We start from the raw sequence: 57,671 nt of genomic DNA, 5'->3' as shown, positions 1-57,671 counted from the left end.
AGTGAACAAAAGGCTGTGCAAATTGAACGGAATGTTAATGATTTAAAATTTGCTGAATTCTTAAAGAACCAAATTGGAAAAACCTTTAAGGTTCAAATTTTAAGTATTTTAAATTTTGGATTCTTTGTTGAATTCGAATTTAAAGCCAGTGGTTTAGTGCATAAAAGTACCTTAATTGATGGCGAATACGAAGCTAATGATGTACTTACAAAATTGGTTTCAGCTAACCGTAAGTTTACTTTAGGTGATTATGTCGATGTAGTTGTTGTTGGAGTAGACTTAGTTGAGGGTAAGGTGGATTGTGTCTTAGCTGATTTATATCAAGACTATATGAATAAAAAACAAAAAGAAGAAGCTGAAAGAAACAATGCAAAGTTTAAGAAACAAAGAAAATAAGTTGGTAAAAAACTCTTTAGGTTTTGATTCAAATTTATATGTTTACCAGGATAAAACAATGTTCAACTATTCAGTTGATACTATTTTGCTTGGTAACTTTATTTATTTAACTCAAAAAACTACTAAAGCACTTGAAATCGGAACTAATAATGGTGCGCTATCAATTTTTGTAGCTTCACGTTCATCTAAACTTAAAATTGATGCGGTTGAAATTCAAGCAAAAGCTGCACAATTAGCTGAACAAAATGTTGAAATGAATCAAATGCAAGATCAAATCAATGTGATTTGTGCTGACTTTAATGATTTTTGAAAGCAACATACTAAAGAAGCACGAGCTAAATATCAAACAATTTTTTGCAACCCACCCTTTTATCCATATGATAAAAGTAAAATAAAAAAAGATATTAGCCAAGAAAAACTAATTGCAACACATGAAATCTACTTAAATTTAGAGCAATTAATCATGGGCTGCAGCAAAATAATTGAACAAAAAGGTTTTTTAACTATTGTACTGCCTGTCGAAAGATTAGTTGATACTTTTGAATATTTACGCAAATATAAATTTGAACCAAAAAGAATTCAATTTATTTTGCCAAGAATTGATGATAAACCCAAATTTGCTTTAATCGAAGCACGCTATCAAGCTGGCTGAGGAGTACATTTTCTTCCTAACCTTTACCTACATGATAGTGCTGATAAAAATAATCATGCCTATTTGCCTGAAATTAAAGCTTTATATAAGCCTAAAAAAGTCTAAGGAGCAAAAATGAAAAAGAATTTTTATATTACAACACCAATATATTATGCTAGTGGTAACTTACACATTGGGCACCTATATACCACTACTTTAGCTTGGGTAATCGCAAACTATAAAAAACTTGATGGTTACAATGTTAAAATGCTAACTGGTAGTGATGAGCATGGTTTAAAAATCCAACAAAAAGCTGCAGAACAAGGTATAGCACCACAAGATTTTGTTAATAATTTAGTTGCAAAATACCAACAAATGTGACGTGATTTTGACATTGAATATGATATCTTTTCTCGTACAAGTGCTCCAACCCACTGTGACAGTGTTAAAAATATCTTTTCATATTTCTTAGATAAAGGTTACATTTATCGTGGTAAATATGAAGGGCTTTATTCAGTTAGTGATGAAGAATTTTTAACCGAAACTCAAGCTATATATAAATATGGCGCATATTATCACCCTCAAAGTGGTCACCAATTAATTAATGTCTCTGAAGATTCTTACTTCTTTAAAATGAATCAGTTTGCTCCATGATTAATTCAATACATTGATTCACACCCAGATTTTTTAGGACCAAATAAAATCATTAACGAAATGAAAAATAATTTTTTACTCAAGGGACTTGAAGATTTATCGGTAACAAGAACCAATATAGAATGAGGAATTAAAATTAATGAAGATCCAACACACACATTATATGTATGATTGGATGCTTTATGTAACTACATTACTGCACTAGGCTTTGATGTTACAAAAGAAAAGCAATCTATAGAATTTGAACAATATTGAAATGATGCTCAAGTTGTACATTTGATTGGTAAAGAAATTTCTCGTTTCCATATGATTTATTGACCAATTTTCTTACAAGCTTTAAATTTAAAACAGCCAAGTAAAATCCAAGCTCATGGTTGACTTGTTACTCCAACTGGTAAAATGTCTAAATCCAAAAATAATGTTGTAGACCCATATGAATTACTTGCAAAATACCATCCAGAAATGATCAAATATTATTTTGCCTCACAAATTATTCTTGGAGAAGATGGAGTTTGAGAAGAAAATCGTTTCATCGATGTAGTTAACGCTGATTTAATCAATAACTACGGAAACTTAGTGGCTCGTAGTGTAAAAATGAAAGCTAATAGCTTCCAAAATCCTTTACACTATCAAACTTCTGACTTTGCTGTAGATTTAGCTATTGAAGAAAAAATTACTAGTTCAATTGCAACATATAAAGCACACTTTGATGCACTAGAAGTTGATAAAGCTTTAAAGGTAGCAATTGACCTTTCAAGTGAATTAAATAAATATATTGATGAAACAAAACCTTGAACCTTAAAAGAAGACTTACCACGTTTAGAACAAATCCTTGTTAGATTGTTTAATGGTATTTATGCTGCCTCATTATATTTAGCTCCAGTATTACCAAGAAAAACTCAAGAAGTTGCTCAAATCTTAGGATTGAATAATTTTTCATTCGATTTAGTAACAAACTGGTCTAAATTTGATAACATTAATCAAGGGAAAGAATTTATTCTTTTTTCAAGAATTAAGAAATAGTATTTATTTAAGCAATACCAGATACTATGTTTAGGAGTATTTAATATGATTTTTGCAAAAGCTACAAGATATATAATTAATCCAGAAAAAATGAAAGGATTCATTGATTATTTATATATCTTAACTAAAAAAACAAGAATGAAAGAAGAAAATCTTTCTTTTGAATATGGATTAGAAGCTGAAGATAAAGTTCTTGTTATCGAACGTTGAAGCTCAAAACAGTCTTTTGAAGCTTTTAATCAACTTGAAGAATTTAAAAAAGAATTTGGAACTATTAGAAAAATGTCTAAAACAGTCCAAAATGTCTATGAAATAGAGCTCGCCAAATAATAAAAAGCGAGCTTTTTTATATAATCTGCAAATGTGGAACAAAATGTGGAAATAAATTTTTTGCATAATATAAAAAAATAAATGCTCTATAATTAATTATAGAAATTGTAATTTGAGCAGGACACAAATTAAAGACTTTTTAATTGCTCAGACATTTCTTGAAAAATACAAAACACAAGCAAGAACAAATATTTTATATTTGTTTATTTAAGGAGTTTTAATTTATGAATTTTAAATTTAAAAATATATTATTAGGAGCTGCAGGGCTTGTTGGTGTAACAACAGTTGCTCTTTCAGCTGGATGTCATGACAAAAACGATAAGGTTAAACCTGTTGATGGTGATGACAAAGATACAAGAGCTCCATGAGAAATTAACCCTGAATTAGGTAAAATTACTTTATTAGGTCAAACTTCTACAATGGCTGAACGTGTTGCTAACTCAGTTGGAAATAAATCTAACTCAAGTGAAGATGCAGCAAAAGCACAATATGCACAAGAAGTTAAAACAAAAATTATTATTGGGCACACATTCGCTCAAGGTTCAGTACAATCAGTTGGTATTGACCAAATCATTGCTGTATATAATGGCTTAGTGCAAAAGAATAAAGCAGCATTTGAAGAATACAAGAAAACACACGCTGATGACCAAGATGGAATTAACTTTGTTTCACCTGTTGGGCTTTCATTAGCTGCAAAAGAAGTTGATACTAAACCACTAGGATCAGGATACTCAGCTGGTGCTAACGCTGTTTCACAAGCTGTACAAAATGGAAACCCTAACTTTGCTGACATTGTCTTAAACTATGCTCCAGTTGCTTCATCACTTGGATCAAAAGACATGTTATTAAGTTTCAATGACAATGATCCTGAAATTAACTTAGACTTAACAAACTTCTCAAATAACTTTACTGCAATTAACGCTGAAACTCAAAATATTGATAAACCTTCATCATGAGTTTTACCTGCATTAAAGAGTACAAACGTTTTATCATTAAACGCACCAGTTATGAACTATATTTTAGGAACAATCCTAGAAAATGGTGGTTCAATTAAACAAGGTGATGAAAAAATGACAGCTTTATATAATGATATTAAGACAAAAGGTGCAGCAGATGCCTCAGTTGTCAAAACAACTTGAGGAAATCCTGTATCTAACATTAAAGAATTATGTAAAGACTATGTGGTTTCATATTCAATTTTTGAAAACTACAAAGAATTATTACAATTCGCTAAATTTGCTCAAGGGTTATTTGTAAAATCAGTAAATAACCAAAAACCAGCAAATGCTTCAGTTCACATTTTTGGGGTTGACTCGGCAACATCATTATATGAACAAGCTTTATTCTCAATTCTAGATGGTGATACATCTAAGATGATTCAATCAGTTAACCACAATAACGATGGTGTTCAAATTTCATACACAACACTTCAAAAAGATGGTTCAGCCGCAAACCAAGGCTCAAAACAAATTTATGAAGCAGTTAAAGCATCAGTTGAAGCAGGTGGAACAAAATTATTCCCAGGTGGGCAATTCTCATCTAGAGATCAACAAAAACACAAATTTGCTTTCTCAATTGGTTCTACAGCTGGATATTCACACAACTTCGTTAAAGGTGAATTAACAACTTATGCTCTAACATTAAATGGACAAGAAGTTTCATCACTAAACTTCAATGATAAAAATGGTAAATTTACAGATGTTAGAGAAAACTATGGTACAGGATACCAATTAGTTACATTACCAGAAAAAGCTGGATTACAAAGTGTGCAAGCTGATACACCAGCAGCTAGTGTTACTCCATTATATCTATTAGGAAGCAAGATGAATGGAATCTATGCATATAATGCCTTAACAGCTACTGCATTAGAAAATACACTTCCTGGTAAATATTCACAAATGTTTGCTACACAAGAAGATCAAACATTATTTGAAAGTGTTGTTAAAGATGCAAAAACAAACTCAAGAAGAGCCTTCTCACAAATTGGATTCTTAGTATTACCATATGATTCAACTAAAGCAGATGAAAAAGCATTCTTAGAATTAGCTAAACAAAAGAAACTATATGCTGGAATGTTAAAGAATGACTCAAAAGATAAAGTTACATTCCAAATTATCTTAGCATTCAAAAATGGTGTTACAGATACATATGCAATTTCTGAATCAGCTAATGCAACATTAAAAGAATTAGGATACTCAATTGAACACAAATCACAAGCAAACTTCTTAGGAGAAGATGAATTAATTTCATTACCAACTCCCACAAAATGAGAATCAACAAACACAAAGAATGTTGTATTTGGTCAAGGTCCTTCTATCATGGGTCTAGTTTCTAACCCAACAGATGAATTAGCAACAAAACAATTCATGAAATGATTAATTACATCTACTTCAAAATATGTATTTGACCCAGATGATACACAACAAACTCAATACACACCAAGAGATTACATCCAAAAACAAATGAGTTACATCTTACCATATGCAGGATTTGAAAATGTTTCTCTAGAAGATGCTACAGCAAACTTCATTGGAACAAATGCATATCTAAAAGTTGCTTTTGAACAATTTAAGAAAGTTGCTACAGACCCTACATATGTAATTTTCGAAGAACCTGGTTCATTAAGAGCAGATTCATATAGAAAACAATTAGATGCAGCATGAGATGGATTACAAACTTCAGTAACAACAGGACAAGCTGTTCAAGACTTTACTAAGTTCGTAACAGAAGCTTCAAAATCATAATTAATTTAAAAAAACTATCTATATCTGTCAAAATATAATTTATCGAGAGATAAATTATATTTTCTTGTATGGAGACATTAGGAGAAATATGAAAAAAATAAAGAGCATTTTAATGCTTACACTTGGATGTGGAATGACAGCACTTCCAATTGTTGCTTCATCTTGCAGCTTAACAGATGAACAAAGAGCAGATAATATTATTAAGAAAGAACAATCATTACAAGGAATTAAAACAATAAATGGTCTTGATAAGACTATTGAAATAGAATTTAATTCTTCAACTCCTTTTAAAGTTGAAAATGGTCAAATCTTATCGGTTAAGAAATTAAATACAAATGGTAACGTTGCTCTTGCAAAATCAATTAGCAAATTAACTAAAATGATATCAAGCAAGATTACAGAGTTGGTTCAATTAACCTATACACCTGCTGAAACAACGTATTTATTACCAAATAGCAGTACATTTTCAAATTTACCAAAATATTTTAAAGTAGAAATTAAACAGCCTAAAGGTGAAACTATTAAATTACTTTATGTTTTATCACAATTCAGCCAAGAATTTGCTGATTGAAAAACAGGTGAAAAATTAGGGGTGAATGAATCACCAAATGAAGAAGTTCACTCTAAAGCATTAAAACTTAAACAAATGACAGCTATAAATAATTTTAAATACAGCGCTTTAAGTATGGGTGATTGCAAAAATGTAAAAGATTTACTTGTTACTTTATCTAAAGATACAGTTATGAAAATAAATCCAACATTTAGCGATTATTCAACAGCTCCAGATCCAAAAATATTTAAAAAAGTAAATATTGACTGAAGCAAAGTCGACACTAGAAATTACTTTGATGGAAGAATCACAACAGTTTCTGATGGAGATACCTATGCTGTAGAACTTTATGAAGATAAAGATACATTTGAAGGTAAATTCAAAAAAGGATTAAACCCAATTAAAGATAAACATGATCCAAAAAGAGATCCAAAAATTGAACCTAATATTCGTTTATCTGGAATTGATACACCTGAAAAAGCTGTTTCACAAAAATTATCATCACCATTTGAATATGCATTTGCTTTAATGCCTACTCACTTTGCTGAAAAATTATGATCAGAAGATATGAACTATAGAGACCATGTTCGTGTTGCATTCCTAGGTCATGATGCATATGGAAGAACAACAGCTGATGTATTCTTTGGAGAAGACTATCAATATTCATATAACGTTGAAATTGTAAGAGCTGGATTAACACTTCCAATGCCTAGCTCAAATGTTCAAGCTGATGGTTCAAACATTCACAGTGTTAAAGGTTCATACGAAGATCGTATTTATGAACAACTTGCAGGAGCTATGTTTGATGCTATTGAAGCAAAAAGAGGATTCTTCCACTATTTTGCTACCCCAAGTCAAGTCTCAACATTCATTTATTTAGCAAAAAATAACTCTACATATGCAACATTTGAAAACATTTATAAAAAGTGACTTGCAAAGAATGAAAATAAATAACTTTTATTAGTCATTTTTAACCTTAAAAAAATAATTAATGTAAAATTATTAAGTATTTATTTTTCAATCATAAATATGTAAAACAAAAAGAAAGGAAATTAATGAAACTAATTAATAAATTAATTTCATATGTAAAGGAATTATCAACAAAAGTTAGTGAAGATGATTTAAATAGAATCAAAAACTATACAAATCAACTAGCTAACATTGATTCTGAATCATTCCCTGCTATTGAATTAAAAAATCTTAACATAGATTTTGGTGAAACATTAGCTGTTGATAATGTAAGTTTTAAAATACCAGAGGGTAAATTAGTAACCTTATTAGGTCCATCTGGATCAGGTAAAACTACAACATTAAATGCTATTGCAGGTCTATTAACAGTAACATCAGGAAAAATCTTATTCAAAGGGAAAGATGTTACTGACTTTACACCTCAAAAAAGAAAAATTGGGTTTGTTTTCCAAAACTATGCCTTATACCCACACATGAGTGTTTATGCAAATATTGCATTCCCACTTAAAAATGACCCTGAATGACAAAAGAAATTCTATTTAAATAGAGAAAAAGCAAGAAACGAAATTCAAATCGTATATCTTAAGAAACTTGGGGCTACAGAACAAGAAATTGCAGAATTAAGAAATGCTTTTGACGTTATTATGCTTATTTCAGAAAAATCATCACACAAAGTTGCAGAACTATATGCAAAAATGGTAAATGATTATGAACAAGCACACACTGAATACAAAATTACTTTAGTTCACGAAGATTCTGAGATTTCACTATTAACAAAGAATGTAATCAAAACTAACGAAAAAATTAGACAAGATTCAAAACAAAAAATTAATGAAATCAAGGAAAAATTTGCTTCAGATAAAGCAAATAACTTACTTCCAGAACTACAAAAAGCTGAAATCTTACAAGACTTAGATAAAGCAAACTACAAATTCCAAAAATTAGCTACAGCTGAAGAAATGGAACAAAGAATTATTGAAATCCAAGAATTCGTAAGCAAGCTTTTATTAGTAGACTTCTCAAACTTAATTTTAAAAGACAGAATTAGAATTGTTAAGTTAGAAGAACAGGCTTTAAAAACACTTACAAGATACAAATATTTAATTAAACAAGAAGAAATTGTAAACAGATATGAAGTTCTTAAAGCTCAAACAAAGAAAAACTATTTAGAACAAAAAGCTAAGTTCAATGAACTTTTAAAAACAAATGAAGAATATAAACAATTATTATCTGACTCAAAAAGATTACCTACTGTTGCTAAAATTCTTTACCAACAAAAAGCTAAAGAACTTGTTGAAAAATACGATCTTAAAAATGTTTTAAAACAAGAAAAAGACAATAATGATTTCTTAAACGAAGAAGAAAAAGCACACATTAAAGAATTAGCAAAAGCTGATATTACTTTAAAACAAGCAATCCACAATGAAGTTATGGAAGTTGCTGCTCGTGTTGAAATTGTTCACATTCTTCAAAAGAAACCAACAAGACTTTCAGGGGGACAACAACAACGTGTTTCAATCGCTCGTGCTATTGTTAAAAAACCTGAAATCTTATTAATGGACGAACCTCTTTCAAACCTTGATGCCAAATTACGTATTTCAACACGTCAATGAATTAGAGAAATCCAACAATCATTAGGAATTACAACAGTGTTTGTTACTCACGACCAAGAAGAAGCTATGTCTATTTCTGACATTGTTATCTGTATGTCAATGGCTAAAGTTCAACAAATGGGTACACCACTTGAACTATACAACAAACCTAAAAACCAATTCGTTGCTAGATTCCTTGGTATGCCAGAAATGGGATTATTCGCTTCTGAAGTTGTTAATGGAAAATTAACAATGGCAGGTGTTGAATTACCACAAATCAAATTAGTTGGAAAAGACAATATCACATTAAACATTGGTGTTCGTTCAGAAGACTTTATTATTAAAGAAAAAGGTCAAGATTATTCATTCAAAGGTAAAGTAGTTGTACAAGAAAACTTCGGAAAAGAAAGTAAATTAGTTGTTGATGTTGAAGGAGCTGGAAGAATCAACTTCTTACTTGACAATAACTATGAATTCCGTATTGGTGATGACATCTTCTTCGATGTACCGCTAGCAAAACTTCACATTTTTGATGCCGCTAGTGAAGAAAGACTACAATATGAAATTGTTAAATAATAAAACACATTTATTTTTACAAAAGAAATTACCTTTTCTTTTTAACTGATCAGTTAAAAAGCAAGCATCTAAGAAATCTACTTTATCACACTCTATACTTGATGAGAGAACTCCTGCTTGAAAACCATTGTTATTATTATTACCTGGTATAGTATTGCTTTTACTATTTACTATTACCCCTATGATAATTAACATTGTTGAATCATTAAGAACCGATTCAGGTAATGTTACTTTAGAACACTACCAAAAAGTTTTCACAGACGCTCGTTTTGCTGTTGGGGTTAGAAACTCATTCATATATGGTATGTTTGTCTTACCATTTGTTATGATTATTTCATTAGTTATTTCTTCTGTTATAGCTAAGTTATATAGAAAATATGCAAAAAGTTTTTGACAAACTGTGTTCTTTATGCCTTATGTAACTAATGGTGTTGCTGTGTCTTTAGCATTTATCCAATTATTTAGTACATATGGATTATTAAACAAAATTTTAGGAACAAATGTTCCATGACTTGAAACTAATGATCAATATACATTCAACGCTTTAGTTGCCATGATTATTAATGGTATTTGAAATGGACTTGCATTCAATATCTTAATCTTCACAACAGCTATGCTTGGTGTTGATAAAAACTTATATCGTTCAGCTTCAATCGACGGAACAAATGGATTTAAACAATTTTTCGCAATTACACTTCCATCAATCAAAAGTACAATTAACTTCTTAGTTACACTAGGAATTATTGGCGGATTAAAAGTTTTCCCACTTGCATTATTTGAAAACAAACCAGAAAATGCCTTTAATGCTGGTGGTGGTTCATTAATGCTTTATGTATACTTACAAACTCAATCAGGTAATATACATTTAGCTGGTGCAGCATCAATTTCATTATTTATCATCGGAGTAACCTTCTCATCAATGGTTAGAGGTGGATTCTTCATGATACAAACAACATTAAATAATCTAGGAGAAAGAAATGTTTGAGTTAAAGTTAAAGCTACGCAAGCACTTTATGCAAAAAAGACTTCGTAAGAACCAAGAAAGAGTTTCTTCACAAGTTACAGAGCACAGTTTAACAAAAGTTATTCTTATTAGCGTACTTAAACTATTGCTCTTAGTATTCTTTGGGGTATTAATTTTATTCCCATTCTTCTACATGATCTCTATCTCAATGATGGATGATTCACAAGCTGCTGCGCTTAAAACCGAATTTAGATTTTTCCCTTCATTTGGTGAAGGTCTAACTTACATTAACTCCGATGGGCAACATGGTCTTAACTTTGTTCCTTGAACTCAAGTTGTATCAAATACATACAGTAGAGCTATGTCTTCAGGATATTGAAGTGCCATGTTATTAACATTCTTAAACGTAATAGTATCTGTTACTTTAAAAGTTTTCATTACATTCTTAATGGGATATGCATTCTCTTTACGTAATTGAAGAGGAAAAGGACTTATTTGATTCTTTGCATTAGCCCTATTAGTTTTACCAGAAGTTGCGTTGCTATCAGGACAATACTTCGTTGTTCTTAAAACAAAAATAGCTAGAGACTATGTTGGTTTCTTATTTGCTATCGCACTTCCTTTCACTGCAAGTATTTTTAACACATTGATGTATAAAAATGCTTTCGAAGCTATTCCTGGAAGAATTAAGGAAGTATCACTTGTTGATGGTGCTTCAGGACTTAAATACTTATTTAAAGTTGCCTTTCCAATGGTTGTGCCAACAACATTAACAATCATTATTCTTACAGCTCTTGCTTCATGAAACTCATACTTATGACCATCTATTATTTCTACAATTGCTTCAACTAGATTAGATGTTGTTTCAGTTTGACTATTCAAAGCTGGTATTGACCCAACCGACCCTGACTCAGGAGCAAACGTAATGCAAAACGTTAAACTTGCAGCCAGCTTAATGGTTATCTTACCTATGTTTATTGTTTACTTAATCTTCAGAAAGAGAATCATGGCTGCTATTAGTAGACAAGGTTCAACAATTAAGGGATAATTATGAAAAATTACAAAAGAAAAGTTATTACTTGAGCAATTATTTCAGTGCTAGCACTTATTGCTATTATTGTTCTTTCTATTCTAATTTCACAAGTACAACCATTAATTGATTTAAATGAAAAAGTTACACTTGATATTAAAATCGTTGATTTAGCACAATATGTTAAATCATATTCTATAGGAGGGATAGCATTCGCATGTTTATTATTTGTTATGGGTACAGTAATTACTTACTCAGGATTCAAATCACTTAAATATGTTGAAATGTTTAATTAATATGAATAAAAAAATTAATTTTAAGAAAGCAAAATTATTTTTAGGATCATTTGCAGCTATGGCTATCTTGCCAGTAACTGCAGTATCTTGTTTCTATAGAGATGACTCAACAGTACTTTATGCTGAAAAATTTATTTCAAAAGATGGTAATGGATTTAGCGCTAAAGAACATTTAACAAGCCAAGAACAATACAATAAACCAAATTTAGTAAAATTTGAAAATGATTTAATTACTAAAAGTAAATTACTAAAATATAATTTCTCAAACTTTATTTACAGCCCTCAAAACAGTGTTTCAGTAGACAATAACAACTATTTAAAGGATTTTAAAAATCTTTTTACACCAAACTATAAAACAGAACAATTAGATATTAATCAAGCTAATATCGATAAAATTGACAATGAAGCAATTCGTGCAGATGCACTTAAAAACATTAAAGAATTAAATGCTACATTAGCTGAATATTTAAAAGGTATAAAAGCTAATAAAAAAGAATATAAAGCAATTCCTGCAATCTTTAGATCATTTTCAGGTCTATTAGAAGCTACACAATTAACAACAGATGCTTTTAACTCATTCAAATTTCCAACTGTTAAACCTAACGGTTCAATCGATAAAGAAATTGAAGACACTGAATTAAAAGGATATGTTAAAGGAATAGTTGAAGAACTAAAAAGCTATTCTAGTGTTAAAACATTCAGCTTCCCTAAACCAGAAGATGAAATTACAGAAGCTGATGTTAAAGCAGTTATTAAACATTTCTTACAAGATACACCTTTTTATGCAGAATACTTAATGAATGAAGCTAAATATCCTATAACAACTAAGGATAATGCATCATCAAAAATGTTTGTATGAAACAATGCAACTAAATCAGGTGTATTCAATTACCAAGTTCTTACAAAACTTTACAACACAATTCCATCAGCTGTAGTTCAAAAAACACAAAGAGAATTATTTAATTCAGTTTCAAAATTCGACTTTGTTTCTGTTGCAAATGATGAAGTTGCAGCAACTAAGAAAATCTACAAAATGATGTTTGACAACTACAAGAACTATAATGTTTCATTAGCAGCAGATGATAAACGTGGTATGGCGTTAGGATTTGCACCTGAATACTTAATTACAGGTGTTAACCCAGATGCTTTAGATGACAAAGGACGTCCAGTTCAAAACGACAAATACCAAGTTTTCAATACATCTAAGGGTGCAAATGGAACTATTGTTTCTGTGCTATCAGAAGAAGAACAAAGAGAATTCCTTGCTCAACCATATAATTTCTTCTGATCACACCTATGATTAGTTAACATTAGTGAACTATACAAAATTCAAGGTTCATTAAGAAATAGTGAACAAAACCTTGCTAACTTTAAGAAACAATTAGATGAAGCGAAAACTTCAGCTGAAGTTAAAAAAGCAAATAGCTTAATCAAAGTTACAAAAAGCATTATAGAAAGTGCTCAAGCTAAAATTCATGAAATCGAACTCCAAATAGATGCAATTAAAACATATTCATCTAGAGAAATTCTTCCTGCATATGAAAATATTACAAAATTACAAGCTAAAAAAGATGCTGGCGAAACATTAACTTTAACTGATTTAAGCTCACTATTTGATAGCCAAATCAACTTTATAAAAGCCTTAATTACATTAAAAGGTGGAACTGAATTATCAGCTGACTTAGTTGATAAAGCTACAATCAATGGCACAGAAGAAGAACAAACTAAAATCTATAACGAAAGAATTGCTAAATTAAGTGACATTATTAAAGTTATGGTTAATAATGCTACAATAGCTAAAAATTCAATGATTAGTAAGAATGCTATCGTTTCTGCTGGTATTGCACAAAGTTTTGCTAACTTATACAAACACATCACAGAAACAGTTACAAATGTTTATTCACTTGTAGATCTATATGCTCAATTACTATTTGCTAATGGTGGATACCAAGTACAAATTGTTCAAGGTACAAATGCAGCTTTAATTGCTGATTTAGAAACCCAATTAGCTAACACAAAAGTTCAATTTGAAAAAGATAATTTAAATGAACAAATTAAACATGCTAAAGAAGGAATTTACTGATTAGAAGTTTTTGATAAGGCTTCAAATAAATGAGTTGCTTTTGATGTATTTAGAGCTTACTTATCATATAAGAACCCTAATGTATTCCCAACATACGTGGGTGAAAACTATTCAGTAAATAACGCTTTTGCTTCATCACTTTCAAATCAATATTCAATCAATAAAACATTTGAACAAGTAGCTCATGTATCAGCTTCTTTAGAAGTGCAAAATGATTAAGATTTTAATAAGTTAAATATAGTATGCCTAAATAATCAGGGCATGCTTTTTTATACAAAAAAATCACACCTAGGTGTGACTATCCGGCATATGGAGCAAACAGAATTAATGAAATAATAATATTTACTACAATAATAATAAATAAAGAGAATTTCTTTTTAGCCATAATATAAGAACCTATAATTCCCAATGGCACATACACTTTTAACAAGATATTTTTATATCCAACAAAATAATTTTGTTCACTAATTCCTAAATATCCTTTAGTAGATGAGTTAAAGTAATATTCGGGAACTAAAATAGAAACTAGAAGAGAAATAGCAAGTGAAATCATAATTCCAGCCACTATAGGCTTCATTACAATTAACATATTTGCAACAAAATCATTTGTCTTAAATTTTTTAACATACTTCATTGTAATAGCCATAACTATAATTGCTGGCAAACAAAAGACTAAATAGGTTGCAAACATAGCTAAATAACCTCATCATGATCCATTAGCTACTACATAACCTGTAAAGAACGCGAATTTAGTTGAGACAACACCAGGTGTAGTATTTGCTACTGTAAAGATATTGTTGATTGCAGTTTCATCTAACTGTTCTACTCCAAAAGTGGAATGCATTAAGTTTCATAATCATTGGAAAATAGGCATAAAAACTTGTCCACCACCAAAAACAGATAATGAGATAAAAATGATTAAGGGAATACAAACTAAAAAACCAATTATAGGCATTATTTATCCTCCTTATTCTTCGGATCTTCACATTGAATATTATTTTCTATGTCAGCTTCTTCTAATTCTTCTTTTGAAATCTCACAAATTTTCTTTTGTTCAATTTGTTGTACTTTTGGTGAGTTAAGTTGTCTCTTCTTACGTGTAATCAAGTATCAAATGCTATAAATAGCAATAACAACTACAATAGCTACAACAGGTAAATTGTATGGAGCGGGTATAAATAATGAATATCCTGCTGAAAAAAGAAAAATAAGTATTCATAAAGGAGTAGACATTGTTTTGTGCGCTTGTTTTGCATATCTTACTCCAAAATTAATTAAGAAGGCAATAATTGCTACTAAGACACCTACTGAAACTATTTTTAAGTATTCTGCAGGTAAGTACTTAGTTAATACAACTAAGAAAGCAAAAGCTAAAAGGACGTGCGGTAAAATAGCAACTAATGTAAGTATAGTTCCTTTAACTTTGCCAAGTAATGTAATTGCAATATATGATAATGTTTGTATTACAGAAGCTCCTGGTAGCATATTTGTAACAATAACAATATCATCGAATTCATCTTCGGTAAGTCATTTTTTCTTTCCAACAGCTTCACGTTGAATTACTGGCATTAGTGCATTACCGCCACCAAATCCAATTATAGTTACTTTTAAAATGAAAAGAAATACTTCCCAAAAGCTGGCTTTGCTTGCAACTGTGTGCTTATTTTTTTTCATATTATCCTTTCTATTGTATTCTATCATTTGCAAAATAAAGCGCATTTTATTTTTAGCATTATTGCATAGCCTTAAAGGTAAAAATCCAATATTTTTTCTAAATAAAATTAAATTTTAAACAGATTTCTTAGATATTTTACATGGTAATATAAAAATGTAATGTTTTTTAGTACTATATTATGCAGTTAAAAGCAAAAATGTGGAAAAAATGTGGAATAACCATTTTTTTCATTACTTCAGCTAGATGTGTGTTATAATAAACCCATGAAAAAAGAAAGAAACATGATTACAACTAATATTATTATCACCTTCATCCGTCGTCACTGACATATTATGATGAATGCATTTTAGTTGTATCTGTTTTTTGGCTCATATAAATAACAGATTCAACCTAGAAATCTGTTATTGCTAAAGATAAACTATAGAGGAGCTTTTAGTAAAAGTAAATATTTTAGCAGGCATGCGATGATAAATATTGAAAGGATATAAAAGCCGAAGCATTGATGGTGGCAACCTAAATGCTGGTAGAAAAGCATAAAAGATTTCTACTCTTTGTTTAATACATTGGTGCTATAGATTTACAAATTCCAAAGATAAAAATTTTTTTTGCTATGGGTTTTGTAGGTTTGTAGCCTACAAAACTTTCTTTTTCCATATTTATTAAGGAGAATACATGGCAGCTAAACAATATAAAAAATATTCAGATGTACCACCCCAATATCGCTGGGATTTGGAAGCTATACTTGAAGGTAAAAGCTTAGAATCATGGATTGCACAGTATAAAGAAATATTTAAAACAAGAATACAAAATAAAGATACAAAATACAATAACATAGATGCATACTTACAAGATTTAATTGAATCAGAAAAGCAAACTATAATAAGTTTTAAGATTGATAATTATTTATCAAACAATCATAACATTAATATAGTTGATCCTAAATTTAAGCAGTTAATACAGGAATGAGAATTCTTAAATCAACAATTAGAAGAGGAATATGGTTCAGAAACTAATCGTTTCTTTGCTCATATAGAACAAATGAAACAATGAAAAAATGATCCTAGATTGGCTTTATATAAACGTGAAATTGAAGACTCAATTGAACAATATTCTCATAAACTTAGCGACGAAGTAGAAGAATATATTATTAAGTCAGCTTTAGGTGAACCAGACCCTCATAACATTTTTTCAATCATAACAGACAGTGAACTTGATTATGGATATATTCAACTTTCCGAACATAAAAATGTTAAATTAAATCCAACTAATCGTGTTACATTTGCTAAATCAAATAATAAAGAAGTTAGAAAACAAGCTTATCAAAATTATTGAAATGCTTATTATCAACATCGTCAATCATTAGCAGAAACCCTTTATCAACAATTTAAAAGCATAGTTGTTGAAGCTAAAATCAGAAATTATCCATCTGCTGTTGCAATGTTGACAAATGCTGATAAAGTAAGTGATGAAATTTTACAAAAATTATTTGATCAAGTAGCAACCAGAAGTGCAATCTTTAAAAAATATACCCAAGCTTATAAAAAGTTTTATTTAGCTAAATTTAAAGAACCAATGAAAAAATGAGATGGTTCTAGAGAATTAGTTAATGTGAAATCTGAATATACTGTTGAAGAAGCAAAAGACATAGTAGCTAATACAACTAAACCTTTTGGCTCAGAATATCAAGAACAAGTTGCTAAAGCATTTAGCCAAAATTGAATAGACTTTATGCCGGTAGATAATAAACGCTCAGGAGCATATAGTATCGGTGGAACATACGATATTGATAAAAAATATATTTTAATGAACTTTGATGGTAGATTAGACAGTGTAGAAACACTAGCTCATGAATTGGGTCATTCAATGCATTCATATTTTTCATCTAAATATCAACCATTAGTTAAGTCACAATATCCAATCTTTTTAGCTGAAATTGCTTCAATCTTTAATGAATTAATGCTATTTGATTATCTACTTAAAACATCAAATGACGATAAATTAAAATTTAAAATACTAGGAAACATGATTTCTGGATTCATTGGTACTGTATTGCGCCAAGTTGAATGAGCAAATTATGAATATGATTTATATAATGCAATAGCTGCTGGAAATGCATCTGGTAGTTATGAAACATTATCTGACATTTACTTCAAAAATTCTTTAAAATATAAGAGTGATAAGAAAAAAACATATAAATATGACGCACGAGAAAATTTAAAATCTATTTATGTACCTCATTTTTATTATGGCTTTTACGTTTACAAGTACGCCATAGGTCAATTAGTAGCAAATTTCTTTTTTGCAAAGTACAAAAAAGAAGGTACGGTAGCTTTAGAAAATTATATAAATAATTTTTTAAAAGCAGGATGTTCAAACTACCCAATAGAAATTTTAAAAAATGTTGGTGTAGATTTAGAAAGCAATGAGTTTTATGAATTAGGTTTTAATTATGTAGAAGAATTAATTCAAGAATGAATTGAATTAGGAACAAAAATTTTTAAAATCAAAAAATAAGGAGGAGTACATGAAGAAAAAATTTTTATTATTGTCAACAGTAGCTACAGTTGGAATCTCTCTTCCATTTATAGCTGCTAGTTGTGACAATACTAGACAATCAAAGCCAATAATCACTAATGAAAATCAACTCCAAAAAGCACAAAAGGAAGTGGCTCAATATGATGTTTTAGCCAAAAAAGCTTGAAATGAATATAGTAAATTAAATTCTCAGAAAGACAACTTACTTAATTCTTTAACACCATTTGTAAATGATGTTAAAGATGTTGAAAGTAAAATTCAATTTCAACAAAATGTTGTTTTAACAGCACAAGGAGAGATAGAATATTACAAATTAGCTGCTGGAAAAAATGACTTTGACCAATTAGTGAATGAAATTAAGTTGCTTGAAAACAGTTTACTTAATTTAAAAATTAAAGACTTTTTAGATAAAATACAAAACATGAAATTGCCTTCTGTACTTCCAGAAGACAGTGATGGAAAGCAATACATCTATAATTCTGTTGTTTCACAAATGCAAAAAGCAAGTTCAACAATAGATAATATTTCAGATGAAATTAATAAAAATCAAATTGCTATCGAAAATGTTGGCATTGAAATTCAATCACTAAAGGATAAGTTAGCTACTTTAAAAGATCAAGAACAAGAAAATGCGAAAAAAGAAATACTTTCTAAAATATCAGAATTAGAAACTAAAATGAAAACTTTAAGTACCACAACTGCTTCTGAACTAGTGGATAAGTTAGCAGCAGCAAAGGAAAAAATAGAAGTGTTAAATAAGCTACAAAAAACAGTTGGCCAATTAGCTTTAGCTCAATCATTTGCTAATGATTCTGATGCAAGAAATAAAAGAATTGCATCTTTAAATACAGAAATTACTAAAGCACAAGGCTTAATAGCTGATTTAAAGGCTCAATTAGTTAATAAACAAAAACTTTTTGAATCAAAAAAAGCAACGATTGATTCTGAAATAGCAAAATTTAGTACTCAGTTAAACAATTCATACGAAGAATTTGACAAATATTTTAAGTTAATTAAAAAATTAAATACTGATATTTATGAGTATGATATGAATGCTTTAGACAAGACTGGGGATGATAAATTACAAGGTACTGGCAACTATCTTTCAAAAGCTGAACTTGAAAATATTATAAATCCTGATTTTACCTTTTCTAGTTATCCTGTAGGTGATAAAATTGCAAAAGCTAGAGTTTATCAAGTGTCTTATAATTCATCATTTGGTTTAACAGCATATCCTGCAGATAATTCATCTTCATATGGTACTAGAAGTACACCATCAACAATGGATACAACAACACTAAGTTTTATTTCTATTGAAACTTTGGGGCGTCCAAATATTTTAAATAAACAAAACTATAACATTTCAGAAGCTGGAGTTACACAAAGTAAAGCTCAAAAAATTATTTCTCCTGAAGTGCAAAGATATAAATTAGAACTTGCTGATGCTATTTATGTCTACATTCCAAAACCTGGTTCAGATTTACAAAACCCTGAATATGATGTCAAAATTTTTGATCAAGATGATGCAGGGCTAGTGGAAAAACCAGATAATGCTGATGGATCATATTCTTCTTCTGTTGTAATAAGAACATCATCTAATCCACGTTCAATTAATTCTAAAGAATTTGCATCAGCTCTGGAAAAGGCAGCTAAAATCGCTTTTAGAATTAGACCTGGGCAATTTTGAGTAAATGCTCAAGGGCAAAAGACACAATACCCAATTAACTCTAATGATTTTTATACATCTGTAGTTAGAACTTATATGAATGATGCTAAATATAGAACACAAAATGGTGGAAATAGTTATATTGATGAAGAAGTTAGAAAATTATTAACGATACCAGGTGATTCTTTTTCTCCAAATAGTACTTTCCCAAATGTTTACATTTATAAATTATTTAATGTAAACATTGAGCAAATGCTAAATAAGAGTAAAACAGTAATTCATTCACCTAATCCAAATAATCCTAATGAAACTGACGACTTATTTATGGTTTCAAAATATAATCAAAGTTCACCAGCACAATTTATGAACTTTTTCCAAAATATAGCAACTACTTATGACTTTGTTCCTGCTCCATCAACCTATATTGCTGATATGACACTAAATAATACAGAGGATATTTATTCTCAAGTTCTTGCTACTAAAAATAACAAGCAACTTTATGATACTATAGTTGAAGCAGTTAAATCAGCTTCAGGTCAAGCTAGAGAAGCAGGTATTTACTGATATGGATTTAACCCAGAAACAACACTGTTTGCTGGAAAATACTATGCTAAACCATTTGACTCAGAAACTTTTTCAATATCTCAATATTTAAATCCATACTATTTTGACACAACATATACAGGTTCAAATCAAACAATTACAAAATTTACAACAAATTATTTACAAGCTCCAATTGATCCTGAAACCTATAAAATCAACACATATAACAAATATATAGCAGGTGGATTAGGTGCTTATAATTTCAATGACTTAACTAAAAATAACAAAGAAGCAGTTCAAAAAGATCCTTCGGCATACGGAATGTCATATAAACAAGTTCTTTCTAATACACAATTAGTCAAAGCTTTTATATGAAATTTATTGCCTAAAAAATCAGATAGATCTTATATGAGTGATGCTTTTGCATATGCAATGTATGGGGTATCAAATAAAGAATTAATGAACGGTAATAGCAAAAACATTATGCCATATACAACACTAGGGCTTGGTGGAGAATTTAGAAACATTATTTCTTCTTCAATTGCATGAGCTTCAATTGCTGATCAGCTTTCACAAGCTAACCCAGCATATCCATGAATTACTTCTTTTGCACCAGATGCAAATTTAAATGCTAATGCATCTGATACATCATTGCCAAACAATAGTTTAAGACCAAATCACGATATTATTAACGGAACATTTGTGGTTGATGCACAAACTGGTGAACGTATTGTTTTTGATGCAACTAACAATACATTTTTAAAACCTTCAGATACTCAAAACTTAAATGTTGCAGCTCAAGATATGTCTAAATCAGTTGCTTACGAGCAAATGAAACAAAGAATGAAAAAATTATTAGATAAAGTTTATGCTGATCACCCTGAAATTATTGGGCAAAAAGTTAAATTAGAAATTATGTGATCATTTGGTAATATTACTCAGCCAATGAAACAAGCATATCAAAACTATGCTGATGCTATTAATGGGTTGGATGATAGATTAGAATTTAAAATTAAAGCTTTCAATCCACAAGAAAGAAATGTATTTTTCGATTATTGATTTAATGACACAATTCCATTCATTAGGGTTGGATGATCATATGACTATAATGGAATTGGATCAGCATTTACAGCTTATGCACAATCATTGAATTTAACAGCTTTATTTGCTTCAATATTAACGGATGAACAATATGCTAATAAAGTAAAAAAATCATACCCACAATTTTATAAAGCAGCTCAGTCATTTAAAGAATTTGTTTCCCAACCTGGACAAAAATTATCAGTTTCATTAGAAGACATAGCTAAAAATTTAACTACAGACGAATTGAACAATATGGTAGATTGATTAGGAAATCAAAAATTTGTCAATGGACAACTTGTTAATTTAGATGACACCGATAATGTTACAGATTACATTACTCTAGATGACTTAAATGCTAAATTCTGATTACAATACAACAATTCATTAGATGTAACTAAAAAAGACTTATTAGAATTAGCTGTTGAAATGTCTAATATTTCAGGAGCTGTTCCAGATATGTTTTCTATGACTGCATCAAAATCACCTTTTGCGGCAACCTTAACAAATCCAAATTATATTTTACCAACTACATATAATGGATTTATTGATCAAACAAATTACAGAGTAGTAAAAGAAAAAACTAAATAGAAAGGAAAAACTATGTGAAAATACATACTGAAGCGTATAGGGTTTGCAATAATAACACTAATAGCTATTACAATGGTAGTTTATTTATTAGTTGCACAATTTTCTGATAACCCTTTTGCAGTTAAAGCTCTTGAAGCACAGCAGTCTGCTAGTGGATCAAGCACTTCAACTACTAAAGAATTGCGAACATTATTTGACAAATCTGTTCAATATCACTTGATTCCAAATAATTTAAATTATGAGGAAGTCAAGGGTTCATGAATGAATATTAAATTAAATCCATTTATTCGTTTTGGATATTGAATTAGTAATCTATTTACTAATAGAACAAATCCATTTGGTATTCCTTATGATGAAACAATTTTCCAACAAACTGGAACTGCATCTATTAGTGCATACTTCTTTAAATACCTTAAATATTCAATTATCATTACTTTACCAGCCTTTATAATTGCAGCTATTTTAGGAATTGCACTCGGAATATTTGCTGGTTATAAAAGAGGAACTGTTTTTGACGCTGGAATTAACTTCTTCGCTTTATTCTTTATAGCTTTACCATCATTCGTTATAGCTCCTATTCTGATTTCTATTCTTTTCTCTGTAAACATTCCACCACAATTTATTAACTTTAATAACCAAACAGACGTTGAAGCCTATGGTGTTGGTAAAATGATTGCATCATGAATTCCACCTATTGCTATAATTGTCTTAGGTTCATTATCTGGATATATAACATATACACGTAATCAAGTTATTACTGTATTAACTTCAAACTATATTTTGATTGCAAAATCAAAAGGTTTATCAAACAAAGAAATTTTCTTTAAATACGTTTTAAGAAATATTTCAATCCCATTAGCAGCTATTTTAATTCCATCATATATTGGACTTCTTAGTGGTGGGATTGTTATTGAAACTTATTGAAATGTACCCGGAACATCACAAGTAATTGCGCAAGCTTTCCCTAAAGGTGAAATTAACATTATTATGTTCTCAACGGTGTTCTTTACTACATTAAGTTTATTTACAACAATTATTGTCGATGTATCATTCGCCATTTTAGATCCAAGAATTAAATATACAGCCTCTTCCCCATATAGCTACACTAAATTTATTTTAGCTAGAAGAGAGAGAAATAAACAATTTAAACAAAATGAAATAGTAATGAAAGGAGCAAATAAATAATGAATGCTAAAGAATTTGAAAAAAAATATAATTTATCATTAAATCAATTAAGAACCAGCATTAAACAATTTGCTCCTAGAGAAGAGTCATTATTAAATAATATTGCTGGTAAACCAAAAAAACTAGTTGCTGAAATTTTTAAACGTTTCTTTACTAGTTGAGTTTCAGTATTATCATTAATTGTATTTATTTCGATCTTAATTATTTCAATTGTAGTTACTACAGCTGCAAAATATTCATCAACAGAACCATTGTCACAAACTGTCCCAATTTATTTACCTAATGGTGATATGCTAGAAACATCTTCAGCTGATGTGCAAAATTTACCACCACTTTTTTCACCGTGATATTCAGCAGATAATATTCCGAACTTTGAAAAAATTACTCAAGAATGAGCTAAAAGTGATTATTATGGCGGAGTATTATGAAACAGATTTATGTATTTTGGACCAGATAATCCAAATAATGCAATTAAGATTATTCAATTAAACAATGAAACACAAAATTTATCTGTTAATGCTTATACTTTTTTAAAAACACGTAACATTGCTATTGCATTACAAAACTCTGGTTTAAAAAGCGATGCTTCAATTGACCAAATTAATGCAATGATTGATAAAATTGTTGCAATTAACCCTCAACTAAATCTTTCAACTTATTTAGGAACTAATAAAGATGGTATTGATATATGAACTTTATCATGAGTTGGAACTTGACAAGCAATTAGATTAGCTATTATTGTTGCAACAATTCAAACAATAATCGGGGTAGCAATCGGTGCTTATTTAGGTTTCCATGTTGGTTCTTGAATTGATACTGTTATTATGCGTTTAATCGATATTTTTGTAGCTCCTCCAACACTTATTTGATTATTAATTTTTGCCTCAACATTTGGGACAACTGATTTAACATTAGGAATTGCGCTTGTGTTTATTGGGTGAGTTGGTTCAGTTGGAAGCACTAGAATGTTTATCATTACAGTCAAAGATCAAGAATATATCACAGCATCAAAATCAGTTGGTGCTTCAAAAGCAAGATTAATTTACAAACATGCTTTACCTGCAATTATTGGAAAGATTTCGACTAGTTATGTAGCATCAATTCCTGGAATCATTATGTCTGTATCATCACTTGCTTTCCTTGGGTTCTTCAAATCAGATCAAGCTAACTTAGGTTCAATCCTTTCAAGCGCTGCAGCTCAAGCAGGAAATAATCCATTTATATTAGTATTACCTGCAATGATTTTATTATTAATTTCAATTTCACTTCACTTTGTTGCATTAGGAGTACACGATGCTCTTGATCCAAAGGTTATAAAAACTAGATAGGAGAATTATTATGGAACAAAAAGAAAAACTCTTAACAGTTGAAAACTTAAAGGTTTCTTTTAAACTGAGACGTAATAAATTTATAACTATCGTTCGTGGAGTGAATCTTGAAATAAACAAAGGTGAAATCATTGGCCTTGTTGGAGAATCGGGTTCAGGTAAGTCTGTTACTTCAAAAGCATTATTAAATATTAATGATAATTCTTTTACAACTGCAGATAAAATGGAAATTGATGGCATTGATTTATTAGAACAGAAAAAAGATTCTTTTTGACAAAAAATCAGAGGTCACAAAATTGGATATATACCTCAAGACCCTTTAACATCATTAAACCCAACAAGAAAAATTGGGAAACAATTATTGGATGCTTTAAATAAAAATGATGATTGAAAAGATAAGGATTTAAATGAGAAAAAACTTTATCTAGTTAAATTATTAAAACAATTTGGAATCAGAAATGCTGAACAAGTATTTGAAATGTATCCTCATACACTATCTGGTGGGATGAAACAACGTGTTGTAATCACAATGGTTGTTGCTTTAAAACCAAGCCTAATTATTGCTGATGAGCCAACAACTGCTTTAGACCCTACTGTTCAAGCCTCAGTGCTAGCACTTTTTGAACAAATCAGACAAGAATTTCAAATTACAATTATTTTAATTAGTCACAATATTTCAGTTGTTGCTAAATTCTGTGATTATATTTATGTAATGTATGCTGGTAAAATCGTTGAAAGAGGAAGTAAGAAAGATATTTTTACAAATCCTTGCCACCCTTACACCTGAGCCTTAATTTCAGCAATTCCAGAAAATCGTGAAGATCGTTTATATTCAATTAATGGTACACCACCTGATATGAACAATCTTCCTCTTGGAGATGCATTTGCTCCTAGAAATGAATACGCTTTAGAAATTGACTTTATTAAGGAACCACCATTATTTGAAGTTTCACCAGGACATTATGCTGCTACCTGGCTATTGCACCCAGACGCACCTAAAGTGACATTATCAAAAGAATTACAAAATAGATTAGAAAGTTTTAAGAAGGTATTTAATGAGTAATAAAAAAACAATATTAGAAATTATTAATTTAAAAAAATATTTTGTTAATAAAAATGCAGTTAACAAAGCAGTTGATAATGTTTCATTCGATGTTAAAGAAGGTGAAATTGTTGGACTAATTGGTGAATCAGGTTCAGGAAAAACAACTATTGGTCGCTCTTTATTAAGACTATATGACGACTACAATGGATTTGTACGCCTAGATGGTAAGATTATTTCAGGTAAAAGAATTTCACACAAGCGTAAGAAATTCATGCACAAGAATATTCAAATGATTTTCCAGGACCCAATGGCTTCGTTAAATGGTCAAAATACAATTTACAGCATTTTAAAAGAACCATTAATTGTTAATGGAATTATCAAAAACAAGCGTAAAGATATTCGCAAAGATTGAAATAAAGTTAAATCTAATTTTAGGTTTACATTTATTGAACATGCTTTACAATACCAATTAAAGAGTTTATTAATTTCAAACAAACTTCATGAACCATTCATTGCAAAATGAGAAAATTTAGGAAATCAAATTACTTTTGATGTGCAAAATAATTTAGATGATCAATTTAATTCATATTTTGCTTATCTAGAAGAAAGAACCAAAATTAATTCAATTGTTATTAATAACCTTTACAAAAATACTGAAGAGCTCCTTGCACTTTATGAAGCTAAACAAGCTGACTTTAGAAATAAGAAAATTGACTTTGATGAAGTTGAATTAGAAGAAGCGAGAAATAAATATAAACATGAAAAAGAATTATTCTGATTTACACAAGAATATTACGACTTAAAAGCTTTATATCAAGAGCAAAAACATACTTTTGCTGAAGATAAAAATAACTATAAAGATACAGCTAAAATTTCAAAAACTTCAATTCAAAACTTTTTAGCTGAAGTTAAAAACGAGTACCGTATGCACCGTAATGATGCTTTCTCTACTACGTTTTTAGATTACTACTTCCATGAATACAAATTGTATTTAATTAATCATCGTTTATACCAAGAATTAAAAGCAAATTATTCTAAGTTAAAATTCCTTTCATTTGAAGAATTACTTAAAATGTCAGATGAATTTAGAAAATATTCACAAGAGTTTTATGCAACTAAATTAAATATTAATACAAGTTCTAAAGCTGCAATTAAACAATTAAAAAATATTGTTAAAAATGAATATGATTTCAATTTAGACTCTTATATTAAACAATCATTGCAATTGCAACATGAGTTAAAAACTCAATATAAAAAATCTAAAAAAGCATTAAAGAAAACTCAAGTTAAAATGTTTAAAGAGGCATTTAAATATGCTCCAGACTTTTATCAAGATAGAATGCGTGCTAAAGAAGAATTAGCAAAAGCACAAGCTTTATTTGATGCTGAAGCTAAAAAATACATTATTTCATACCGTGAAAGAATTCAAAAATTACAAGAGCAAATTGCTCAAGCTAGTGAAATTGACAAAGACCTTCGTGCTCGTGATAAAAAAGTTTATGCTCAATTTTTACAAAACAATGATAACTTTATTAAGTTTTATGAAAAAGATATTATTGCTCCATTGGCTAAAGCTAAAAAGAATAGCAAAGAGCATAAAAAATATCTACAACATCAAATTGATTTAAAAGTATATAAAACTAATGTAGAAGATAGATTAAATGGTATAGCATCATTTAAAATTGAACAAAAATACCTTAATAAAAACTTATACAGTGTTTATTTATTAATGGGAATTACACGTAAAGATCAAAAATACAAGAAAATGGGTAAATTTGGCGCCTTCCTTGTTTCTTTAGGGCTACCATTAAGAATGAAACGTATTTCTGATCTATATACACAATCAATTATTTATAAAGCATTAGAAGACGTTGGATTACTTAAACAATTCGCCTATCGTTATCCACATGAATTCTCTGGTGGTCAAAGACAGAGAATCGTTATAGCTCGTGCCCTAATTACAGAACCTAAAATTATTGTAGCTGATGAGCCAATTGCTTCGTTAGATATTTCGATTCAAGCGCAAGTAGTTAATTTGTTAAAAGATTTATGTAAGAAGAAAAATATTGGTATGGTGTTTATTGCCCACGACCTTTCTATGATTGAATATATAGCTGATAGAGTTCAAATCATGCACCTTGGTAAAATTGTTGAATCTGGAAAAACAGAAGCTATTTATGCTAAACCAATCCACCCTTACACAATTAACTTATTTAAAGCTATACCTAAAATTTCAAATGCTAATGAAAAATTCCAAGATGTTAAATTTGAACTTTCTTATTTAGAAGAACAAATGTTCCCTAACATCGCAACTCAATTTGAGGTTGAAGATGGATTGCACTATGTCTATGGTACAAAATCTCAAGTTGAAAAATGATTAGCAAAAAATAATAATGAATAAATTTACCTACAAAATAGGGCTAAAACTTAAAAATGAGTTTACAAGCTTACGTTTTTACATCATTAACTTAGTTTTTTTAGTATTATATTTTGCAATAGTTATTCCTTATTACATTGTCAATAAGGAACATTGGGATTATAACAAAGCTATTGATGCTTTCTCAGTCCCTGCCTTTATAACTTTCTTTATTGCAATTATTGCGTTAGTACTTAAACTAGGCTTTTTAGAACGTACCTTTAAAAAAATGAGATTATCACTTGATAATATTCAAGATTCAAAAGAACAAAGAAATCTCAAAAAGATGCCTAATGAAGAAAAACGCTTATACTTACACAAGAAAAAGCTTGAAGCACAAAAAAAAGAAGATTATGCAGCTAGTCATCCCAAAACCAAATTTCCATTTGTTTTTGCTTCAGTGTTGTATTTAATCCTCTCAATTGCGTTTATTATTGTAATATATGCTTAAAAACAAGTTGGTAACATTGCTTACCAGCTTTTTATTTTGCCTTTTTAAACTAGAAAATTTAGCATATGATAAAATTAATTTATAACAAGTTTTGAGATGGAAGGATATATGCAAAAAGAAAAATTAGTGCCGGAAATAAGGTTTAAGGGGTTTAATGAGAAATGAAATATTAATGCTTTAAATGAATTAATTAACAAATTTGATAATTTACGCATTCCAGTATCTGAAAAGTTGAGAACAAAAGGGGAATTTCCTTACTTTGGAGCTAACGGGATTCAAGATTATGTTTCTGGATATACACATGATGGAGAATTTGTTTTAGTTGCTGAGGACGGAGCTAATGATGTTAATAATTATCCTTCAAAATATGTTAATGGTAAATTTTGAGCAAATAATCATGTGCATGTCATTCAAGGAAAAGAAAATGTTTTAGATAATAAATTTTTAAGTTTTTCTCTAAAGAATTTTGATTTTAAGCCCATATTAACCGGAGGAGAAAGATCAAAATTAAATGCGAGTGCATTAGCAACAATTGAAATTAATAAGCCTTTTATTAATGAACAGCAAAAAATAGGTGCCTTTTTCTCAAATTTAGACTCTTTTATTCAATCTCAAGAACTAAAACTTAAAAAACTTAATGAAGTAAAACAATCATTTCTAAGTAAAATGTTTGTTTCAGGGAATCAAAAATTCCCTGAAATAAGATTTAAAGGATTTGAGGAAAAGTGAAATCAGAAAGTTATTAACCAGACTTTAATTCCTGTAATTTCAACTTTAACAATGTCTAATGTACAAAGAAAAGGAGAGATTCCTCTTTTTGATGCAAATAGTATTGTCGGATATTCATCTTATGCTTTATCTAGTGTTCCTTATTTAACTATAATAAAGGATGGTGCCGGAGTTGGTAGAATTAGAAAATTACCTGCTAATTCTGCATTTTTAGGAACTATGACTGGACTCATTCCCAGAAATGTGGACATTGATTTTGTACATAGTTTAATATCAACACTCAGTTTAGAAAAATCTTTTTCAGGTACAACAATCCCGCATATTTATTTTAGTGATTATGGTAAATTAAAAATTTACATACCAGACTTTTTTGAACAGCAAAAAGTTGGCCAATTCTTCTCAAGTCTAGACTCTCTTATCCATTCTCAAGAGCAAAAACTTGAAAATCTAAACAGCATCAAGCAAGCTTTATTAGAAAAAATGTTTTGCTAGATTTATGTAGTCTGATGACTACATTTTTATATTTTTATGGAAAAATGTGGAAGTTTCTTAAATTTGTTCCATTTAGCATGGATTTGGCCCTTTTTTCACCCTTAAAATTAATGATATGATAAAATTATTTAGTAATTTATTTAAATTTAAATAATAAAAGGAGCACTATATGAATAAACAAGAATTGGCAAACAGAATATGGGCATCAGCTAACAGTATGCGTTCAAAAATCGAGGCTAATGAATACAAAGACTACATCCTAGGGTTTATTTTTTACAAATTCTTATCAGAACAAGAAGAAAAATATTTAATTTCTAAATATAACTATACAAATGATGACTTAAAATACCTAGGGGAAAATAATTATGATTTATCTTTAATCAATAACAAGGATGAATTTGAATCATTATCAGAAGATGACCAAGCTATGATTGAAACTATTGTTGATATTCAATCAACACTTGGATATTACATTCAATATGATGATTTGTTCTCAACTTGATTAAAAATGGGAAAAGACTTTGGAATTGATACAGTTCACAGAGGATTAGCTCGTTTCAATAGCAATATTGGCCCAAAGCACAAGAAAGTATTTAATAAAATCTTTAACACACTTGAAACAGGACTTTCTAAACTAGGAGATAGTACTGGAGCACAAACTAAGGAAATTGCCTCAATTATTAACATCATTAAAGATATTCCTATGGATGATAAACAAGACTATGATGTGCTTGGATTTATTTATGAATATTTAATTTCTATGTTTGCTGCTAATGCTGGTAAAAAAGCTGGAGAATTTTATACTCCACATGAAGTTTCAGTATTAATGGCTGAAATTGTTTCTCATGTACTTAAAAACAAAGAAACTATTAGTATTTATGACCCTACCTCAGGTTCAGGCTCTTTACTAATTAACATTGGTAAAAGTATGTCTAAATACATTGACAAGTCAAACATTAAATACTATGCCCAAGAGCTAAAAGATAGTACATACAACTTAACCCGTATGAACCTTATCATGAGAGGTATTTTACCTAATAATATTGAAACAAGAAATGGTGATACTTTAAAAGAAGACTGACCATATTTTGATGAAAACAAGGTTTATGAACGTTTATATTTAGATGCAGTTGTTTCAAACCCTCCATATTCTCAACCATGAGATCCTGAAATGATGGAAAATGATCCAAGATTTGCTGAATATGGTATTGCTCCAAAATCTAAAGCTGACTATGCTTTCTTATTACATGATTTATACCACTTAAAGAGTGATGGAGTACTTACAATTGTTTTACCACACGGAGTATTATTCAGAGGTGGTGAAGAAGAAAGAATTAGACGTAATTTAATTGAAAAGAATAATATTGATGCAATTATTGGATTGCCAGCTAATATCTTCTTCGGAACAGGTATTCCTACAATTGTTATGGTGCTTAGAAAAGATAGAGTTAATGATGATGTACTCTTTATTGATGCATCTAAGAACTTTATTAAAGATGGTAAGAATAATAGATTACAATCTTCAGATATTAAAAAGATTGTTGATACTTATGTCTCAAGAGCCGATCTTGATAAATTCTCACGTAAAGTTTCAAGAGAAGAAATTAGACAAAATGATTTCAATCTTAACATTCCACGTTATGTTGATTCTAATGCTAAAGCTGAATCATGAGATATTTACGCTTCAATGTTTGGTGGGATTCCAAATAGTGAACTGGAAGATTTCAATGATTTATGAAGTGCTTTCCCAACCCTTAAGGAAGAATTATTTACTTCAATTAATGATAAATATTCAGAGCTTAAAAGTAAAGACATTTATCAAGAAATATTTGCTAATAAAGAAGTTAAAGCTTATGAGCAAGACTTTAAAGATTCTTTAAGCTCATTTGAAACTTTCTTAAAGAAAGAATTAATCGATGGAATGATGCAAGTAAATATTCATCAAGAAGAAGATATTATTAGCGATCATTTAGCAGCTAGCTTACAAAATAAAAAATTAGTAGACTTTTATCAAGCTTACCAATTAATGGATGATGAATGAAAAGTTGTTTCTAATGATTTAGAAGTAATTCAAGCTGAAGGTTTTGACGCTATTAAAGCTATTAAACCTAAAATGGTTTCAAAGAAAGATAAAAACAATAATCCAATCGAAGTGCAAGACGGATATATGGGATACATCTTACCTTTTGAATTAATTCAAAAAGTTAAACTTCAAGACTTAAAACAACAGCAAGCTGAGCTTGAACAAAAAGTGCAAGATATCGATGCCAGAATTGAAGAATTAACTGGTGAAATTACTGAAGAAGATAAAGAAACTTACAGCAGCTTATTTGCTGAAGATACAGGTAAATTAATTGATAAAGAAGTTAAATCAGTGCTTAAAGAATTTAGCAAAGTAGCAAGTAACGATCCTGAAACTTTTGAAGCTAAAATTGTTGAAATTGCAACTTTAGGTACAGAGAAAAAAGAAATAGCAAAACAAAACAAAGCACTGGCTGAAGAATTGATAAAACAAACTATTGCAATTTATGGTACTTTAAGTGATGCTGATGCTAGAGAATTAATTACACTAAAATGAGTAGATCCGGTAATTAAAGCACTTGAAAACTTACCTACAACTATTCTTGAAACTTATGCTGATAACATTAAGAAACTTGGCGAAAAATACCAAAACACCTTAATGGACATTGAAAATGATATTAAAGAAGTTTCAAATACATTAATTTCATTAATTGAGGAACTTGATGCTAATGAAGAAGATAAAAAAGGTTTAGAAGAATTCAAAAAATTATTATCAATGAATTAATAAAATAACATTTAGCCCTAAGCTTAGGGCTAATTCTTTATATAATGAGAAAATTATCAAAGAAAGGTAAAAATGACTTTTGACTCAGAATTAAAATTTGAAAAAGCTTTAATTGAAAAGCTTACACAGAATGGATGAGAAACTCAAGTACTAAAGAATAAAACTGAAGAGGATCTAATTCAAAACTGAGCAGATATTTTATACAAGAATAACCGCGATTCATATCGTTTAGGAAACTACCCATTAACTAAAGGTGAAATGAATCAAATTCTTGAAAAAGTGAGATATGCTTCTCCATATCATATTAATAAATTTGTTAATGGTAAAACTATTTCAATTATTCGTGATAATAAAGATGATATTAACAACTACGGAAGAGAAATTAGTCTTAAAATTTATGATCGTGACGAAATTGCAGCTGGTATTTCAACTTATCAAATAGTAGAACAGCCTATATTCAGAATTGATAATCCACTCAAAAGTGATCGTAGAGGTGATTTACTACTTTTAATTAACGGGATGCCTTTAATTCACATTGAGTTGAAGCGTTCAGGTGTATCACTATCAGAAGCAACTAATCAAATTAAAAAATATAAAGCTGAACAATGCTTTACAGGCTTATTTAACATGGTGCAAATTTTTGTTGCTATGACACCGGAAGAAATGGTTTATTTTGCTAATCCTGGGGATGGTGAATTTAATGAAAAATTCTTTTTCCATTATGCTGATATTAATAACGATGTTATTAATGATTGACGTAAGTTATCAACCTTCTTTTTAAACATTCCGATGGCACATGAATTAATTGGATTTTATACAGTTGCTGAAAGTGATGGAAATGATCGAAATAGTGGGACGCTTAAAGTTATGCGTAGCTATCAGATTTATGCAGCTAGAGCAATTGCTGAAAAAGTTCGAAGAATTAATCGTGATGAAAATTGAGGTAGAAAAGGAATTAAGGGTGGTTATATTTGACATACTACTGGATCTGGTAAGACACTTACTTCCTTTAAGACAGCTCAATTAATTGCTAATTCTAAAGATGCAGATAAGGTAATTTTTTTAGTAGATAGAATTGAGCTAAGCACTCAATCATTAAATGAATATCGTAATTTTGCAGAAGATCAAGAATCTGTGCAAAATACTACCAATACTTATTCGCTAATTTCAAAATTGAAATCGAATGCCGCTAGTGATAGTTTAATTGTGACTTCAATTCAAAAAATGAATAGAATTGATACTGAATACCGTACTGAAAAAGACTTGGAAATTATTAATAATAAGCGTTTAGTTTTTATTGTGGATGAGTGTCACCGTTCAACATTTGGAGACATGTTTGTAAAAATTAAACAATTATTTAAAAATGCTGTCTTTTTCGGATTTACAGGAACTCCAATTCAAGAAGAAAACATGAAGTCAAACAGCACCACAGTTGATATATTTGGTGATGAATTGCATCGTTACACTATTGTAGATGGAATTAAAGATAAAAGTGTGCTAGGATTTGACTACACTCCTGTTATTACATTTGATTATAAAGCAATTAGAAAACAAATAGCTTTACAACAAGCCAAAGTAAACAGTGAATCTGAGGCTTTTGCTAATCCAGAAAAAGAAGGAATTTTCTTATATTTCAATAATCCTAAGAAATTTCCAAATGCTGGTTATAGAAACTCTTTAGGAAAAGTTATAAGCGGATTAGAGGACTTAATTCATGATGTACAATATAAACGCCCGTGAGATGAAGAAACAAGTAATTTAAAAACCCACAAGAATATGGTGGTTAGTGACATATTAAAAAATTGACAACTATTAAGTATGGGGAGAATTTACAGTGCTATTATGGCTGTAAGCTCGATTCCAGAAGCAATCATTTACTATCGCTTATTTAAATTGCGTATGCAAGAAAATCCAAATGTGCCTCAGCTAAAAATTACCTGCTTATTTGATCCAAATATTGATAATGTAGATACTGAACGTTCATTATTTAAAGAAGATGGAAAAGCTGAAATCTTAGAAGATTACAACGCTAATTTTGATCAATGCTTTATGGTGGCAGATTGAGATAAATTTAAAAAGGATGTTGCTAATCGTTTAGCACATAAAGGCCCTTATATTGGTGTGTCTAAAGAAACTACAAAGCGCCTAGACTTATTAATTGTAGTTGATCAAATGCTGACTGGATATGATTCTAAATATGTAAACACTTTATATTTAGATAAAGTTTTAGAATATAGCGGATTAATTCAAGCTTTCTCAAGAACTAACCGGATTGAAACGATTAGAAAAGAATCAGGAAATATTAAGTTTTATAAAAAACCTTATACAATGGTTCAAAATATAGAAGAAGCCTTTAAAGTTTATTCAGGAAACAAAGCTAGTGTTGCTTATGTAGACAAAATTGGGCAAAACATACTTGCTGTAAATTCTTTATTTAAAGAAATCTCTCAAATTTTTACAGCTGAAGGAATTCATAATTTTGAAAAGAATCCTGAATCTAAGGCAGCAAAGGCTAAATTTGCTAGTGAATTTAATAAGCTTTGAAGAAGAATTCAAGCTGCCACTTTACAAGGGTTTAATTGAGAAAAAGTTACTCACTATACAGAATTTGATCCAGAAGAAGGAATGAAGCCAAGACAAGTAAGCTGTGATTTAGAACGAGTTACTTATGATATCTTAATACAAAGATATAATGAACTCAAAGAACTGGCTAAAAAAGAATATGCAACAGCTGGTGAAAGTGCTTATGATGTAGATGCAACCATTATAGAAATGGATGCTACTCGAATCGATAAGGATTATTTAGAAGAAAAATTTACTAAGTGAACTAAAGTATTGCAATTAAATGAAGATGCTGAATTAGTCCAAAGTAAATTACAAGAATTGCAATCATCATTTGCAACTTTACCACAAGATGAACAAAGTATTGCTAATTCATTAATTTTTGAAATTCAATCAGGTGATTTAAATATTAGCCCAGATAAAAGTTTTAGAGACTATATCAACGAAAGAAAAGTAACAACTAAAACAACAAATATACATAATTTTGCTCTAGCATTTGGACTGCCTCAACAGCAGCTTAATGAATATATTAATTACGTACCAAATGAAGATAATTATAATGATTTCTCAAGATTTGATAAATTAGTTGAATTGGTTGACAGAGATAAAGCAAAAGCCTTTCTTGAAGCAGAAAGCAATAGCATTATTCCGACTAGAAATCTATTTCCTAAGTTAAAATTAAGATTAAAGAACTATATTTTAGATAAAGAATATGAAAACAAAACTAAATAACTGCCGCAAGGTAGTTTTTTTGAACAAAAAAGCACACTTACATGTGCTTATAAAAGTTTGCTATTTAATTCTTTTTGCTTTTTTTAACAAATAGAAGAGCGAATCCAAAAATACCAATTAGTGAGCCTAAAATACCTAGACCTAGTCAGAATCCTTGACTTTGTTGTAAATTATCAAATTTAATCGCATCTTGTGCAATTGGTGATAATGCATAAAAGTCTTTATCATTAACTACATTATTCATAACTGTTCGATCTTTAGTGGTTAGTTTTATTGCTGGAATTTGAGTATATTTTAAATAATTTGTCTTTTTAATGTATTTAATTAGGTTATTTATACGTGGATCTGAGCTTTGTTCTTGAGCTAATTCGTTAAATTCTGCTACATTTTTGGAAACAATAGCATTAATAAGTTTAATGTATAATGTATTATCCTTAATTCTAGTGGTATTTGCTGCATTAAATTTATTTAAATCAATTACTGAGCTAAATAGATTACTTAATTTAGCATTTTCTTCTAGATCGCTACTAAATTTATCGATTGCTTTTTTGACAGCATCATAGTTAATTTGGTATTCATCATTTGTTGCAAATGTTGAATTTTCAAATTTATTAATTTGAAACATAAAGTCTTCTAAATTGGTAAATGTTTTACTAATTAATTCAATTGTGGGCTTAAACTCTTCAACTGGGTTTGTTTGAGCTATTGAAATTAGTGCATTAGTATTTAAATGTAAGTTATTTGCAGTAGGAGCATTCTTTTTAGAAGTTCCTAAGTCATTTGTCAGAACATTTAATGAGCTAGTTGATGAATCTAAACTATTTGTTGAATATACAAATAATTTATTTACAATAGCATTAAGATCACTTGCTTTGGCAACAAAAGCAATTGTTTGTTCGTATGTAGGTAGTGCTTGATATTGTTGAATAAATAATTCTTGAGCAGCTGGTGAAAAAATTGTTAATTTATTTTTTAAGTCAATAACAGCAGCTTGTTGGCCATTTACTAATTGAGTATCAGAGAATTGTTTAATTGCTTTGCTTGTGTTAGTTAATTTATTTTCGATATCTTGCAAGTTATTAAGCACATCAATATATTTATGATTAAAGTTGGCATTTTTTTCACTTAATAGTGCTGGAAAGTCAGGTAATGATGTACTTATATCATTGGCTATAGCTAGTTGTTTTTTAAATTCTTGGTTAAGAGAGTCAACTTCAACTTTTAGGAATTGTGTTGCATTAGAATATTGAGGCGAATCTTTTAACTCTGCACAAGTTTTATCGAATTCTGTAGCTAATTTAACTGTTGGGATAAATAATGGATCAAATGTATTTGCTAGTGAAACAATGGTATTTTTTAATTCTTCTAAAATAGCACTTGCAGCTTGACTGTATTTAGATTCTTGAGCATTGTATTTTTCAAGTGATAAATCTGCAACAGTTTCGCTCGTTTTAGTGATAAATGCAATTAGATTATCTTGAAGATTTTTTTCATAGTCTTCTACTGCTTTATTTGCTGCTTTTGCGCATGAAGTAATGATTGCGGTAACTTTTTCAGCTATGCCAGCCAATTCTTTATTGTTAGAACTTTTAAATGAATTTAATGCTGTAAGTTGTGCATTTGTATTTTTGGTAAATCTAGATAAATCAGTAATCACTAAAATTGCTTTTAAAAGTGTATTTAATTCAGCATTAACAGTTTCAAGAGCCTTAATTGGTGTTGCAATAATTTTGTTATTTTCAACTAGCAGACTTTTTGCAAATGATTTTAATGTGTTAATGTAAGGGATAGTAGTGGTATTTGTGACAGCATCAAGTGTATCACTTAATTGTTTACGTGCACCAGATATTTGAACTGCTGCAATGATATTTTGTAGGTCAATTGTAGTAATAGCTGCATTTATTTTGCCTAAGTCAAATGTTTGTTCTGGTGTTAATTTTGTGTTTTGAACTTCTTTTAATGTTTTAAAAGCTTCTGCTAATGATTTGGCTTTTGTTGAATTATAAGCTTTAATAATATCTTCATTATTTAATGCATCTTTTATTACTGCATATGTCTTAATTCCATTTAATTGGTTATATGCATCAAACAAATCTTTTAATTCTGTTTTAATAGCTTGTGAGCTTGTAGCAGGATAAGTTTTTTCTTCAATGCTTTTAATGTAATCTTTTTTGCTTTGAGCTAATTCAGCATACGCCCTAACAAAAGCATCTTGCTGTTCTTTAGTTGAAAGTTTAAATGCATAACTGATTGAAGGTTTGCTAAATGTAGAAACTTCTTCTATTAATTTATTTAAAGCCTCTAATTCAACTTTTATATTGTTTAAATCTTCTTCAACTTTAGCATTAGTTACTTGAGTATTAAATGCATCTTTTTGTGCTTGAGATAATTTGGAATCTGTATTTATTATTTTCTTTAGCTGTTCTTTACCCGTGTGTAAAGGGTCTATTTCTTTATTGGTTTGAGAACTAGTAGTATCAATTGTGCTAATTGCTGAAATAGAAACAAGAGGCAAGCAAATTCCACTAGTTGCAATTAAGCTAGATAAAATTACTTTATATTTATGATTTTTCATATTAGAATTTTCCTTTCATATAATTTAATTATAATAATTTATAACTTTAGTATAGACTAAAAGGCATAAAATGTGGAAATTATGATTTTGTTCCACATTTTTTAAATTAAAAAGTTTAATTATTTTAGCTTAAAAGTTTCAGAATTCAAAAAAACATCTTTAAAGTGTAAATAAGTTCACTCTAAAAGATGTTTTCATAAAAAATGATTTAAATATTATTTCAATTCTTAATGTTTCTTCTTTTACTATAGGATATAAATTTTCGGATAAATTCTTGATCATAGCAACATAGTATTGAAATCAAAATACTATTGTCTAAATTGCTGCAGTTTTTTATAACTGTGTAATATGAGATTCTTTTAAGCAAACCTTCATCTAATGGAACTCCTAGAAATAAGATAATAAATGTGAAAAAAATATTAACAAAGCACATAGCTGTATGAAAAATAATCTGCTTAACTGAGTAAAATCCTTCATCAGTCCCTATAAAAGGCAGCGAAGCTATGCTAACAAATCCAAAAATTGAACCAAATATAAGAGAAATAATTGATCACCTAAATAAAGTATCAAATAAATCAGATATTAAATGAATTACTCTGATTTGAATTGAAAGTTTCTTTTGATATCTTATCAAAAAGCTTGATAAAAGATTCTTACTTGCTTTATCAAAAATATATCAAGGGTATTTATGGTATTGCTGTGTTCAGGTTTTTGAAACTATGTATGCATAAAAATTGTCGAATTCTTTCTTGACTTGTTCATTAGTTTCTGGTAAGTCACTATATATTTGGTTTAATTGGCTATTATGCTGAAAACAAAAGCTAATTCTAGAATTGATAGTCATTTGAGCCCTATATCATAGTTCTTTATGTACAATTGGAGTATTTGGTATAGGGTTTAAATATTTACGCATATAAGAAATGTATTTAAAAAGATAAATACAACTTTGAAAATAGTAAAAAATTGTAATTGGGTTAAAAGTGAAAATTAGCAAATATAATGGGTTAAAATGATAAATTCAATAAATCCCTATTAGAGTAAAAATAAATGACGATGCTAATGCATTATTAAATGAAGCAGCAGCATTGTATTTGTATAGTGGTTTATCTTTGAATTTTATTTTTGACATTATTTGTTAAACCTTATTAGTTTTATTTTATTTATTATACTTTTAAATAATATTGTGAATGGAATCAGCATAATAATATCCTGCTAGCTTTATATTTTTTATAATTGTTAATTTCACAATATTTCATTTAAAAAATAGCACATTTGCAACAGCAAAATATGCTATTTCTAAGTTAATAATTATTTATTGTTTAAAGCTAATTGTGTTAATGTTTTAACCATTACACCTGTTGGACGTGAAGCAATATCAGCTGTTCCAGCAACATCTAAGTGAATGTATTCAACATCTTCTGTGAATTCTTTTAAGAACATAGCAGCTGATGATGATCCACCACCAATTCCACTTAAATCTGTGTTCTTTAAGTCAGCAACAACTGAGTTTCTAATTTCTTTAGCAAAAGCTTCGTCTAAAGGCATTCTTCATACAAGTTCGTTTGATTCTTTAGCAGCTGTAGAAAGTTCTTCTCAAGCTTTTTCACTTGTAGCTCAAACTCCTGTATATGTTTGTCCTAAAGCAACTAAGATTGCACCTGTTAATGTAGCAACGTCAACTAATCTTGTTGCTCCTAATTTTCTAACACCATATGTTAATCCATCAGCCATTACTAAACGACCTTCAGCATCTGTGTTGTTGATTTCAACAGTTTTACCATTCATACTTGTTCATACTGAATCAGGCAATGAAGCATCTCCATTAACTCTGTTATCTGTAATACACATTACAGCAGCTACATTTGCTTTTGGTTTTAATTGTGCAATAGCTTTTAAAGCTGAGGCAACAAATACTGAACCTGACATGTCATATTTCATTCCAAGCATGTTTCTTCCGGTTTTGATGTTGTATCCACCAGAGTCAAATGTAATTCCTTTACCAACATAAACTGTTTTTTCTTTTGAATCAGGATTTCCGTTGTATTCAATTACAACTACACGTGGTTCATAAACACTTCCACGGTTAACTGAAAGTAATAATCCCATTTTGTTTTCTTCAATAGCTTTTTTGTCTAATACTGTAACTTTTAAGTTATCGTATTTAGCTAAATCAGCAACAACTTGGTCTGCTAATCATTCTGAGTTACAGATGTTTGGAGGTGTAACTTGTAGATTTCTTGCAAAATTAACAGCTTCTGATAAGATAACAGCTTTATCTAATTCTGCTTTGTATTCAGCTTCGTTTGCATTTGAAAGCAATGAAACAGCAAATTTTTCTTCTTTTTTGCTTGTTTTAGCTGAGTAAATGTCAGCATTTACATAGTTGTAAGCTTCAACAAATGCTTTAACAACTAAAGCTAATGTTAAGTTTCCTTTAGCAAAGCTTGCTAAATCGATTTGGTATTCTCTAGCTTGTGAAGCAAAGAATCCTTTAGCAAAAGCGTATAATGATTCATATTTGAATTTATCGCCTTCACCTAAATATACTAAAGCTTCGTTTTTATCAAAGTAATCTGTAACAACATTGTTTTTTTCAACAAGTGTTTTATCATATGAATCACCTTTGAAAACAGCTTTTAATAACATTGCATTATTTCTTGTTTTATCAACATTTTTAATAAACATAATTTTCTCCTTTTAATATTGTATTTAACTAAGTAGTTATATTTTACCCTTTTTTAATATTGTGGTAGATATTTATTCATTTATATTTTTATTTGATCTTGATCCTTCTTAATGTATCTATGTTTTATTATTAAAGCAATTTGGATAGCATTAATTGAAAAGAAGAATACTTGGGCACAGACACCAATGATATTGGCTGCTGATGCATCAGTATTAGTATTAATAGATCATCAAATTAATCAACAAGTACATAAGACTTGGCTAATTGAAAACATTGGCAAAGAAAGATTTTTAACATCTTTAGTTTTAAATGTTTCAATAATTTGTGGCATAACTGCAAAAGCAATTAAGAATGGCGCTAAGAATGAGAAGAATGCCTCGAAAATAGGTGAATCAGTATGCACAAAGCTAAACACAAGAGCAATAATTATGTAGAATGTACATCACATTCCTAGGTTTAAACTAAATTGAGTTCAGTGATTTAATTTTAATTTACCTATTGTGACTATATTTTTGCTAAAAGCAAAGTAAATGCTCATTAACAGTACATTAGCAAAATAAACAGCACCACCTGAAATAATAATTGCTAAGTATTCAGGATTATTTCATCCCATAATTGAGTAGCATAATGACCCGGTTTGAGAAACCATAATGCTAAAAACAGAAAAGCCATCAACTTGTTTAGTTTTTATTAATTTATAACTTCCAAATAATACTGGTAAACAAGCAAAAAAACCTAAAATAATACTAAATATGGTCATTATTTTTGACTTAATAAAGCATATTCGACTAAAGTAGCCACTAAGCAACCTTGTGGTTCACCTTGGACATCAGCTGTTCCAGCTACATCACAGTGAATAAAGTCAATATCTTTAGTAAATTCCTTTAAAAACATAGCAGCTTGTGAAGAATCTACACGAACTGTTTGTGATCAAGAAGCTAAATCAGCGACTTTTGATCCTTTATTACCTTTGTTGTAATCTTCATGAAGAGGCATTCTTCATACTTTTTCTTGAGCATTGGCTGCTGCTTGAGCAAATAGTTTATATTTATCATCGTTAGTTGATCAAATACCTGAATATGTATTTCCAAGTGCAACTAAAATTGAACCAGTTAAGGTAGCAACATCAATAATAGTTGAAGGTTTAATTTTATCTGCTGCATAAAAAATCCCATCAGCAAGAACTAAACGACCTTCAGCATCTGTATCAACAACTTCAACTCATTTTCCACTCATTGATTGGTAAACATTTTCTGGCAATGAAGCATCTGCATTAATTCTATTGTCAGTAATGCACATAATTGCTGAGGCATTAACTTTAGCTTTCATTTGTGCAAGTGCTTTAACTGCATAAGCTGCAATTACTGAACCTGACATGTCATACTTCATACCTTCCATATGATACCCTTTAGTATTTACACCTCCAGTATCAAATGTAATACCTTTACCAACAATAGCTACATGGTCTTTTTTATTCATTTTGTTACCTTTGTATGTAACAATAACTACACGTGCTTCATGAGTGCTTCCTTTGTTAACTGAAAGAAGTAATCCCATGTTTAATTCTTCAATTTCTTTTTTGGTTAAAACCTGAACTTCTAAATTAGCAATTCCGCTGAAATCTGAAGCAATAGCAGCAGCAAGTTGTTCTGAATTTAAGAAGTTTTCTGGCATGATTTGTAAGTTTCTTGTATCATTTACTGCTTTAGCAATGATTTCAAGTTTCTTGATTTCTTCAGCATATTGAGCTTGTGTTCTGTTTAAGAATAAAGAAAGTGTATTAGCTTCTTTTTCTTCTTTTTCAATTGTTTTCTTAAATAATTTAGCTGTTCCGAAAGCGACTTTAGAATAAATTCCTCTTAAAGTAGCATCATAAGAAATTTTCCCTTCTAATACAAAGCTTTCAACATCGATATCATATGAATAGTTAATGCTTTCTGGTAATTGTTTAAAGAAAGCTAATAATTCATCTAGTGTTTGGTGTTTAACATCAAAATATACATAAGCTTCATTTGTTTGCAAATTATTTGTGATTCTTCCTTGTTTTTTAGCAACTCATTGAGGGAAATTTTGACCTTCAAAAGCAGCTTTTAAGCATAGGCTTGAACCTGGCTTGTCATAATTAATTTTTAACATTTTCATTCCTTTCTTCAAGATATTTATTAATTGTTATTGAAGCACATTCGCGATATGCACGTATTAAACCACCTGCGCCAAGTTTTATCCCGCCAAAATAACGAACCACTACAACTAGCACGTTAGATATTCCTTTTAAAGCTATTAAATCATATATTGGTCTACCAGCAGTATTTTTAGGTTCACCATCATCACTAAATCCAGCTGATTCTGCTCCATTTTGATTAATTAAATAAGCATGACAAACATGGCGAGCCTTTTTGTGCTCTTTTCTTAATTGAGCAATAATATCTTTAACATCATCTTTAGATGTTAAAGGGATTAAATACCCAATAAATGTGGATTTTTTAACAATTAATTCTTCTGTAATCATAATTTAGTTTAATTATAAAGTATTATTTTATATATATCGTGAAAAGAGAAAGAAAAATCTAGTTAGCTTTTTTGATTAACTAGATTTTTTTAATCCTATAAAATAGGACTTATTGAATATTTCATGATTCTGTCACTTTATCATAAGGAACTTTTAAAATATATTTTCAAGCAAATCCAATTCCAGGAGTAAGTAGGAAGCCAACAATGAAAATAACTAAGTTTAAAAGTACTATTACAGCAGTATTATGACCCTTATAAAAGAGTGGATGCTTAAAGTTCAAGAAATCATAAACCACTAAAGCTAATTGTTTATAAAGACTTGGTGTTGGGTTATTAACTTCTAAAGCGTTAAGCACTGGTTGACCTAGGAAAAATAGAAAAAGAGCAAAAAATCAGTAAGCAACTAGCACAATGCTAGAAAGTCATATTGTGGCCTTAGTAATTTGAATATTTTTGCGATTTAAGAATACAAAAATGAAACAAATTAATGGATTTAAGAAATGTACAATTGTACTATTAATAAATCTTTGAGCTTGAAAATTTTTAATACTTACTGGAAAAATTAATGTTCAAAACACAATAAATGTAATTGTGATATATGTATTAACTAAAAATAATGCTCTTTGAGCAATTCAAGACTTTGGATAAATTGCATAAAGAATTAAACCGATCCCAATAGCTAAGTTGCTGATTCAAGTAAATGTACCAGTTATTGCTCAAAAACTAGGTAATACCGCAGGAACAGCTTTTTCAGAGATTAATTTAGCTTTTTCTTCAGGACTAAATTTATCAATTATGCCTACAATATCATTTGAAGTAATTGCTCATCTTCATAAGGTTGCTATAAAAATTAATATTAAAATAGTGATCCCGGCAAGTAATGTCGCTTTTCTTAGATTATTCCACTGGTGAAATGTTGATTTTTTTATTTGAATTATTTTCTGCATGAAAAAATTATATCCAATTATTTTTCAAATAAGTCCATTTATCAATAAAGTATGCATTATTTTACATAATCAAAATCTGATTTTTGAATTTTTAAACAGATAGTTTATAATTTTTTTAGATATGATTATTACATTAATATATATTTTACATATGGTTTTTCAGCCTAAAATAATGTCGCAAGCAATACAAAAGCTTGATATAAATATTGGATATTACATTTCTAATAAGATTAAAGTTCAAGATTTCTATTTTCAAGCTATTTTAGCTTACTGAATTAAATTTAAGAAGACTTTAAAATACTTAATGGCCTATAACGTAGTTTTATTTGTTCCGAGTTTTATTTTAGCAATTTGCTTTATTGCTATCGATAAAGAAACTGGCACATTATTTATTACTGGTTTAGTGCTTTTATTAGTTGCAGGATTTTCATTCTTATCAATAATTTATGCATTAGTTTATATTAGACATAGTAATTCGTTTATAAATAGCTTTCAAGAATGGCAAATTGCAAATAGTAAATTTGAACATGAGCGCTTAATTGAAAATATGCTCCAACCTGATGCGCTTGAAAAATATCATCAAGTCTCAGTTTGCTCAGGTAGGCACAAGTTTATTGTTGTAGATGATAAAACAATGGCTAAGATTAAAGAGGAAAAGGAACCAGTTAATATCTCTATAGTTAATAAAATTTGATTTAAAAGTACTAAACCATCAAAAATTAAAGATAAAAAAATACACGCATATAGTTTAATGGTACTAGCTAATGCGCATAACTTATACATTGATGGATATAAAGCTAATATTAATATGCTGGCTTATGATTATCTAAAATTTGTTTTAAACAAGAATGTTGAAATGTCTCTAAAGCAAGTGAATAATCATTTAGAAATTCCTGATATGGACTTCTAAAGAAAATGTTTAATTTCTATTAGATTAATGGTATTATATATAAGCATACAGCTGACAGCTGCAGAAATGTAGAGGAAAGTCCGTGCTAGCACCATCTGCGATGATGGTAGTGTTTGTGCTTGGCCCAATAAGCCCTGGATGCAAGAAATTGTAGACGACTAGTGCCACAGAGACGAGTGAAATGAAACGGGTAAACTCCACAAGCTAGAAACTCAAATTTTGGTAGAGGAACTCAAGCTAAGAAATGAATGAAGCTTGGGAATATCGTAAGATATTAGATAAATTGTCAGCACCGTACATTTATACGGAACAGAACACGGCTTATGATGCAAAACACTCAATTTTTTGGGTGTTTTTTAATAGCTTTTTTCTGGATTGTATTAAAATATTGCATATTTAAAGAAAAAGGATATTTATGAAAGAAAAAACCCCTCTTCAGAAGATTAAAATTGCACTACTATCAATTGGCAGTTTTATAATTGCTTTAGTAGTAATTTTACTTTCTGTTTTTAAATTTTCTCACCCATTTAAACCTGCATTTTATAATTACAAGTCTTATATGTCGAAAACAAATATTGATAAAATACAAAAAGATTTTACATATAAAACTTTTGATGAAATCAATGAATTTACCAATGCCTTAGTTAATAATAAAGCAATAGCTGGAATCGGCAGTGATTTCCAGGCAATTGATTTAATTAAAAAAGGACATATTAAAAAAATTGATTTTAAGAAATTGTTTAAAAGTGTTGATCACGCTAATTTTGATGAAGAATTACTTAATAAATTATCAGATACACAATTTTTAGCTAATGTGTTAAAGGAAATTTATTCACCAATTGTGTTTAACCATTTAGCTTCTTATGATGATGAATTAACTACTGACATTCATGGTAAAAAATTAGCTACCCCTGCTCACTTATGAGAATACTTTATACCTTATTATGCTCAAGATGGGATGATTGCATATAATAAGTCTAAGGCTATTAACGGCAAAGAAATAAATGATAATGCATTAATAGCTAACGCTAATGCTTTAAGTGAACAATATCAAACTACCATTCAACCATATTCTCTGTTAAATGAATTAAATTTAATATCAAAAAGTGGATATGGTAACTATATTATTACAGATGCAATTCGCACTAATATGTTATATGCCTCAGGTTATGATTTTCAAAATAATAAATTAACTTTGGAACCTTTTACAGGTACTTCTACTGAACAAAATTATAAAAATCAAATTGTTCAATTTGGTAATTTAATTCAAGCTGCTACTTCGTATCCTATAAGTAACTCTCGTTATATCACGTTAGATGGTGATGGTCAAAATATTGTGGCTAGATTACTTGATCCAAGTAATAAACAAACCGATAGCGGAATTGTTTATAATGGTGATATGCTAGACATGTATTATTCAGATAATAATTATGATACAGTTTCAAATGGAACAGTAGAGGGCTTAAAAATAGGACAAAATGTCTTATTGGTTGATGGAATTGTGATACGAAATGATGTTGATTCAAACTATGAGACTAAATTATATAAAACATTAAATGAGAGTGTATTAGAAAATCTAACATGACATTTTTCAAAAACTAATAATAGCATTGATTTAAATCAAACTTATAAAAGATATAGTCTTAAAATTTATCAAGATTATTTAGATTCTGTGCTTAAGCCTATATTTAAAGACATTGCTAAATATGCAGTTATTGAAAAAAGGCTAATAGATTTATATAGCGAGACTTTAGATGATATTAATAAACTTAATTTATATGATGAATTTGTCTCAGATGAATTATTAAATGACAATTTAATTAAACAAAACTTTATTCTTTATTCAGATAAATTGTTCAAAACCAAAGATATAAATCATCTAAAAGAGTTAATTATTAACTTAATTAATCATGTTGATTTAGCAAATGAACAATTTGCACCTGTTGTAGCTGAAAAGTATGCCAATTTAAATAATTTTGACTTTATTAACTATACCCCGACTACTTATTTAGATTACTTATTTATTAAACGCAATTATTTTATAGAAGATAATAAAGTTGATCAAAAGGCGCTTGCTATTTATGAAATTGAAGATAAAAATGGCATTAAGCATTTTGCAATTAAAGGCGTTTCTGAAGAGTTATTATCTCAAATTAGTACTTTTTACTTTACACAATATAAAGGATAGAAATTTGCTCACGGCTGTGAGCTTTTTTCTGCCTTAATGATAAAATTAAAATATGAATGCAGCAATATTAGAAAAATTAAGAGCTAAAGTTAAAAATGTTCCAAATACTCCGGGAGTTTATTTATGAAAAAATAGTTTTGATCAAGTGATTTATGTTGGAAAGGCCAAGGCTTTAAATAAACGCTTAAATCAATATCTTAAAGGAACAATTAATTCATATAAAACCCCTAAAATGTTAGAAGAAATATTTGATTTTGAAATTTTCCTTTGCAATAATGAAAAAGATGCTTTAGCCTTAGAAACAAACTATATTAAGCAGTACAAACCTGCCTACAATATTGAATTAACCGATGATAAGCGTTATCCATATTTAGCATTGCAAATTAAGAAAAATAATGAATTAGTTATTTCTTCAGCTTATCGCTTTGACAAATATCAAAAAGATAGTTTTTACTTTGGACCATTTCCTGTTAATAGTAATTTTCGTGGTTTGTTAAATATTTTAGAGCGTAATTTTACTTATGAAAATGGATTAAAAATCAAAGAGTTTACTTACACTAGCTCAAAAGCAAAGTTTGATCAGATTATTAATATTTTGAAATTTAAAGACAATAGTTTTATTAATAAGCTACAAGAAAAAATGCAAGCTGCTGCAAACAATTATAACTTCGAATTAGCCATGGAATACCGTGATGCTATTAGTGTGCTAGAAAATATAAAAACCACGCAAATTGCTGAATTACAAAATTATAATGATATTGATGTTTTTTCATTCATTCAACATGATAATGCAGTTGCTGTGCAAAAAGTCTTTTATCGTTCAGGGATTCAAATTCAACACACTCATAATTTTTACTGATCTGATATTTTGCTTGAAGATTTCATTGCACAATATTTAGAAACATATTATAAAAACAATAAACTGCCAGATAAAATACTTTTATCTCACACATATAGTGAAATTGAGTTTAATAATTCTAAAATTAGTTTTCGAGTTACCTTTCCGATGCAAGGTATATTACAAAAAATCTTATTATTAGCAAATGAAAACAATGAAGAAAACATAAAATTAAATTATGATGAATGATATCGCAAGAATGCTAACTTATTAAATGCTTGAGCTGAGCTCGAAACTGTACTTAATCAAGGTAATAAAATTTCTTCTATTTTTATTTTTGATAACTCGCATTTTGGTCTAAGTGCTCCAGTAGGAGTGGTTACTTGTTGAGAAAATGCTTCTGCTATTGATGCAAAAAGCTCTAAATTTGATCACAGTGAACAATTAACCCTCATGGATAAAAAATCTGATGTGCAACTGATGTATTTAACTGTGGCTAAATTTATAGCTCAAAAACGTTTTATGCTTAATGATGGCACAATTTTTATAGTGGATGGTGCTATAATGCAAATCAAAGAAGCTTTATACGCATTAAAGGAACAAGATATAAATAACATCCAAGTCTATGGATTAGTTAAAGATGATAATCATAGAACGAGAAATTTAATTAATCAGAATAACGAAGTTTTAACAATTAGTAAGAACGCTTACAACTTACTTTCTAACATGCAATATAGTGTTGATCGCTATGCTAAAAATGTGATGAGCAGGTCTTTTGCTCTGAAAGCAAGAAGCAATGATTTAACTAAAATAAAAGGAATTGGTCCACAAAGCGAAAAAGCATTATTAAAACACTTTAAAACTTATCAAGCAATCAAAAATGCTTCGTTAGAAGAATTGGCCAAAATTGTAGGTTTAAGTAAAGCTAAAATAATAGTTCGAGAATATAAGGCTAAATAGTAAACTAGGACATTAAAAGTTTATAAAAAAATATTTTTGTACATCAGTTCATATTGCACTGATGTTTTTTATACTAAATTTATCACATTCTTTTATTGTTGCATAAATTAATAAATTCATCTGTTAGAGTATTTAATTCTTCTAGCGTAAGCGATTTGCAAACTATATCATGGTAAAAATTATGTTTTATAAATTAAAATCAATATTCCATTCCTCTGTTATCTAATGAATTGCATGCTCTTGAATATGAATTTTACATACTTTACTTTCGATTAAATTTATGTGCATTTCATGGGCATATTAAAATCCATTGCCAGAATTTATTATAAAAGTAGGTTCACTTAAAAGTGAACTTAGCATAGTATGTATGACTAAATACATATTGTTATAATTACATTAATTCCTTTGTTGCTTAAAATGACATTTAATTGTACAAGTCTATGAAACTTTAATAAAATTTAAACATTAATCAAATAATAAATTATTTTTTCTTTTTTATAAATATCAATTTTATTGAAATTATTAAATATTAAATAAGTGATGAATTAACAGAAGATCAAAAAATATGGGAATAATTTGTATGGAACATCATCAAAAATTAAAAGTAAATATAATTTATTACAGAAAATTAAAGATTGCACCTGAATATGTTAAAAGAAATTTTTATTTTTTTCTACTCAGAAATATAAAGAATAAGATATATTATTTTTATTTTTAGTAAAAATTTATTATAATAATTACAGCAATATAAAAACCACGGGGTTTATGTCTTTTATTGCTTTTTTATAGTCATAACTCCAAAAGCAGTTTTTACTGCTTTTTTATTTTTTAAAAAATGGTATATTTTTAATAGCAATAAAAGACATAACCTTGTTATAGGTTAATGTAAAATTACATGTAGCCTTTTAATATATTTTTATTATTAGAAAGGAATCGACATGAATAATAAATATAAATTACTTTTCAATTTAGAAATTTCAAAAAAATTTTTAGAGAATAATCAAGAAAATATAGTAAAAAAAGAAGAAATAAAGAAACTTTTAAATGATAAAACTACAAAAATAGTAAAAATTTTCACAATTAATAAATTAAAATCAATAAATATAAAAACTGGTTATGATAGAGACGTTGTTTCTGATTTAAAGAATATTAAAATTATTTTTAAATTTTCTGACTCAGATTTTTATGTTCTCAGAGGTAATATAAATTTTAATTGAAAATTTAAAAAAGGTGAAAGCAATATTCCTTTTATATTTTATGTTTTTGATATTTCAAAAATTATAATTAGTGATTTTTCATTAATTAGAGGTGTGGAAGCTGAGGCTTATTTTGTAACTTCAGAAAAAGAAGCTGAGGAATTTTTGAATAATAAAGCAGAAAATCTTCTTTTTGCAGATAATGAAAAAAGCCTTAAGACATTAGAAGAGATTTCTCTCGAAGAATGATTTGAATCTGATGTTTCTCAATTCGATGATTTTTTAGATTTATTTAATTATTATAAAGAGTTATTTTCAAGAATTAATAATGCAGATTCGATGAAGATTGATGATATTAATAAAAACTTAATTTTTGTCCCAATCAATAATATTAATGCCTTTGATGAAAAAATAAAAAAAATGATAATCTCAAGCTCTAATGCCGTATATGATGTAAATGGTATTTTAAAAGGATATAAATCTAGTGAAAAATATTTTGGAACCGTGAAAATTAAGTATGTAGCGTATCTGCTACTTCAATAGTATTATACTACTTTCGCAATTTTTTTAATATTTTTTCTATTTTTTTCACTTTTTCCAGTTTTTTCCAATCGAATTTTTTCATAGAAAAAACTACACGCGTGCGTATGCGCGCCCTTTTAAGGCAAGATAAGCACTGCATCAAACCACTTACCGTGGTGCAGTTTTTTATCTTGTAAATTACGTAGTAATTTAATTTAAGCATTTTTTAGTGCATCATTCTGCATCAGTAAATTAAAATCTGATGCAAATTTGCATCACTTTGACAAAAATTAGAAAACATATTACATAGTAATATGAATTTTTAAATTTCGTGCATCAAATCTGCATCACTACATTTTTGCTAATAAAATAATGTACAGTATCCAGACTTCAGATTTCCGTACATTATTTTTAATTTTATAGCTTCATAACTATATAAAGCCTGTGCTTTTTGAATGTGTTTTTTGCATTTAGCATATACAAAATATTCAGTAAAACAAGAACGTTTTATTCTTTTTCCTTCTTTATTTCATATCCCCTTTTTGTTATTATCGATGTATTTTATAAATGCTCTAATGTGTGCTTTCAGCTCATTATTTTCGTATTTAAGCTCATCAAATTCAGCCATAAAAATATTCATCAAACTATCACAATCTTGTAAAGTTTTGTATTCAAAAACATACTCGAATAAATCATATCATCGAGCATTAAAAGTTTTTGAATATCAATTTTTAAAGAAATTTTTATATGGATTATTACTATGTTTAGAATATCCTATAGCCTTTCTTGTAACAAATTTTAAGTGAAATAAATCTAAAACGTAATTAGCTTGTATATTATTAGCAATTGTTTTTATTCAATTTGCGCCATCCGCTTTTAGATATAATTTTGTCCCTTTGCTTGTAAATTCATTAATGCTGTTTAAAATATGATTTTCAAAATCATTAATTTTTTTACCACTAGTTTTTGAATTTTTATCCCCTAAAAGCATTAGCATCACTACACCATTTTTACCTATTGTATTATCTTGCTTAGAGTGAATAACAGCTTGTCTAAAACAATGCTTTTTTGAACTTATTTTAGAGTTTACACCATTATATGTATCATCTATTTCAATATCAATATCAGAGTTACAATCATTTAGCTTTTTTGATTTTATTTCATCAATTAATCTATTATTTTCTTCTTCTATATTTTTATCAATCCCAAGTAGTTTTATTCAATATTTAATATGATTAGCTGATATTCTTTTTCCATTAATGGACCCAATATTTTCACCATTCAGATACTTATAGCATAAATCATTCATTAACTCATAATCATATTTATATTTCATTATCTGTTTCATAATATCATCGTGATAATATGTAAATCTCTTTACTTTTCCATTTATTCTAGTTTCGTACATAGTAATATTTAATAAAAATGTACCGTACTTTGTAATAAATTTCTTTTGTTTTCTACGACATATATTTCACGTTGGGAATTTATCTTTTCTTATCTTTTCTCTGAATTCTTTTTCTTTATTATTTAATGTATCAACAAATTGCTGCATTTGCAATTGTGCAATATTAATTAGTTTTTTCATTATTTAATTATAAAAAAAGTCAAAAAAAATACAGCGAATAATCAGCTGTTCATAAATATATTAGCAATATTATAACACATAAAATTAAGTTATAGCTAAAAATATTTTTATATTTTGGTTTTTATTACTCCATCATTATCTTCTATAATTTCTTCATCATTATTTAAAGTTTCGCCATCTTCTATTAATGTATCGTTATTTAGTAATTCATCTGTTTTAGAAGTTTCTTTTTCTTTGCTTATATTATTAAGCACAATAAAAGTAAATTCATCTATATTCACAAATTCTAATGAGGTCATATCATCATTTATTTTTAATAAAGGTAAAGGATATTTTGTAATATCTTTACTAATTATTACTTTAAATTGAGGTATCAACTTACCATATTGTGTTCTAATTCCATTTTGCTTAATATCATTATCAATGATATCGTATAGTTCACCAATTTCATATACATTATTATTTTCTTTATAGTTTTTAAACATATCATTTTCACCACTATTCTTTAAAATATATTTACCTAAATTATAAAGTAGTGTGTTTTTATACAATTCATATGCTTTTTCATCATTAATTTTGTATGTATTTCTCTGTTTAATCATTTTCGAGTAGGCTTTTAAGTCATTATCAAAATCAATTTCTTGAATTGTAGCTTTTTGATTATTTATATTTAAAAATATATTTGATATTATCTCAAGCTGTTTTTCACTTTTTAAATCATTTAATGTATAAAATTGTTTTTCTCTATAAATTTTATGAAACTTATCACTATCCATTATTTGAATATTAGCTGTATCAACTCAAGAATTCTTAGATAACTTATCATTTAAATCATCATCTTTAGTTATCTCAACTTCAAAAGGCAATTTTTTTGATGCATCTTTTGCTCCTCTTATAGGTAAGTAATAAGTCTTGTTGTTTATTTCAAATATAATTAGTGGTCTATTATTATATCCTGAATGATGAGATAATAATATGCTACCTTCAGCATTAAATATTATTGTTTCATTATTGCGCGTTAAAATGTTATCTTTTCTTATATTAATAATGTTTAATTTTTCCATATATCTCCTTTATATAATTTTAATATTTTTGACTTGAATAAATATAAAAAAATCTGCAAGTGCAGATTTTAGTTAAGTCGAGAGCTTTTGATAAACCACTATATAGACAGCCACTCTCTGCCTCCTTATCCATATTGTATTCGTTTACCCAAGTGCGCCACCGCGGTGTACAATAGGCTTATCTTAATGCTTCCTCATGGTACATCTTCATTAAGATGTTACACCCGTACCCGTTTAATATTATAATCAACAATGATTACATTAATATTGTAGCATAGTTTTTTATATAGTCAAGTATTTTTTATATTATAAAATATTATTTTATAATATGGTTTCAATTTATTTTATTGCTTAAAAATAGAGAATTTTTATATTATTTATCATATTTTATATTATATTAGATTATAAGGTAATATAAAAAAATCTACTTTTTAAAAAGTAGATTTAAATCAACCGAGCGTCCTTTTGATAAATCACTATATAGCAAGTATGACCTCTTTCTTTACTATTTGTATTCATTTATCCAAGTGTCCCACTGCGGTGTACAATAGGCTTATCTTAATGCTTACTTTGTGGTGCATCTTCATTAAGATGTTACACCCGTACCCGTTCAACATCGTAATCAACAATGATTACATTAATATTGTAGCATAGTTTTTTTATATAGTCAAGTATTTTTTATATTATGAAATATTATTTTATATTATGATTTAAAATTATTTTAGAACTAAAAAATAGAGCATTTTAATATTGTTTATCATATTTTATATTATGTTAGATTATAAGGTAATATAAAAAACCACTAATTAAAGTGGATTTTTTATCATATGTGTACACCTATTGATAAATCACTATTTAGTTAGCCAGTCTACATATCCTTTACTAAATTGTATACATTTATCCTAGTTTAGCCACCGCGGTGTACAATAGGCTTATCTTAATGCTTCCTTGTGGCGCATCTTCATTAAGATGTTACACCCGTACCCGTTCAACATCGTAATCAACAATGATTACATTAATATTGTAGCATAGTTTTTTATATAGTCAAGTATTTTTTATATTATAAAATATTATTTTATAATATGGTTAAAATTTCTTTTAGTACTAAAAAAAGAGTACTTTTATATTAAATATATTATTTTATAATATTTTATATTGTGATATAATATATATAGAAAGAAGAAAAATGGAAACAAAAGTACTTACTTATCTAAACAACAAAGGTGGTGTTTTAAAAACAACATTAGCCACTAACCACGCAGTTTATTTAGCACAACAAGGTTATAAGGTATTAATAATTGATACTGATGCACAAAATAATGTGGCTGAAACTTTTTACTTACCAAAAGCAAAATATTCTATTTGGGACATAATGTTTAATGATATTTCTTATCAACAAACCATAATTTCAAAAAACACCATTGATTTTATAACATCATCAATTGAATTAAGCCAATTCGATGAAACATTATTATCATTAATGGAACAAAAGAAGAAATTTAAATTACCTAATGAAATAATAGATGAAATCATATCAAGCAAGAAATATGACTATATTATTATTGATACAAGCCCTAATTTAAGCAACTTGCTATATTACACCTTATTAGGCTCACAATATTTAATAATACCCTTTAATCCAGATTTTAGCTCTATTAGCGGATTAACCAACGTTATAAACTTTATAAATAACGCTAAAAAGGAAAATCATAAGCTTGAAATATTATCATTAGTGCCTACAATAACAAATGCTCGAAGCGAAATAGAGGAAGATTTAATATTTCAATTAAAAGACCATTTTAAACTCTTACCTATTTCACAACATCGAATTAAAAACTCACAATCACCAAGACGATATGTATTAATGTACAATCAACCTATTTTAGGATATAAAAAATACGCTAGCTACAAAAGCGTATTAACCAATTACTTTAAATCACTAAAAATTAAATAAAAGAGGAATTTAACAATGAAAATATTTGAATATATTCTAGGTTTTATTATTCTTTTTATCGTGCTAGGTATATTATCTAAATATGTTTTTATACCAATGCTCGACAGTATGATTATCAAATAAGGAGGAAAGATGAATTTAAAAGAAAGAGTTTCTAGTTACAGCGTAGAAGAAACCAAAACAAACAACAATAATAGTTTAAAGAAAGCTATTTCTATAACCTTAAGCCAACAAGCTATTGATAAACTTGAATTTATCAAAACACAAAAAGGTAATATAATGAACCGCTCACAAATCATAGAGCTTTTAATTAAAGAGTATAAAATATAGCAAGGCAACCCTTGCTATTATTTATTTGATTTTTTCGCATTGCAGCTACCGCATAATAATTGCGCATTATCTTTTGTTGTGCTTCCACCTTTGCTTCAAGGATATATGTGGTCAACTTGTAAGTCTTCGTAATAAAAGTATTTCTTACAGTTATTACATTTAACAGCTTCTTTATTGCCCATTAGTTCTTTTTGACTTTCATCAAATAATTCTCTTTTTATAGCATCTGAGAACAATCTATTTTTATCAAGATTAATATTTTCTAAGTACCCATTTATAATATTTTCATAATATTCTCTTTTATCAATTAAATTTGATTTTTTTAAATATGCATCATAATAAGCAATCTTATCATTTAATACAGGTTTGTTATCTTTTAAAATAGACTTACATTGTTTATTTTTCTTTAATGCTTTAGAAAAAATTTCAAACCATATATCCTTATCATTTGCTGGGCTATTTAACATAGTTACCATTATATCAATAACGGGACTTAATTTATCATTGTAGTCATCTTCTAGTTTTGTAACACTATCTTTATTTTCCTTTACGTAATCAAGTATCTTACTTAAATCTTTTTTTTCAACTATTTTGCTAAGTACTCAGTATTCTTTAGTGCCTCTTGATGCTTTATTACTTTCTTTAAACACTTTTCTTAAGTTCTTATCATCATTACATACTTGCTTTAATGTATTGATAAAAACTCCATTATATAAACCGTTAACTATTTCAAAATCGCTTAAAGGCACGCCTAAAGTATTTATTCTATAAAAGATATTTCTTTTATGTTCTTCATCACCACGACAAACAATGATATTTAATAAAGTATTATTAACTTTATTTTGTAAGTCAGGATTATAAATTCCATATTCTTTTCAGTTTTTATTATTATATTGAATATCATTATGCTTGAAGTTTTTTATTGCCTCAATTCTTTGTTTCCCATCTAATACTTCATAAACACCATTTTCATTTTCTCAAAAGTAAAAGGCCGGTAAAGGAATATCATTTACAATACTATCAATAACCAAGGCTTGTTTATTAGCATCATATACAATTTCTCTCTGAATTGAAATATCAGAAATGATTTTTCCATCGTTAACTTTTGCAACAACTTCCTCAATACTCATTTTTATAATATCTTGGTTCATATTATTTATCCTTTCTAACTAATTTGTTTTTAATAATTATTCTCATATAAACATCTTTACCATTAATTGATACGTCTTTTTTTGTTCCTATTGTTTTTTTAGCATATCGACTTAAATCAATGATTTCAAATTGGTCTGGACAATATTTATCTAGAAAAGTAATAGGCACCCCCATACATCCTTCATAGTCATAGGGGATATCTTTTACTTTATCAATATTAATAGCTTCATAATTATCATATTTAGGATACTTTTCTTCATTATATTTTTCAGTAAGTACTAATCTTTGGTGTCTAGGTTCAACATCAAGATTAGTAAATCATCCAATATTCCCGAAAGTTTTAAAGCTCCCATCAGCTTGCTTAAATGTTTTAACATTTGTATATCCTAATCACAATTTATCTTCTTTTATATATTTAAATACTTCTTTATATGTAATAGCATTCTTATTACCAATTATTAAGAATTTTAAATTGCATTCCATTATAGTTTCAATAAATTCTCTAAACAAAGAAAAAGGTGGATTAGTTATAATTATTCCATCCGGATGTTTTTTAGCAAATTCTTTTATACTTTC

At 28.5% G+C, this 57,671-nt stretch carries 40 protein-coding genes, 1 other RNA gene and 1 riboswitch (2 of these 42 cut by a window edge); of the genes, 28 read left to right on the top strand and 13 right to left on the bottom strand.

Features of this window, described 5'->3' with window-relative positions:
* From rnr to ACNQ12_RS01535, 11 genes are all read left to right on the top strand, one after another.
* Positions 1-396, top strand: the final stretch of a protein-coding gene (gene rnr, locus ACNQ12_RS01585; protein WP_418027392.1) for a ribonuclease R. The gene continues 1,809 nt to the left of window position 1, outside the view; the window shows 396 of its 2,205 coding nt (coding positions 1,810-2,205); the start codon falls outside the window, past its left edge; its stop codon occupies positions 394-396.
* Positions 368-1,153, top strand: a complete 786-nt coding sequence (locus ACNQ12_RS01580) for a tRNA1(Val) (adenine(37)-N6)-methyltransferase (protein ID WP_416754833.1) — start codon at positions 368-370, stop codon at positions 1,151-1,153. The genes rnr and ACNQ12_RS01580 overlap by 29 nt, the downstream gene beginning before the upstream one ends.
* Before the next feature lie 9 nt (positions 1,154-1,162).
* Positions 1,163-2,704: a methionine--tRNA ligase gene (gene metG, locus ACNQ12_RS01575; RefSeq protein WP_418037043.1), complete on the top strand. Its 1,542-nt coding sequence runs from the start codon at positions 1,163-1,165 to the stop codon at positions 2,702-2,704.
* Between the two features lie 45 nt (positions 2,705-2,749).
* Positions 2,750-3,034, top strand: coding sequence for an antibiotic biosynthesis monooxygenase family protein (locus ACNQ12_RS01570; protein ID WP_416738721.1), 285 nt, complete (start codon positions 2,750-2,752; stop codon positions 3,032-3,034).
* 224 nt (positions 3,035-3,258) lie between these two features.
* Entirely contained in the window at positions 3,259-5,778 is a 2,520-nt protein-coding gene (locus ACNQ12_RS01565) for a P68 family surface lipoprotein (RefSeq protein WP_416754835.1), read from the top strand.
* Between the two features lie 88 nt (positions 5,779-5,866).
* Positions 5,867-7,282: a thermonuclease family protein gene (locus ACNQ12_RS01560; protein ID WP_418037040.1), complete on the top strand. Its 1,416-nt coding sequence runs from the start codon at positions 5,867-5,869 to the stop codon at positions 7,280-7,282.
* A 101-nt stretch (positions 7,283-7,383) separates the two neighbouring features.
* A complete protein-coding gene (locus ACNQ12_RS01555; RefSeq protein WP_418033655.1) occupies positions 7,384-9,465 on the top strand; it encodes an ATP-binding cassette domain-containing protein in 2,082 nt (693 codons plus the stop codon).
* Positions 9,449-10,498 carry a carbohydrate ABC transporter permease gene (locus ACNQ12_RS01550; protein ID WP_416754838.1) on the top strand — a complete coding sequence of 350 codons (1,050 nt, stop codon included), beginning with the start codon at positions 9,449-9,451 and terminating at the stop codon, positions 10,496-10,498. The genes ACNQ12_RS01555 and ACNQ12_RS01550 overlap by 17 nt, the downstream gene beginning before the upstream one ends.
* A complete protein-coding gene (locus ACNQ12_RS01545) occupies positions 10,479-11,477 on the top strand; it encodes a carbohydrate ABC transporter permease (protein ID WP_416754839.1) in 999 nt (332 codons plus the stop codon). Before ACNQ12_RS01550 ends, ACNQ12_RS01545 begins: the two co-directional genes overlap by 20 nt.
* A gap of 2 nt (positions 11,478-11,479) precedes the next feature.
* Entirely contained in the window at positions 11,480-11,755 is a 276-nt protein-coding gene (locus tag ACNQ12_RS01540; protein ID WP_416754841.1) for a hypothetical protein, read from the top strand.
* 1 nt (position 11,756) lies between these two features.
* Positions 11,757-14,057 (top strand): hypothetical protein, encoded by a 2,301-nt coding sequence (locus ACNQ12_RS01535; RefSeq protein ID WP_418037038.1) that lies wholly within the window; start codon positions 11,757-11,759, stop codon positions 14,055-14,057.
* 79 nt (positions 14,058-14,136) lie between these two features.
* Here ACNQ12_RS01535 and ACNQ12_RS01530 read toward each other — a convergent pair whose 3' ends face one another.
* Entirely contained in the window at positions 14,137-14,793 is a 657-nt protein-coding gene (locus tag ACNQ12_RS01530) for a chromate transporter (RefSeq protein WP_416754843.1), read from the bottom strand.
* A complete protein-coding gene (locus ACNQ12_RS01525) occupies positions 14,793-15,512 on the bottom strand; it encodes a chromate transporter (protein ID WP_416754844.1) in 720 nt (239 codons plus the stop codon). Before ACNQ12_RS01525 ends, ACNQ12_RS01530 begins: the two co-directional genes overlap by 1 nt.
* A gap of 414 nt (positions 15,513-15,926) precedes the next feature.
* Positions 15,927-16,093: riboswitch (Lysine riboswitch) on the top strand.
* A 92-nt stretch (positions 16,094-16,185) separates the two neighbouring features.
* Between ACNQ12_RS01525 and pepF the strand changes: the two genes are divergently transcribed.
* The 10 genes from pepF (at position 16,186) to ACNQ12_RS01475 (ending at position 35,674) form a co-directional block, all read left to right on the top strand.
* Positions 16,186-18,027, top strand: coding sequence for an oligoendopeptidase F (pepF, locus tag ACNQ12_RS01520; RefSeq protein WP_418037036.1), 1,842 nt, complete (start codon positions 16,186-16,188; stop codon positions 18,025-18,027).
* Between the two features lie 10 nt (positions 18,028-18,037).
* The gene (locus ACNQ12_RS01515; RefSeq protein WP_418037034.1) at positions 18,038-21,928 is read left to right on the top strand and encodes an OppA family ABC transporter substrate-binding lipoprotein; all 3,891 of its coding nucleotides are present in this window, start codon (positions 18,038-18,040) and stop codon (positions 21,926-21,928) included.
* 12 nt (positions 21,929-21,940) lie between these two features.
* The gene (locus ACNQ12_RS01510; protein WP_416754848.1) at positions 21,941-23,113 is read left to right on the top strand and encodes an ABC transporter permease; all 1,173 of its coding nucleotides are present in this window, start codon (positions 21,941-21,943) and stop codon (positions 23,111-23,113) included.
* On the top strand, positions 23,113-24,441 hold the full coding sequence (locus tag ACNQ12_RS01505; protein WP_418037031.1) for an ABC transporter permease: 1,329 nt from the start codon (positions 23,113-23,115) through the stop codon (positions 24,439-24,441). The genes ACNQ12_RS01510 and ACNQ12_RS01505 overlap by 1 nt, the downstream gene beginning before the upstream one ends.
* A gap of 10 nt (positions 24,442-24,451) precedes the next feature.
* Positions 24,452-25,504, top strand: coding sequence for an ABC transporter ATP-binding protein (locus ACNQ12_RS01500; RefSeq protein WP_416754851.1), 1,053 nt, complete (start codon positions 24,452-24,454; stop codon positions 25,502-25,504).
* Complete coding sequence (locus ACNQ12_RS01495) at positions 25,497-27,887, top strand: ATP-binding cassette domain-containing protein (protein ID WP_418037029.1); 2,391 nt, start codon at positions 25,497-25,499, stop codon at positions 27,885-27,887. The genes ACNQ12_RS01500 and ACNQ12_RS01495 overlap by 8 nt, the downstream gene beginning before the upstream one ends.
* Positions 27,880-28,353: a DUF3899 domain-containing protein gene (locus tag ACNQ12_RS01490; protein WP_418037027.1), complete on the top strand. Its 474-nt coding sequence runs from the start codon at positions 27,880-27,882 to the stop codon at positions 28,351-28,353. The genes ACNQ12_RS01495 and ACNQ12_RS01490 overlap by 8 nt, the downstream gene beginning before the upstream one ends.
* Positions 28,354-28,461: 108 nt before the next feature.
* Positions 28,462-29,574, top strand: coding sequence for a restriction endonuclease subunit S (locus tag ACNQ12_RS01485; protein ID WP_418037025.1), 1,113 nt, complete (start codon positions 28,462-28,464; stop codon positions 29,572-29,574).
* Between the two features lie 169 nt (positions 29,575-29,743).
* On the top strand, positions 29,744-32,380 hold the full coding sequence (locus ACNQ12_RS01480; protein ID WP_418037023.1) for a type I restriction-modification system subunit M: 2,637 nt from the start codon (positions 29,744-29,746) through the stop codon (positions 32,378-32,380).
* Positions 32,381-32,452: 72 nt separating this feature from the next.
* On the top strand, positions 32,453-35,674 hold the full coding sequence (locus ACNQ12_RS01475) for a type I restriction endonuclease subunit R (protein ID WP_418037021.1): 3,222 nt from the start codon (positions 32,453-32,455) through the stop codon (positions 35,672-35,674).
* 64 nt (positions 35,675-35,738) lie between these two features.
* Here the strand turns inward: ACNQ12_RS01475 and ACNQ12_RS01470 are convergent, their stop codons facing one another.
* The 7 genes from ACNQ12_RS01470 to ACNQ12_RS01440 form a co-directional block, all read right to left on the bottom strand.
* The gene (locus tag ACNQ12_RS01470) at positions 35,739-38,249 is read right to left on the bottom strand and encodes a hypothetical protein (RefSeq protein WP_418037019.1); all 2,511 of its coding nucleotides are present in this window, start codon (positions 38,247-38,249) and stop codon (positions 35,739-35,741) included.
* A 208-nt stretch (positions 38,250-38,457) separates the two neighbouring features.
* Entirely contained in the window at positions 38,458-39,093 is a 636-nt protein-coding gene (locus ACNQ12_RS01465) for a hypothetical protein (protein WP_418042109.1), read from the bottom strand.
* 464 nt (positions 39,094-39,557) lie between these two features.
* Complete coding sequence (locus tag ACNQ12_RS01460; protein WP_418037015.1) at positions 39,558-40,934, bottom strand: M17 family metallopeptidase; 1,377 nt, start codon at positions 40,932-40,934, stop codon at positions 39,558-39,560.
* An 80-nt stretch (positions 40,935-41,014) separates the two neighbouring features.
* Positions 41,015-41,695 carry a PQ-loop domain-containing transporter gene (locus ACNQ12_RS01455; RefSeq protein ID WP_416754862.1) on the bottom strand — a complete coding sequence of 227 codons (681 nt, stop codon included), beginning with the start codon at positions 41,693-41,695 and terminating at the stop codon, positions 41,015-41,017.
* Positions 41,695-43,071 (bottom strand): M17 family metallopeptidase, encoded by a 1,377-nt coding sequence (locus ACNQ12_RS01450; RefSeq protein ID WP_416754864.1) that lies wholly within the window; start codon positions 43,069-43,071, stop codon positions 41,695-41,697. The genes ACNQ12_RS01455 and ACNQ12_RS01450 overlap by 1 nt, the downstream gene beginning before the upstream one ends.
* Positions 43,058-43,444 (bottom strand): IMPACT family protein, encoded by a 387-nt coding sequence (locus tag ACNQ12_RS01445; protein ID WP_416754865.1) that lies wholly within the window; start codon positions 43,442-43,444, stop codon positions 43,058-43,060. Before ACNQ12_RS01445 ends, ACNQ12_RS01450 begins: the two co-directional genes overlap by 14 nt.
* A 109-nt stretch (positions 43,445-43,553) precedes the next feature.
* Positions 43,554-44,393 (bottom strand): MAGa3780 family membrane protein, encoded by an 840-nt coding sequence (locus ACNQ12_RS01440; RefSeq protein ID WP_418037013.1) that lies wholly within the window; start codon positions 44,391-44,393, stop codon positions 43,554-43,556.
* Between the two features lie 172 nt (positions 44,394-44,565).
* Between ACNQ12_RS01440 and ACNQ12_RS01435 the strand changes: the two genes are divergently transcribed.
* The 5 genes from ACNQ12_RS01435 (at position 44,566) to ACNQ12_RS01415 (ending at position 51,028) form a co-directional block, all read left to right on the top strand.
* Positions 44,566-45,303, top strand: a complete 738-nt coding sequence (locus ACNQ12_RS01435) for a hypothetical protein (protein WP_418041864.1) — start codon at positions 44,566-44,568, stop codon at positions 45,301-45,303.
* Positions 45,304-45,346: 43 nt separating this feature from the next.
* Positions 45,347-45,632: RNase P RNA component class B (rnpB, locus tag ACNQ12_RS01430), an RNA gene on the top strand.
* An 86-nt stretch (positions 45,633-45,718) separates the two neighbouring features.
* Positions 45,719-47,491, top strand: a complete 1,773-nt coding sequence (locus tag ACNQ12_RS01425; RefSeq protein ID WP_418027359.1) for a type 2 periplasmic-binding domain-containing protein — start codon at positions 45,719-45,721, stop codon at positions 47,489-47,491.
* A 52-nt stretch (positions 47,492-47,543) separates the two neighbouring features.
* Positions 47,544-49,289, top strand: a complete 1,746-nt coding sequence (locus ACNQ12_RS01420; RefSeq protein WP_418037009.1) for a GIY-YIG nuclease family protein — start codon at positions 47,544-47,546, stop codon at positions 49,287-49,289.
* Positions 49,290-50,227: 938 nt separating this feature from the next.
* The gene (locus tag ACNQ12_RS01415) at positions 50,228-51,028 is read left to right on the top strand and encodes a hypothetical protein (RefSeq protein ID WP_418037007.1); all 801 of its coding nucleotides are present in this window, start codon (positions 50,228-50,230) and stop codon (positions 51,026-51,028) included.
* 340 nt (positions 51,029-51,368) lie between these two features.
* On the opposite strand, the gene ACNQ12_RS01410 is transcribed toward ACNQ12_RS01415, so the two are convergent.
* Entirely contained in the window at positions 51,369-52,595 is a 1,227-nt protein-coding gene (locus ACNQ12_RS01410) for an Mbov_0401 family ICE element transposase-like protein (RefSeq protein ID WP_418037005.1), read from the bottom strand.
* Between the two features lie 107 nt (positions 52,596-52,702).
* Positions 52,703-53,659 (bottom strand): Mbov_0400 family ICE element protein, encoded by a 957-nt coding sequence (locus ACNQ12_RS01405; protein ID WP_418037003.1) that lies wholly within the window; start codon positions 53,657-53,659, stop codon positions 52,703-52,705.
* 1,186 nt (positions 53,660-54,845) lie between these two features.
* On the opposite strand from ACNQ12_RS01405, the gene ACNQ12_RS01400 reads away from it, so the two are divergent.
* Together ACNQ12_RS01400 and ACNQ12_RS01395 are read left to right on the top strand one after the other, a co-directional pair.
* Positions 54,846-55,613, top strand: coding sequence for a ParA family protein (locus tag ACNQ12_RS01400; protein WP_416754248.1), 768 nt, complete (start codon positions 54,846-54,848; stop codon positions 55,611-55,613).
* Positions 55,614-55,745: 132 nt separating this feature from the next.
* A complete protein-coding gene (locus tag ACNQ12_RS01395; protein ID WP_416756167.1) occupies positions 55,746-55,943 on the top strand; it encodes a hypothetical protein in 198 nt (65 codons plus the stop codon).
* 17 nt (positions 55,944-55,960) lie between these two features.
* Here the strand turns inward: ACNQ12_RS01395 and ACNQ12_RS01390 are convergent, their stop codons facing one another.
* Both ACNQ12_RS01390 and ACNQ12_RS01385 read right to left on the bottom strand, forming a co-directional pair.
* Positions 55,961-57,094, bottom strand: coding sequence for an HNH endonuclease family protein (locus ACNQ12_RS01390; protein ID WP_418037001.1), 1,134 nt, complete (start codon positions 57,092-57,094; stop codon positions 55,961-55,963).
* A 1-nt stretch (position 57,095) separates the two neighbouring features.
* On the bottom strand, positions 57,096-57,671 hold the 3' portion of the coding sequence (locus tag ACNQ12_RS01385) for an adenine-specific methyltransferase EcoRI family protein (protein WP_418042106.1). The gene runs 300 nt beyond the window's last position; the window shows 576 of its 876 coding nt (coding positions 301-876); the start codon falls outside the window, past its right edge; its stop codon occupies positions 57,096-57,098.

This window comes from Mycoplasma paraquilae (genome assembly GCF_048284415.1).
Lineage (GTDB): Bacteria > Bacillota_I > Bacilli_A > Mycoplasmatales > Metamycoplasmataceae > Mycoplasmopsis.
The sequence above is the reverse complement of the archived record's forward strand: the minus strand, read 5'-3'. Positions and strand labels throughout refer to the sequence as shown.